Annotated in this window: 53 protein-coding genes and 1 pseudogene (1 of these 54 cut by a window edge); 23 read left to right on the top strand and 31 right to left on the bottom strand. The window is 62.2% G+C overall.

Going from position 1 to position 57091, the window contains the following annotated elements:
* Positions 1-796, top strand: the 3' portion of a protein-coding gene (locus KBX13_RS02335; protein ID WP_256020558.1) for a hypothetical protein. 83 nt of this gene lie to the left of the window's left edge; the window shows 796 of its 879 coding nt (coding positions 84-879); its start codon lies off the left edge, out of view; it ends in the stop codon at positions 794-796.
* Here KBX13_RS02335 and KBX13_RS02330 read toward each other — a convergent pair.
* From KBX13_RS02330 to KBX13_RS02310, 5 genes are all read right to left on the bottom strand, one after another.
* The gene (locus tag KBX13_RS02330) at positions 793-2208 is read right to left on the bottom strand and encodes a hypothetical protein (protein ID WP_256020557.1); all 1416 of its coding nucleotides are present in this window, start codon (positions 2206-2208) and stop codon (positions 793-795) included. The two genes, KBX13_RS02335 and KBX13_RS02330, sit on opposite strands and share 4 nt — an antisense overlap.
* Positions 2205-2906, bottom strand: coding sequence for an ATP-binding cassette domain-containing protein (locus tag KBX13_RS02325; RefSeq protein ID WP_256020555.1), 702 nt, complete (start codon positions 2904-2906; stop codon positions 2205-2207). The genes KBX13_RS02330 and KBX13_RS02325 overlap by 4 nt, the downstream gene beginning before the upstream one ends.
* 65 nt (positions 2907-2971) lie before the next feature.
* A complete protein-coding gene (locus KBX13_RS02320; protein WP_071572817.1) occupies positions 2972-3610 on the bottom strand; it encodes a response regulator transcription factor in 639 nt (212 codons plus the stop codon).
* Positions 3607-4719, bottom strand: a complete 1113-nt coding sequence (locus KBX13_RS02315; protein WP_143110524.1) for a sensor histidine kinase — start codon at positions 4717-4719, stop codon at positions 3607-3609. The genes KBX13_RS02320 and KBX13_RS02315 overlap by 4 nt, the downstream gene beginning before the upstream one ends.
* A gap of 54 nt (positions 4720-4773) precedes the next feature.
* Positions 4774-5754: a hypothetical protein gene (locus KBX13_RS02310; protein ID WP_256020553.1), complete on the bottom strand. Its 981-nt coding sequence runs from the start codon at positions 5752-5754 to the stop codon at positions 4774-4776.
* Positions 5755-5910: 156 nt separating this feature from the next.
* On the opposite strand from KBX13_RS02310, the gene KBX13_RS02305 reads away from it, so the two are divergent.
* The 4 genes from KBX13_RS02305 (at position 5911) to KBX13_RS02290 (ending at position 11214) form a co-directional block, all read left to right on the top strand.
* Entirely contained in the window at positions 5911-7869 is a 1959-nt protein-coding gene (locus KBX13_RS02305; RefSeq protein WP_256020552.1) for an exonuclease domain-containing protein, read from the top strand.
* 758 nt (positions 7870-8627) lie between these two features.
* Positions 8628-9464: a MetQ/NlpA family ABC transporter substrate-binding protein gene (locus KBX13_RS02300; protein WP_256007683.1), complete on the top strand. Its 837-nt coding sequence runs from the start codon at positions 8628-8630 to the stop codon at positions 9462-9464.
* 22 nt (positions 9465-9486) lie between these two features.
* Complete coding sequence (locus tag KBX13_RS02295) at positions 9487-10527, top strand: methionine ABC transporter ATP-binding protein (RefSeq protein ID WP_256020550.1); 1041 nt, start codon at positions 9487-9489, stop codon at positions 10525-10527.
* Complete coding sequence (locus KBX13_RS02290) at positions 10528-11214, top strand: methionine ABC transporter permease (RefSeq protein WP_256020547.1); 687 nt, start codon at positions 10528-10530, stop codon at positions 11212-11214.
* A 27-nt stretch (positions 11215-11241) separates the two neighbouring features.
* Here KBX13_RS02290 and KBX13_RS02285 read toward each other — a convergent pair whose 3' ends face one another.
* Positions 11242-11658, bottom strand: a complete 417-nt coding sequence (locus tag KBX13_RS02285) for a low molecular weight phosphatase family protein (protein ID WP_070477457.1) — start codon at positions 11656-11658, stop codon at positions 11242-11244.
* Positions 11658-12740: an ACR3 family arsenite efflux transporter gene (arsB, locus tag KBX13_RS02280; protein ID WP_070477455.1), complete on the bottom strand. Its 1083-nt coding sequence runs from the start codon at positions 12738-12740 to the stop codon at positions 11658-11660. Before arsB ends, KBX13_RS02285 begins: the two co-directional genes overlap by 1 nt.
* Before the next feature lie 84 nt (positions 12741-12824).
* Here arsB and KBX13_RS02275 point away from each other — a divergent pair, with 84 nt between their 5' ends.
* The 7 genes from KBX13_RS02275 (at position 12825) to menE (ending at position 19347) form a co-directional block, all read left to right on the top strand.
* The gene (locus KBX13_RS02275) at positions 12825-13157 is read left to right on the top strand and encodes a helix-turn-helix transcriptional regulator (RefSeq protein WP_070477452.1); all 333 of its coding nucleotides are present in this window, start codon (positions 12825-12827) and stop codon (positions 13155-13157) included.
* A 41-nt stretch (positions 13158-13198) separates the two neighbouring features.
* Positions 13199-14101 carry an AEC family transporter gene (locus KBX13_RS02270; RefSeq protein WP_256020523.1) on the top strand — a complete coding sequence of 301 codons (903 nt, stop codon included), beginning with the start codon at positions 13199-13201 and terminating at the stop codon, positions 14099-14101.
* 37 nt (positions 14102-14138) lie between these two features.
* Complete coding sequence (locus KBX13_RS02265) at positions 14139-15128, top strand: substrate-binding domain-containing protein (RefSeq protein WP_256020521.1); 990 nt, start codon at positions 14139-14141, stop codon at positions 15126-15128.
* A complete protein-coding gene (locus tag KBX13_RS02260; protein ID WP_070975743.1) occupies positions 15125-16171 on the top strand; it encodes an ABC transporter permease in 1047 nt (348 codons plus the stop codon). Before KBX13_RS02265 ends, KBX13_RS02260 begins: the two co-directional genes overlap by 4 nt.
* Positions 16172-16930 carry an ATP-binding cassette domain-containing protein gene (locus tag KBX13_RS02255; protein ID WP_256020520.1) on the top strand — a complete coding sequence of 253 codons (759 nt, stop codon included), beginning with the start codon at positions 16172-16174 and terminating at the stop codon, positions 16928-16930.
* A gap of 68 nt (positions 16931-16998) precedes the next feature.
* Positions 16999-18213: an ATP-binding protein gene (locus KBX13_RS02250; RefSeq protein ID WP_256020518.1), complete on the top strand. Its 1215-nt coding sequence runs from the start codon at positions 16999-17001 to the stop codon at positions 18211-18213.
* A 6-nt stretch (positions 18214-18219) separates the two neighbouring features.
* The gene (gene menE / locus KBX13_RS02245) at positions 18220-19347 is read left to right on the top strand and encodes an o-succinylbenzoate--CoA ligase (protein ID WP_256020516.1); all 1128 of its coding nucleotides are present in this window, start codon (positions 18220-18222) and stop codon (positions 19345-19347) included.
* Here the strand turns inward: menE and KBX13_RS02240 are convergent.
* Positions 19344-20183 (bottom strand): glycosyltransferase, encoded by an 840-nt coding sequence (locus KBX13_RS02240; RefSeq protein ID WP_256020515.1) that lies wholly within the window; start codon positions 20181-20183, stop codon positions 19344-19346. The two genes, menE and KBX13_RS02240, sit on opposite strands and share 4 nt — an antisense overlap.
* Positions 20184-20231: 48 nt before the next feature.
* On the opposite strand from KBX13_RS02240, the gene KBX13_RS02235 reads away from it, so the two are divergent.
* The gene (locus tag KBX13_RS02235; RefSeq protein WP_256020513.1) at positions 20232-21134 is read left to right on the top strand and encodes a 1,4-dihydroxy-2-naphthoate polyprenyltransferase; all 903 of its coding nucleotides are present in this window, start codon (positions 20232-20234) and stop codon (positions 21132-21134) included.
* Between the two features lie 278 nt (positions 21135-21412).
* Here KBX13_RS02235 and KBX13_RS02230 read toward each other — a convergent pair whose 3' ends face one another.
* Positions 21413-21640: a hypothetical protein gene (locus KBX13_RS02230; RefSeq protein WP_256020512.1), complete on the bottom strand. Its 228-nt coding sequence runs from the start codon at positions 21638-21640 to the stop codon at positions 21413-21415.
* 171 nt (positions 21641-21811) lie between these two features.
* On the opposite strand from KBX13_RS02230, the pseudogene KBX13_RS02225 reads away from it, so the two are divergent.
* Positions 21812-22683 (top strand): annotated as a pseudogene (locus KBX13_RS02225) (Abi family protein).
* A 247-nt stretch (positions 22684-22930) separates the two neighbouring features.
* Here KBX13_RS02225 and KBX13_RS02220 read toward each other — a convergent pair.
* The gene (locus KBX13_RS02220) at positions 22931-24160 is read right to left on the bottom strand and encodes an MFS transporter (RefSeq protein ID WP_070495012.1); all 1230 of its coding nucleotides are present in this window, start codon (positions 24158-24160) and stop codon (positions 22931-22933) included.
* Between the two features lie 91 nt (positions 24161-24251).
* Here KBX13_RS02220 and KBX13_RS02215 point away from each other — a divergent pair, with 91 nt between their 5' ends.
* Positions 24252-24929, top strand: a complete 678-nt coding sequence (locus KBX13_RS02215) for a TetR/AcrR family transcriptional regulator (RefSeq protein ID WP_256020509.1) — start codon at positions 24252-24254, stop codon at positions 24927-24929.
* A 247-nt stretch (positions 24930-25176) separates the two neighbouring features.
* Here the strand turns inward: KBX13_RS02215 and KBX13_RS02210 are convergent, their stop codons facing one another.
* From KBX13_RS02210 to KBX13_RS02185, 6 genes are all read right to left on the bottom strand, one after another.
* Positions 25177-25740, bottom strand: a complete 564-nt coding sequence (locus tag KBX13_RS02210; protein WP_143000823.1) for a hypothetical protein — start codon at positions 25738-25740, stop codon at positions 25177-25179.
* Positions 25741-25797: 57 nt separating this feature from the next.
* Positions 25798-26061 (bottom strand): hypothetical protein, encoded by a 264-nt coding sequence (locus tag KBX13_RS02205; protein WP_070975729.1) that lies wholly within the window; start codon positions 26059-26061, stop codon positions 25798-25800.
* Between the two features lie 12 nt (positions 26062-26073).
* Positions 26074-26712 carry a hypothetical protein gene (locus tag KBX13_RS02200; RefSeq protein ID WP_256020507.1) on the bottom strand — a complete coding sequence of 213 codons (639 nt, stop codon included), beginning with the start codon at positions 26710-26712 and terminating at the stop codon, positions 26074-26076.
* 188 nt (positions 26713-26900) lie between these two features.
* Positions 26901-27161, bottom strand: coding sequence for a hypothetical protein (locus KBX13_RS02195; protein ID WP_143000822.1), 261 nt, complete (start codon positions 27159-27161; stop codon positions 26901-26903).
* Positions 27162-27436: 275 nt separating this feature from the next.
* A complete protein-coding gene (locus tag KBX13_RS02190; RefSeq protein WP_070975723.1) occupies positions 27437-27922 on the bottom strand; it encodes a DUF4411 family protein in 486 nt (161 codons plus the stop codon).
* A complete protein-coding gene (locus tag KBX13_RS02185; protein ID WP_256020505.1) occupies positions 27923-29068 on the bottom strand; it encodes an ImmA/IrrE family metallo-endopeptidase in 1146 nt (381 codons plus the stop codon).
* Positions 29069-29537: 469 nt separating this feature from the next.
* Between KBX13_RS02185 and KBX13_RS02180 the strand changes: the two genes are divergently transcribed.
* Positions 29538-30821 (top strand): hypothetical protein, encoded by a 1284-nt coding sequence (locus KBX13_RS02180; protein ID WP_256020490.1) that lies wholly within the window; start codon positions 29538-29540, stop codon positions 30819-30821.
* On the opposite strand, the gene KBX13_RS02175 is transcribed toward KBX13_RS02180, so the two are convergent.
* Positions 30818-32134 carry an HtaA domain-containing protein gene (locus KBX13_RS02175; RefSeq protein ID WP_256020487.1) on the bottom strand — a complete coding sequence of 439 codons (1317 nt, stop codon included), beginning with the start codon at positions 32132-32134 and terminating at the stop codon, positions 30818-30820. The two genes, KBX13_RS02180 and KBX13_RS02175, sit on opposite strands and share 4 nt — an antisense overlap.
* A gap of 575 nt (positions 32135-32709) precedes the next feature.
* Between KBX13_RS02175 and KBX13_RS02170 the strand changes: the two genes are divergently transcribed.
* Positions 32710-35424 carry a PKD domain-containing protein gene (locus KBX13_RS02170; protein WP_083433177.1) on the top strand — a complete coding sequence of 905 codons (2715 nt, stop codon included), beginning with the start codon at positions 32710-32712 and terminating at the stop codon, positions 35422-35424.
* Between the two features lie 261 nt (positions 35425-35685).
* Here the strand turns inward: KBX13_RS02170 and KBX13_RS02165 are convergent, their stop codons facing one another.
* Positions 35686-35835: a hypothetical protein gene (locus tag KBX13_RS02165; protein ID WP_177224254.1), complete on the bottom strand. Its 150-nt coding sequence runs from the start codon at positions 35833-35835 to the stop codon at positions 35686-35688.
* Between the two features lie 1405 nt (positions 35836-37240).
* Between KBX13_RS02165 and KBX13_RS02160 the strand changes: the two genes are divergently transcribed.
* The 3 genes from KBX13_RS02160 (at position 37241) to KBX13_RS02150 (ending at position 40793) form a co-directional block, all read left to right on the top strand.
* Positions 37241-38002: an Abi family protein gene (locus KBX13_RS02160; RefSeq protein WP_083290803.1), complete on the top strand. Its 762-nt coding sequence runs from the start codon at positions 37241-37243 to the stop codon at positions 38000-38002.
* A gap of 99 nt (positions 38003-38101) precedes the next feature.
* Positions 38102-39979, top strand: a complete 1878-nt coding sequence (locus tag KBX13_RS02155) for a hypothetical protein (protein WP_256020486.1) — start codon at positions 38102-38104, stop codon at positions 39977-39979.
* Positions 39980-40013: 34 nt separating this feature from the next.
* A complete protein-coding gene (locus KBX13_RS02150) occupies positions 40014-40793 on the top strand; it encodes a MerR family transcriptional regulator (protein ID WP_256020484.1) in 780 nt (259 codons plus the stop codon).
* 6 nt (positions 40794-40799) lie between these two features.
* On the opposite strand, the gene KBX13_RS02145 is transcribed toward KBX13_RS02150, so the two are convergent.
* The 4 genes from KBX13_RS02145 to KBX13_RS02130 all read right to left on the bottom strand — a co-directional run bounded on the left by KBX13_RS02145 (position 40800) and on the right by KBX13_RS02130 (position 44890).
* Complete coding sequence (locus KBX13_RS02145) at positions 40800-42203, bottom strand: succinic semialdehyde dehydrogenase (protein ID WP_256020482.1); 1404 nt, start codon at positions 42201-42203, stop codon at positions 40800-40802.
* A gap of 10 nt (positions 42204-42213) precedes the next feature.
* A complete protein-coding gene (locus tag KBX13_RS02140) occupies positions 42214-42885 on the bottom strand; it encodes a TrkA family potassium uptake protein (RefSeq protein WP_256020481.1) in 672 nt (223 codons plus the stop codon).
* On the bottom strand, positions 42878-44215 hold the full coding sequence (locus KBX13_RS02135) for a potassium transporter TrkG (protein ID WP_256020479.1): 1338 nt from the start codon (positions 44213-44215) through the stop codon (positions 42878-42880). Before KBX13_RS02135 ends, KBX13_RS02140 begins: the two co-directional genes overlap by 8 nt.
* A gap of 360 nt (positions 44216-44575) precedes the next feature.
* Positions 44576-44890, bottom strand: a complete 315-nt coding sequence (locus KBX13_RS02130; protein ID WP_370687309.1) for a DUF4229 domain-containing protein — start codon at positions 44888-44890, stop codon at positions 44576-44578.
* 44 nt (positions 44891-44934) lie between these two features.
* Between KBX13_RS02130 and KBX13_RS02125 the strand changes: the two genes are divergently transcribed.
* Positions 44935-45198, top strand: coding sequence for a hypothetical protein (locus KBX13_RS02125; RefSeq protein ID WP_256001161.1), 264 nt, complete (start codon positions 44935-44937; stop codon positions 45196-45198).
* Here the strand turns inward: KBX13_RS02125 and galE are convergent.
* From galE to hemL, 7 genes are read right to left on the bottom strand one after another with little or no spacing between them, the layout of a single operon-like run.
* Positions 45195-46187, bottom strand: coding sequence for a UDP-glucose 4-epimerase GalE (gene galE / locus KBX13_RS02120; RefSeq protein ID WP_256020477.1), 993 nt, complete (start codon positions 46185-46187; stop codon positions 45195-45197). The two genes, KBX13_RS02125 and galE, sit on opposite strands and share 4 nt — an antisense overlap.
* Positions 46187-47188, bottom strand: a complete 1002-nt coding sequence (gene ccsB / locus KBX13_RS02115; protein WP_256020476.1) for a c-type cytochrome biogenesis protein CcsB — start codon at positions 47186-47188, stop codon at positions 46187-46189. Before ccsB ends, galE begins: the two co-directional genes overlap by 1 nt.
* Positions 47189-47216: 28 nt before the next feature.
* Entirely contained in the window at positions 47217-48845 is a 1629-nt protein-coding gene (locus KBX13_RS02110) for a cytochrome c biogenesis protein ResB (RefSeq protein ID WP_256020474.1), read from the bottom strand.
* Positions 48846-49574: a cytochrome c biogenesis CcdA family protein gene (locus tag KBX13_RS02105; RefSeq protein ID WP_305085977.1), complete on the bottom strand. Its 729-nt coding sequence runs from the start codon at positions 49572-49574 to the stop codon at positions 48846-48848. It lies immediately after the preceding gene.
* Between the two features lie 51 nt (positions 49575-49625).
* On the bottom strand, positions 49626-50204 hold the full coding sequence (locus KBX13_RS02100) for a TlpA disulfide reductase family protein (RefSeq protein WP_256020471.1): 579 nt from the start codon (positions 50202-50204) through the stop codon (positions 49626-49628).
* Positions 50205-50218: 14 nt separating this feature from the next.
* Complete coding sequence (locus KBX13_RS02095; protein ID WP_256020469.1) at positions 50219-50821, bottom strand: histidine phosphatase family protein; 603 nt, start codon at positions 50819-50821, stop codon at positions 50219-50221.
* Positions 50822-52147, bottom strand: coding sequence for a glutamate-1-semialdehyde 2,1-aminomutase (gene hemL / locus KBX13_RS02090; protein WP_256020467.1), 1326 nt, complete (start codon positions 52145-52147; stop codon positions 50822-50824).
* Positions 52148-52167: 20 nt separating this feature from the next.
* Between hemL and KBX13_RS02085 the strand changes: the two genes are divergently transcribed.
* Positions 52168-53013, top strand: coding sequence for an NAD(P)-dependent oxidoreductase (locus KBX13_RS02085; protein ID WP_256020466.1), 846 nt, complete (start codon positions 52168-52170; stop codon positions 53011-53013).
* Positions 53014-53207: 194 nt separating this feature from the next.
* On the opposite strand, the gene KBX13_RS02080 is transcribed toward KBX13_RS02085, so the two are convergent.
* Complete coding sequence (locus KBX13_RS02080) at positions 53208-53912, bottom strand: DedA family protein (RefSeq protein WP_070363190.1); 705 nt, start codon at positions 53910-53912, stop codon at positions 53208-53210.
* A 19-nt stretch (positions 53913-53931) separates the two neighbouring features.
* Positions 53932-55455 carry a CAP domain-containing protein gene (locus KBX13_RS02075; protein ID WP_256020464.1) on the bottom strand — a complete coding sequence of 508 codons (1524 nt, stop codon included), beginning with the start codon at positions 55453-55455 and terminating at the stop codon, positions 53932-53934.
* A 70-nt stretch (positions 55456-55525) separates the two neighbouring features.
* Between KBX13_RS02075 and KBX13_RS02070 the strand changes: the two genes are divergently transcribed.
* Entirely contained in the window at positions 55526-56851 is a 1326-nt protein-coding gene (locus KBX13_RS02070; protein ID WP_256020462.1) for an MFS transporter, read from the top strand.
* The last annotated feature ends 240 nt before the right edge of the window (positions 56852-57091 follow it).

Below are 57091 nucleotides of genomic sequence, written 5' to 3'. Positions count from 1 at the left end.
GGAAACAACACTGGGCACGCCCGCGACTGAAGCACCGGTGCCCTCCACCCGTGATCTGTACGCCGACGCCATCGCGGACCCGGCGCGGTTCTTCGCAGATCTCGACGGCTTGGACGGCACGTTCGCCTACGACGTCTTAGATATCAACGGCGATCTTGAGCCGGAACTGCTGCTGCGCGCTGGTGCTGACGGCCCTTCTCCAATTCGCGTGTTGCGGGCCCAGGACGGCACGCTGAGCTGGACGAAGGACTACCTCATCGACTCGGACGACCCGTACCCGACTGTGTTCACCAACGGCACGCAGCCGGGCTTGGACCAGTACGAAGCCGAAAGCCCTCTCTTGCACGTGACGCACTTCGAGCTGCGGGGTCAGCGTTTGGAGAAGGTGTGGGGTCCGGAGGAGACGGTCGTCGGCAATCCGCTCAGCGAGTTCACCCGTATCGCCTGGCACCCGACGACGGACGCGGCGGCGCTGGGCACAATCAAACCTCCAGAACTCAAAGGTCCAATGGAGGGCACGATGGGTCAGGTATCCGAGGTCGAGCACCTACAGGGGCAGCAGTTCCGTGTCCGGTTCGCGCCAACCGCGGACGGTATCGCGGTGACCTACCCTGAGCTCGGCTGTGCAGGGCAGCTCACGAGAACCGAGGATGGCTTCCGGGAGACGATCACCGAGGGCACCTGCGATAACGGCGGCACGTGGCACTTACTTATCGACGACAACCACGCCCACGCCTTCTACAACTCCCCCGATGGTCGCTACACGGCGGACGGACGCCTCACCCCGGCGGGTTAGCGTCGTACTGGGCGCATCCCGCGCAGCGTCCGCATCAGCAGCATTACAACCACCGCCAGCAGCACCAGCCCCACCGCAGCCGCAACCCACACTCGTGCACCGGTGGCCGTAGCTGGCCATGCGGGGACGGCGAGGATCCATAACGCAGATTGCGCGAGGACATCCCCGCCGATCGTGGCGGAGACGATTGTGACCAGGATCGTCGTGGCCAGCGTCCACGCCACGCCGAAGCGGACGGTGATGGCAAGTGCGGTGAGCGTCAATACGCTGCCTGCGAGAAACGCGAGGAGTCCGAAGCGTGCGTCGCCAACCACGGCCGCTCCGAACGCGCACACGAGGGCGACGACTCCAACGCACCACGTGGCCAATGCGGCGCGGACGTGTGGGTGTTCGACCTGCATGAGCGCCCAGGCGGGACGCAGTTTCGGCCACACCAGTGTGGGAAGCACGCCCGCCCCTATCGGCAGGATGATGTAGGTGAACATCGCCTCACGCACATCCACCGGATATGCCAGCGAGAACAGCAGCACCAGGGCGGTGAGCAGGAGCAAGACGCGTATCGACGACACCCTCGCCGCCATCGCAACCCCCTTCACCGCAGCCACGTATCCGGTGGCTTCGGTGCGTGGCGTCGCCGGAGAAGTGGCCAGCGGTGCGGTGACGTGGTGGACTCGGCGGCGGCGCAATATAGGTCGGGTGCGCGGTGGTACGAGGGCGGCCACTACAAAGCCAATTGCTGCGAGCACCAGCGTGAGGATGAGGGCAAGCACAGGAGACTCCCCCGCCATCGGATCCGTGGCGTCGAGGGGCAGCAGGTTGAAGTGCAGGCCCATGGTCGGCAGCACCAACCGAATTGGCCAGGCGCCGGGGTTGGCCCACCACCAGTCGCGTTCGGCGAAGTAGCCGAGGCCGATGGTGAATGCGAAGCCGAGGATGATGGTTTGCAGGATCCCGATGCGTCGCGTGGAGGCGGCGGCGAGACCTGCCGGTCCGAGCATGCCCAGCCACGCAAAAAGACCTACGAGTGCGATCGAGGCCGTGTTGTCCAGGTTGAATACGAGGCCGGCGGCAAACGGCACGACAAAGTCGAAGGCGACGAACGCGGCCAGCGCCAGCCACACCACGACGATACGGGCAGCGCGAGTGCGCATAGGTGGGACCGGCCGCCACAATGTGCCGCCGCCACGGGCGTCACGTTCGCGGGTTTCGGCCAAACCGGCGAACAGCGCGGCGGCGGGAGCAGCCATGCCGGTGACCAACAGTCCTTGCGGGTAGAGCAGGTTCGACGCGGTTTCGACGTTTCCGGCCAGGGCGAACAACGTCAGCAGCACGCCAACCAGCAGGCCTGCTCCGGCGAGCCACCACAGCATGGAGCCGCGCGCACGGATCCATTCGGCGTGTAGGAGGGTCATCGGTCATCACCTGACGTGAGCCGGAAGAATGACTCTTCTAGGTTGGGGCCCAGTTCCGCGAGCTCGCCTGCGAAGCGGACGCCGCCGCCTGCGATCACGGTGGCGTCGTCGGCCATGTGGAGTACTTCGCCGAGTTGGTGGGAACTGACCAGGACGGTGCGCCCAGCTCGCGCGTATTCGCGAAGGTAGTCGCGTAGGTGGGCGATGCCTTCGGGGTCGAGGCCGTTTTGTGGTTCGTCGAGAATAAGCACCTCTGGCTCGCCAAGCAGCGCCTGAGCGAGAGCGAGGCGGCCTTTCATGCCGGTGGAGAAACTGCCGGCTTTCTTCTTGCCCGCGGTTTGGAGGCCAACCAGTTCGAGGACCCGGTCGGCTTCGCTGTCGGGAAGGCCCAGCAGCGTGGTGTGGACGCGGAGGTTGTTGCGGGCGCTGAGGTGGCTGTAAAAGGCGGGGTCGTTGATGGAGGCGCCGACATGGCGCAGTGCCGAGCGGTCAAACGGCTGCCCCATCAGTGTTACCTCGCCGACATCGGGTTCGATCAGGCCGAGCAGCACCGACATCAGCGTCGATTTACCCGCGCCGTTGGGGCCGAGCAGTGCGTGGACTCGGCCCGGGGTGGTGGTCAACGACACGTCGCGAAGTACGTGGTGGTCCCCGAAGGACACGGCCACGCCGCGGCAAGCAAGTTGCGTATCAGTCATGGCATTCATGGTCGTCGCCGAACAAGGCGACCACATCGGCCGGCGGAACCACACTGCCTCCTCCTCTAGGAGGAGATCCCGGCGCGCTGGGCGATCAAGGCAAGCGCCACCCTGTCGCGCGCGCCGAGTTTGGCAAGCAGGTTGGAGACGTGCGTTTTCACCGTGGTCTCTGCAATAAACAGTGTGGCGGCGATTTCAGCGTTCGTGGCGCCGCGGCCAATTTCTGCGAGCACGTCGTGTTCGCGTTGCGTCAGCGCCTCCAGCGCGGCGGCGGATTCTTGGGTGCCCGCACCGTCGCGGACCCATTCCATCACGCGGCCTGTGACCCCGGGGGCCAGAACCGATTCGCCGCGGGCGACAGCGCGCACGGCGTTGGCCAGGACGTCGGGTTCGGCGTCTTTGAGAAGAAAGCCGTGCACGCCGGCGTCGATAGCCGCATGGATCAAGGTGTCGTCGTCGAAGGTGGTCAGCATGATCACGCGTGGGCCCATTTCCATGATGGTGCGGGCGGCGGTGATGCCGTCGAGTACTGGCATGCGGATGTCCAGCACCGCCACGTCGATGCGGTGGGCGCGGGTTTGCTCCACGGCCTCGGCGCCGTCGGCGGCGGTGGCGACGACGGTGATGTCGTCCTGGGCGTCCAAGATGGTGCGGAGGGCGCTGAGGAGGAGCGGTTGGTCGTCGGCAAGGAGCAGGCGGATCATGCTGCCAACTCCGCCCACACGGTAAATGTCTCCCCTGACTGCCATGTCTTCAGCGTGCCACCGGCGCTTGCCGCGCGTTCGCGCAGCCCCTCCAGCCCAACACCAGTGCCTGGTTGGGGTCGAATCTGGCCGGTAGAAACGACTTCTACCACTACGGTCTCGCCCGGTGCGATCCGAACCATCACAGCGGGATCGACTTGGTGGCGTGCCGCGTTCGCCAGCGCCTCCGCCACGATGCGATAAATAGCAAGCGAGGTCACCGGGGAGACATCCACTGCTGGTGCTTCCAGCGACACTTCCAGACCGGCGTCGCGGTAGCGCTGCACCAACGACGGCAGGTCAGGGATCCCCGCCGCCGGCGAAAACGCATGATCGCTCTCACGCAGGCCGCGCACAAGCAGGCGAATCTCCGACAACGACTGCCCGGCGGCCTCGTTGATCTGCTGCAGCGCCTCCCGCTCCTGTCCGGCCGCCAACCCTGCATTGGCCTGCGCTTTGATCAGGGTCAGCGAGTGGCCGAGAAGGTCGTGAATATCGCGGGCAATGGCGCGGCGTTCCTCCTCGCGCGCCGCTGCGAGACGTTGCTCTTTCGCGTGTGCTTCTCGACGACGCACCTCATCCTCAGCTGCCACATTCGCCCCAAGGAGATACCCCACCGCACTCGCACCCCAGTGCAGCGCAAGCGTGATCCCGAGATCGACCCCGTGCCGGTAGAACAACACAAAGTTGTCGTCCCACGTCCACATGAACGGCGACAGCAGTGCCCACCCGCACGCGGCAGCGAGAACAACTAGCGCGAAGCGCTTCCCTGTAAACAGCCCGGCAATAAAGGTCGCCACCGGGACCGCCAACACCCACGGCGAAAAGCCAAGGTTGACCGGCGCGGCCAGCCACATCACAGACCAGGCAACATTCAGCGCGATAAGCGCAATCGAGGAGAACTTGGGTTTGCTCGTGAGCACCACGCACACCGCGACGAAGCCCCACGACAGCACGGCCTGGCCCCAACTGGCCGCATGCGTGGGTTGGGTAAACGCACTCGCGGTGTACACCGCCGCCAAGATGGCAACAGCGACCGCGAGCACAAGGTCACCCGGTTTGTAGCGCATGGCCGTAAGCCTATCGGCAACACCGAACACGCGCCTCCTCCCAGGGGAGGAGATCTACTTGTTCAGCCCGGGAATCTTCGGAAGCTCCGGCACATTGATGCCGGCGTTCTTGAGCAGCGCGAACAACCCGCCCAGCGCTGCCAGTACCGCAGCGATGATGCCGATGATCTGGCCGAGCTTGGCGTCAAAGTTCTGCGGCTGCTCCGGCTTCGGCGTGGGCTGCTCCGGGGTTGGCGTTTCCGGCGCGGAGGGATCCGCTGGTTGGCCCGGCAGGGTGTTCTTCAGTACCGGCGGTGCTGGCAGGTCCGCGTTTTGGGTGCTGAAGATAAGCGGTGGGTTGTCGCTGCACTGTTGCGCCTGCTTAAGCAGGTAGTAGTACCGGGACTCGAGCGAGTCGGCAGCCTTGGCAAAGTAGGTGCCGGACATGTTCGACGCGAACGCCGTGCGCTTCCAGTCGGGGACGTGATTCAGGAACCGAGCAGTGTTGTCGCCGGTGCGGCCAAACACGTAGTTCGCCCCGAGGCTGGTCACCTCCGGCACGGAGCCGTCGATACCGATGTACCAGCGCGCCGAGCCCTGCAGCGCCTTGCCCGCTGGTGAAAGCGGAATCTGGGCGCCCTGCTTCATGTCCAGGTAGAAGTCGGCGTCGGTGGAAACCAGGCCTAGCTTGGCCAGTTTTTCCTTAGTGGCGGCGCGGGCGGCGTCGTAGTCGGGGCGCTCGCCGGGCTCCTGCCCTTCCAGGCGGAGTTGCTGGTAGGAGATGATGGCTGGTTGGTCGAGGTGGGCGTCGCCAAGTGGTTTGAGCCCCTCGAAGGTTGCCTCGAATGCTTCAGCGACGGCCGTGGCGTACATGCCGTGCGTGAGCGTTTTTGCGATGCGTTCGGCCTGCCAGGCAGGGCCGCGCTCGGCGTCGTTGAGGATGACGCGGCACTGGCCGCTGTCAGTGCGGGCGAGGTGGGCGGCGTGGGCCGGGGTCGTGGCGAGGGCGGTGAAGGCGGTCGCCGCAGCGACGGCCGATGCGATGATCTTCTTCATGCCCATGTAATCGGCACAGACGGTGGCGGGCGTTACGCGGCGACCACAACTCCCCCTCCGGTTCCATCGAACATCCGGCCGACTCCGTCCCTGGTGTGTCCGAGGCGTGCCTTATATTTATTGACGCCCCCAACACGGATGGACAAAGGAGCAGGAATGGGCCGGAATGGGTTTGCGGTCGTCGATTTGGAGACGACAGGTCTGAGCAACCAGGACCGCATTGTGGAGATCGGTGTGGTGCTGCTGTGCCCCGACTTCTCCGTGGAGCGCACGTGGGAGACCCTGATCCAGCCGGAGCGCGACATTCCGAATAGTTACATCCATAAGATCACGGCGACCGATGTGGTGGATGCACCATTATTTTGCGACGTCGCTCCGTACCTGGGCTCACTGCTCAATGGCCGCACGCTGGTGGCGCACAATGCGTCGTTTGAGCACCGCTTCCTGACCAACGAGTTCGCGCGCGCCGGCGCGGAGGACGGCTTGTGCGAGTGGCTGGACACGATGCGGTTGACGAAGCAGTACATGGGCGTGGGCAAGTTAAGTGAAGCGCTGGATATCGCGAGGATTCGGAACCGGTTTGCACACTCGGCGCTCGCGGACGCCGAGGCGACCGCCGAGCTCCTCCGTTACTTGTGCGTGGGCAACGGAGTGGACGTCGAGAAGTATCCGGCGGCGACGTTCACCGCCCCCGCAGCCGAGGCCCCGTGCCTCCCCCGCGGCGGCGAGCCCTCCTGGGCGGGGCAGCTTTCGCGCACCTTGCCGACGGCCACCACCAAGAACGAAGCCGACTACCGCGCCGAGCTGACCTGCGCACTTGTGGACCGCGCCATCTCCCGCACCGAAATGCGCCGCCTCGAATCCACCGCCATCGCCGCGGGCCTCAGCGCCGACGACGTCGACGCCATCAACGAGGAGTTCACGCGCCAGCTCGCCGTCGAAGCCTGGGCCGATGGCGTCATCACCGATGAGGAGCGCGCCACGCTGCTCGACATCGCCGAGGCGCTCAACGTCGATGCGCAGCTCGTGCGCTCGCTTCTCGACGAACCCACCTCCGGCCCCACCCCCAGCACCTTCGCCCTGCGTCCTGGCGACCGCGTCGCGTTCACCGGGGCCCTCGACATCCCACGCGATGTATGGACCGACCGCGCCACAGCCGCCGGCCTCGACGTCGGTGGCGTGACCCGCACGTGCGCCGTCCTTGTTGCGGCGAATCCGGACTCGATGAGCGGGAAGGCGAAGCAAGCACGCGAGAACAACGTGCCGATCATCAGCGAGACCCACTTCGCCCAGTTACTGAAGGCCATGGAGGATTCGACCGAGGACGCACCGGTTGCTGCCCCTGATGCCGCTGCGCCTGTTTCAGCCCCGGAGCAGTTCTCTTGGCTGACCCCCGAGCAGTCGCACGCTGTTGGCTCGTCGAGTGCGCGCATCGCCGCCGCGTGGATCGAGCAACACCCGGACCGCCCGCTGCACGAGATCGCTGACAACCTCAAACCCCACCACGTCCCCGAGGCGACCGGGCGCGGCATCGACCGCTACCTCGCCATGTGGAGCCTCGAGCACCCGGAGATGCTCAACGCCAGCGCCGACGACCTACTTGACCTGCACGGCGTCGGCCCGAAGCGGTGCAGCCAGCTCGTAGAGATGGTGGTGGACCTCGCCGTCGACGGAGTCGAGGAGACGGCTGAGGTGGAGGCGGCGGTTGTTGAGGAGGTCGCTCCGGAGATTGTTGCGGAGGCGCAGCCTGCTCCAGCGCCACGCCCTGCAGCCACAAAGCCCCGACCTGCCACCAATGAACTGACACCTGAGGAGCTACTTGCCGCAGCGTATGCCCCGCTGCACGCACCGGTCCCCGCCCAATCGACGCTGTACGATCCCGCGCTGCTCACGCCTGCTACCGCCCCGAAGCGACGCTCCAAGTCCGGGAAGGTATTCAAGCGGTCGGTGATCATCACGGTGGTGTCGTTTGTGCTCTTCGGGCTGTGCCTGGAAACGTTCGACCCGGAGGCCGAGTCCTTCATCGCCGGGATGCTCGCTCTGGCAACATTGGTTGGAATGCTGACAGCGGGGGTCTCGGGCGTGATGGCATTGATCGGCAAGTTGCGGAGATAGAGCGCCAGGCCTTGTGCGTGTCTGATATTCAGTTAGACTTAGCCACGACATGACCTCCACTCATGTCGGCAAAAACGGTTGAACCCCTGCGAGGCCGGTTAACCAACGCAAGGGTTCGGCGAGACTAGCTATCTGGCCAGTCGGTTAACTTGCGGATCAGATCCGCAAGCAGTCTGGCTAGCAGCCCGCCTAAGGCTCGGATTGTGATCTCCTTCATCGCTTTCCGGGCCTTTCGCTTGTCCGGCTGGTTACCGGAATCAGCTTGAGGCATTCATCTCACCCCCTTCCTTACGGTCGAGACCAGCCGCTTCCACAAAGAAGCGCGTCCGCGCCGCCACTCACAGTCCGCAAATTGCAAAAGCGGGTATAAAACCGTTGCAAAAGCGGGTGCGAAATCGTTGCAGAAACGGGTACGCCACCCGTGAGCTGCACGTTTACCGCAGCTCTAGGAACGCGCTCGCCACCATGCCGCGCGCCCGAAAACAGCGGCGCGAGCCCCAAAAAATTCCAAACTGTAGTAGGTGGATTGTAGTAATCCTCGAAATTCTTTGCGAAAAGCGGAATACTACAATCCTTTTACTCACTTTTAGGCGATCAACCCTAGCCCCCGGCCCCAACCCCACCCCAACCCAGCACAAGCCCAAACCAGACCGCCCCGACCACCTCGCGCCCCAACAAACTAGACCGACCAGTCTTGCAATCGCAAACCGATTGGTTTATTCTTCGGTACAGCTTAAAACAACTTGAAAGGAAACATCGTGCTGAAGAAACTCACTGCCATCACCGCGGCTGCCGCGTTAACGCTTGGCCTCACCGCCTGCTCCGGCGATTCCACCGACGCCACCGCTACCCCGGACGGCGACTTGCAGACGATCCGCGTCGCTACTTCGCCTGGCCCGTATTCGGAGCTGTTCACGGATGCGGTCGGCCCCATCTTGGAGGGACAGGGCTACGAGGTGGAGTACCAGTCGTTTACTGACCTGACCCAGGCAGATACTGCGCTCAACGAGGGGTCCGCGGACTTGAACGTTGACCAGCACACTGCCTGGCTGAACGTCTTTAATGAGGAGAAGGGCGGCAACCTCGCCTCCATTACTGAGGTGCCGACGGTACCGGCCGGCTTGTACTCCGATAAGTACACGCAGCTCACCGAGGTTGCCGACGGCCACAAGGTTGGCATCCCGCTGGATGGGTCGAACAAGTCCCGCGCGCTGCACCTGCTAGTGGATGCTGGCTGGATCACATTGCAGGACCCGGATGCGACGCTGGTCGCGGAGTCGGATATTAAGGACAACCCGCACAACCTGGAGATTATCTCGATTGATTCGGGCAACCTGTCGCGTACGCTGCCGGACTTTGACTGGGCGGTGATCCCGGGCTCCATGTCGTATTCCGCCGGGTTGGACCCGAAGTTGCAGGTGTTCCAGGAGACGCTGCGTCCGGAGCTGATTCTTGTAGCGGTGACCACCGAGGACAAGAAGGATCAGCCGTGGGCGAAGGCGGTTGCGGACGCGTACCGCTCGGAGGAGTTCAAGCAGTACTTCGACGAGCACAACGAGAACAACTACTGGTTCCTTCCGGATTCTCTGAAGTAGACAAAGCGCTAGAAAGGCTCGCATGACCATCGCAACCGGCAGCGACAACGCCGTCATATTCGACGGTGTGACCAAGGTGTTCGACACCGGGGACACAAGCTTTACTGCGCTCGAAGACATCTCGTTTGTTGTGCCAGCGGGAGGTATCTCCGGAGTGGTGGGGACGTCTGGTGCTGGCAAGTCCACGCTGATTCGTACCGTCAATGGGTTGGAGGTGCCGACGTCGGGCTCGGTGTCGGTGCTCGGCGAGGAACCCGCGAAGCTGAACGCGAAGCAGCTGCGTGACCTGCGGCGCAAGGTGTCGATGGTGTTCCAGAACTACAACTTGCTAGAGACCAAGACGGTTGCGGAGAATGTCGCCACGCCCCTACTGCTATCGAAGACGCCGAAGGCGGAGATCCAGCGCCGTGTCGCGGAGGCCCTCGAAATGGTGGGGCTGGCCGACCGCGCAAGTCACAAGCCACGCCAGCTTTCGGGCGGTCAGCGGCAGCGCGTCGGCATCGCTCGTGCGCTCGTGACCAATCCGAGTATTTTGCTTTGCGACGAGCCCACGTCCGCCCTGGATCCGCTCACCACAACACAAATCCTGGAGCTACTCCGAAAGATCAATGCGGAGCTCGGCGTGACCATTTTGCTTATCACACACCAGATGGACGTAGTGGCACGCCTCGCGGATGAAGTTGCGGTGCTATCCGAAGGCCACCTTGTGGAATCGGGCCCCGTCGCCGAGGTGTTCGCCGACCCGCAGCACCCGTTGACGCAGCGGTTCGTGGAGACAGTCATCCAACGCGAGGTCCCTGAGCATGTGCGCGAGACCATCCGCGAAGGAAGGTTTGACCGCGCGGTGCAGCTCGTCCACACGGGCGGGGCTGCGCAAGAGGTGTTCACGCAGCTCGTTGGCAAGTTTGGTGTGGATGCGCGGCTGCTGGCGTCGTCAAGTACTGAGCTTGCGGCAACCACCGTGGGCACCACTATCGTCGGCCTGCGTGGCGGCGAGACGGACGGCGCGGTGGCGTGGCTGTCGAGCCTGGAAGGTGTGACTGTGAATGAGGTGGAGGCGTAAATGGAACCGCTGAACTCCTGGTGGCGCGACCTCACGGGCTCGCGCGTGACTCCGTCGATGTACCTCGACTCCTTCGGGGAGACCGTGTACATGGTGGGGGTCGCGCTGTTCATTGGCACTCTGGTTGGCATTCCGCTGGCGCTGGCGCTGGTAATCACCCGCCCGGGCGGTCTGCGCCCGAACCGGCTGGTGTACGGGGTGCTCAACGTGGTGGTCAACATCATCCGTTCCCTGCCGTTCATCATCTTGCTCGTCGCGATTTCGCCGTTCACCCGCTCTATTGTGGGCACCTCAATAGGCACGACGGCCGCGCTGGTACCGCTCACCCTGTACATCGCCCCGTTCATCGCCCGCCTCATCGAGCAGTCCCTGCTCGAGGTCAACCCCGGTATCACCGAGGCCGCCGAATCGATGGGGGCGAACATGTGGCAGACCATCCGCCACTTCCTCCTGCCGGAGGCGAAATCCTCCATCATCCTCGCGATCACGACGGCAACCGTGGGTCTTATCTCCGCGACCGCGATGGCCGGAACGATTGGCGGTGGCGGCGTGGGCGACCTTGCGATTGCCTACGGCTACCAGCAGTTCGACTCTGTGGCAATGCTCACCACCGTGATCATCCTGATTATCGTGGTGCAAGCCATCCAATCATTGGGCAACACACTCGCCCGCCGGGCCCGCGCGTAGCGCCCCAAACCGCTCAAAGCGTGGGATTCAAAGCGTGCGATGCAGCTCGCGCAGGAGGGCGCGCACGCGGGCGTCGATATCGTCGCGTACGAGGCGCATCCGTTCCATGCCTTCGATGCCACGGGTGGACGGCTCGTCGGTGTGCCAGCGTTCCAGGGTGCCGGCGGCGTCGGCTGGCATGTTGAGCTGGGCGGCGTCGCCAATTATTACTACTCGGTCGACTGTGCGCAGCAGTTCTGGGTCGATGGGTTTTGGTGTGCCGCGCGACATGTCGGCACCGAGTTCTGCAATTGCGGCGACGGATTCTTGGTTCAGCTTCGTGCCCGGTTTCGTGCCAGCGGAGAAGACGCTGACCTGGTCGCCTGCGTAGTGTCGCGCAAGCGCCGCCGCCATTTGTGATTTACCGCCGTTGCTGACGCAGACGAACAAGACACTGGGGTTCATTAACGGCTCCTTGCAGCTGGCAGGGTGGGATCGCCTGGGAAGAGTCTCTGCCCGATGCCGCGCATGAGGTAGACAAGTCCGACGAGGACGGGGATTTCGATGAGCGGGCCGATCGTACCTGCCAGCGCTTGAGCCGAGGTGGCGCCAAACGTGCCGATCGCCACCGCGATGGCCAACTCGAAGTTGTTGCCCGCGGCGGTAAAGGACACGGAGGCGGATTGGGCGTAGCCCATCCCCGACGCCTTCGACACCACCAGGGCGATCAGGAACATGCCCACGAAGTACCCCAGCAGTGGCAGGGCGACTCGGGCAACGGTCCACGGTTGGGATGTAATCTGCTCGCCTTGCAGGGAGAACAGCAGCACGATCGTGTACAGCAACCCCACGAGCGCAAGCGGGGAAACCGCGGGCAGGAAGGTCTCTTCGTACCACGCACGGCCCTTCACTCGCTCACCGATGATGCGGGAGAGCACTCCGGCAAGTAGCGGGATACCGAGAAACACCAGTACTGCGGTGACGATGGAGAAGAAGGAGAACTCCACAGAGGTGGTCTCCAGGCCCAGCCAGCTCGGCAGGATCTGCAGGTAGAACCATCCGAGCACGCCGAACATGAGCACCTGGAATACTGAGTTGATGGCGACCAGGACGGCCGTGGCTTCCCGGTCGGCGCAGGACAGGTCGGACCACACCAGCACCATGGCGATGCAGCGCGCCAGTCCGACGATGATGAGGCCTGTGCGTAGCTCTGGCTGGTCCGGCAGAAACAGCCAGGCCAGGGCGAACATGAACGCGGGGCCGACGATCCAGTTCAAGATGATGGAGACGGTCATGAGCCGTTTGTCGGTGGCGATCTCGCGGGTCTTGTCGTAGCGGACTTTGGCCAGCGGCGGGTACATCATCACCAAAAGGCCCAGCGCGATCGGCAGCGAAATACCGCCGACTTCAAAACGCTCAAGCGTGCTGCGGAGTCCTGGAACGGCGCGGCCCAGCAGCAGACCGAATGCCATCGCCAAGATGATCCACACTGGTAGGAATCTGTCGAGGAACGACATTCGAACGGGGGTCGGCTCTGGGTTGGTCATCTAATCACCTCACATATCGATAATTATCAATATGTGAAAATAGAGGGCCGCATAGACCGCTGTCAATATGAGAAGGTAGAAGTCATGCACGAACAATCCCCCGCCCCAGACTGCTGCTCACTCGGCTCCGGCCCACTCCCCCCAGAAGACGCCGAGCGCTACGCGGCCCTGTTCAAAGTGCTGGCAGATCCCGCCCGGCTGCGCCTCCTCTCCCGCCTCGCCGCAGAAGGGTGCGAGCCGATGAGCGTGACCGCGCTTACCGAGTATTCCGGGCTCAGCCAACCGACGGTCTCCCACCACCTCAAGAAGCTTGCCGAAGCCGGACTACTCAAAAAGTCCCGAACAGGCCGAACCGTCACGCACGAAATCTGCCCGGCTCCCTTCGCGGAACTGCGCACCGTCCTCCAGATGGACTAGGCGCCAGTTTCACGGGCGCGTAGCCACTACACTCATTCGACATGCTTGACGTTCTGACTGGTTTCGCCATCATCTTCACCGTGATCGCGGCGGGCTGGTGGCTTGCCCAAAAGAAGGTGATCGGCCCGGGCGAGCAGCGGCTGCAGCTCAACCGCATCGCGTTTCATGTGGCAACGCCGGCGTTGATTTTTTCGTCGGTGGCGGTCTCGGAAACGGATGCGTTCTTCTCCCCGGTGATCCTGGTGATCGCGATCGCGACGGTGACCACGATGCTGATCTATTGGGCGATCAGTGCGGTGTGGTTCAAGCAGGATGCTGCGGAGACGATGGCGGGGGCGGCGTCGTCGAGCTATTACAACTCGGTCAATATCGGGTTGCCCATCGCGACGTACGTGTTGGGGGATCCGACGTACGTGATTCCGGCACTGGTGTTGCAGATGGCGGTGCTCTCCCCCATCGTGATCGCCGGCTTGGACCGTGGGGCGTCGGGGCTACTGAAGTCGGTCATCGCGGGGTTGAAGGCGCCGGTGGTGGTTGCGGCGTTTGCGGGGTTTGCGGTGTCGGCGTCGTCGTGGACGGTGCCGGAGCCGGTGCTCGCCCCGCTGCAGATTCTGGGTGGCGCGTCCATCCCGATGATCCTCATGAGCTTCGGCGCCTCGCTCACCGGGGAGAGGGTGCTGCAGAGCCAGCGCTTAGCGACGACCACCGCTACCATCCTCAAGCTGATCGGCATGCCGGCCGTAGCGTGGGTAGTGGCGTCGCTTCTGGGCCTGACCGGCTCCGATATGTACGCGGCACTCATTCTGTGTGCGCTGCCGACGGCGCAGAACGTGTACAACTACGCGGCGACGTACCGCTCGGGGGAGGTGATCTGCCGGGACACCGTCTTCCTCACCACGTTCCTGTCACTGCCTGCGATGTTATTGATCGCGGGGGTGTTCTAGCCTTGACAAACATGGTGCGGTGGATCACACTCGTACAATGGCTAAGACACGGACTACATTTTTTGCCGCAGCACTGATGGCTGCGGCGCTGCTTGTTGGGTGCTCCTCAACAGGCGGCGCACCCCGCTCCGAGAACGCTGAAGGGACCGCTGGTGGCGTCGATACGCCGAGGTACGTGGTGGCGATGGTCACGCACGGTGCGCCGGGCGACACCTACTGGGACCTCGTGCGCAAGGGCGCGGAGGACGCGGCGAAGAAGGACAACATCGAGCTGCGCTACTCCTCCGACCCGCAGGCGCCGAACCAGGCGAACCTGGTGCGCTCGGCGGTGGACGCTGGCGTCGACGGCATCGCCGTGACCATGCCGAACGCCGAGGCAATCGGCCCTGCGGCGCGCAACGCTGTCGACCGTGGTATCCCCGTCGTCGGCCTGAACGCCGGTATGGGCAAGTACCAGGACTACGGGATGACGGGCTTCTTCGGCCAGGACGAGTCGGTGGCGGGCAACGCCGCCGGCGAGCGCCTCAAGGAGGAAGGCAAGTCGAACGTCCTGTGCGTCATCCACGAGCAGGGCAACTCCTCCCAGGAAGCGCGTTGCGACGGTGTGCGCAAGGGCCTCGACGGCAACGTCGAACTGCTCTACGTCAACGGCCAGGATCTGACGTCCGTGCAGTCCACCATCACCTCGAAACTGTCGCAGGACAAGAGCTTCGACACCGTCTTCGCACTCCAGGCGCCGGTGGCGATGCGCGCGACGGAGTCCGTGAAGCAGTCCGGGTCCAAGGCGCAGGTCGCCACGTTTGACACCAACGCCGAGCTTGTCGACGCCATCGCCGACGGCCGCGTCGCCTTCGCCGTCGACCAGCAGCCGTACCTGCAGGGCTACCTGGCCGTCGACTCACTGTGGATCGCGAAGCGCAACGGCGGCACCCTAGGCGGCGGCCGCCCCGTCTACACAGGCCCGAGCTTCGTAGATAAGGACAACGTGGACAAGGTCGCCGAGGCAGCGAAGGCGGGCATGCGATGAGCGCGGCAGTGAGCGAAGGGGCGTCGACAAGCGATGACCGGCTACGAACGCACACTGGCTTTTCCAAGCTCATCCGTCGCCCCGAGTTCGCTTCGATGCTGGGCTTCATCGCGATCTTTGCGTTCTTCCTGACCGTCGCCCCCGCGTTCCGCTCCTTTGAGGCGCTCGCGACCACCTTGTACGCGTCCTCGACGCTGGGCATCGTGGCGCTCGCGGTGGGGCTGCTGATGATCGGTGGCGAGTTCGACCTTTCCTCGGGCGTCGCCGTGACCACGGCCGCGCTGGCCGCGACGATGCTGAACTACAACCTGCACCTCAACTCGTGGGTTGGCGCGTTCATGGCGCTCGGGATCTCGCTGGCGATCGGCGCGCTGAACGGCTACCTGGTGACCCGCACCGGCATCGACAGCTTCCTGATTACCTTGGCCGCGTTCCTGATGCTGCAGGGTCTCAACCTGGCGGTGACCAAGCTGGTCACCGGCCAGGTGGCAACCCCGATCATCTCCGACATGGAGGGCTTCCCGTCGGCACACGTGGTGTTCGCGGGCACGTTTGACGTCGGCAATGTGACGCTGAACGTGACGGTGCTGTGGTGGCTGCTGCTCGTCGCGATTGCATCCTTTGTGCTGTTTCGCACGAAGTTCGGCAACTGGATCACGGCGGTCGGCGGGGATCAGAACGCCGCGCGCGCCGTCGGCGTGCCGGTGCGCCGGGTGAAGATCCTGCTGTTCATGGGCGTGGGCTTCGCGGCCTGGTTCGTGGGCATGCACACCCTGTTCGCCTTCGACTCCATCCAGGCAGGCCAGGGCGTGGGCAACGAGTTCCTCTACATCATCGCCGCCGTCATCGGCGGCTGCGCCATGACGGGCGGCCGCGGCACCGCGGTGGGCACCGCGATCGGCGCGCTCATTTTCGGCCTGACCAACCAGGGCATCGTCTACGCCGGCTGGAACCCCGACTGGTTCAAGTTCTTCCTCGGCGCAACGCTGCTGGTCGCCGTGTTTACGAATATGTCCTTCGCTAAGTACACCAAGGGGCGCTAAGTGGCTGTCATTGAACTGAAGAACATCACCAAGTCCTACGGCAGCTTCGACGCGCTGCGCGGGGTAAACCTCACCGTCAACGAGGGCGAGGTCACGTGCGTGCTCGGCGACAACGGCGCCGGCAAGTCCACGTTGATCAAGATTCTCGCTGGCCTGCACCAGCCGACCTCGGGCGAAGTGCTTATCGACGGCCAGCCAACCACCTTCACCTCTCCCCGAGACTCGATCGATACCGGCATCGCAACGGTGCACCAGACGCTAGCGATCGTGGATGAGCTCAGCGTGTGGCGCAACTTCTTCCTCGGCCAGGAGCTCACCGGCCGCTTCGGCATCCTTCGCGATACCGAGATGAAACGCATCTGCGCCGAGCAGCTGCGTGAGATGGGCATCGACATTCCTGACGTCGAAGTCGACGCCGGGAACCTTTCCGGCGGCCAGCGCCAGGTCGTGGCCATCGCGCGGGCCGTCTACTTCGGCGCCCGCGTCCTGATTCTGGACGAGCCGACGGCGGCGCTCGGCGTGAAGCAGTCTGGGGTGGTGCTGCGCTTCGTCGCCGCCGCCCGCGACCGCGGCATCGCCGTCGTCCTGGTCACCCACAACCCGCACCACGCGTTCCTGGTCGGTGACCACTTCACCATCCTGAAGCTGGGCCGCCAGGAACTCGACGAGCCCCGGGAGAACGTGACCCTGGAGGAGCTGACCCACCAGATGGCTGGTGGCGGGGAGCTCGAGGCGCTCAGCCACGAGCTGGGAAGGTAGCGGCGCGTTTCAGGTATACCTGAAACTCTTGCCGGTTTTGGAGATAGTTTCAGGTATACTCGAAACTCATGAGAGCCCTGTACCCGCGACAGCAGTACTTCGACAACCTGCTGGCAGTCACCGATAGCGACTTCGTGCGCATCATCACCGGTGTGCGGCGCTGCGGGAAATCGACCCTCCTCGAGCTGTACCGCCGCCACCTGCGCGAGCACGGCACCCCAGACGACGCCATCATGGTGATCAACTTCGAGGACCAGGCCAACGCCGCGCTGCGGGACCCGACAACCTTCCACGACGCCGTTACGCAACGGCTCGCACAAGGGCTGCGCTACCTCCACGTCGATGAGGTGCAGGAGCTCGAGGACTGGGCACGCGTGATTAACTCGCTGCGGCTCAACGAGCAACTGGAGATCTGTGTGACCGGCTCCAACGCTTCCCTTTTCGTTGGCGAGTCGCTGACGTATTTGGCGGGGCGCTACATCGAGATCCCGATGCTGCCGCTCTCCCTGGCGGAGTTCATGGAGTTCCGCTACCCGGCGGACGCGCGCCCGGGACTTGACCACGCGTTTCAGGAGTGGGTCACCATCGGTGGCTTCCCTGCCACGGTGCAGCTCTCGGACCCGGTCGTGATTCGCCAGGCGAACTCCTCACTCTTCGATTCCATCTTCACCCGCGACATTTCCCTGCGAGGCCAGATCCGCGACACCGACGTTTTCCTGCGCGTGGCCCGCTTCCTCTTCGACAACGCCGGCAACCCGGTGTCCACGAACCGCATCGTGGGCCATCTCAAGCACGAGGGCCTCAAGGCGTCGAGTGAAACCGTGGACCGCTACCTCGGCCTCATGTCGGACGCGCACCTTATCTATCAGTGCAGGGATTACGACACGAAGGGCAAACGGTGGCTGAGCACGAACGGCAAGTTCTACTTCGTCGACCCGGGGCTGCGCACCGCGCTGCTGGGCTCTCGCCCTTTCAACTTCGGCCACGACTTGGAAAACATGGTTTACCTTGAGCTTCGCCGCCGTGGGTACCAGGTTGCCACCGGTAAGGTTCCCGGTGGGGAGATTGATTTCATCGCCAACGACGGCCAGCGCACACTCTACATCCAGGTGGCGCTCACGGTTACCGAGCCTGCAACGCTCGCGCGCGAACTCGCACCGTTCGACGCCCTGCCCGCCGGGTCCCGCTGCATCCTCTTGACGACGGACCGCTTCGCCCCCGACACCGGCAACGTCACGTGGCGCGACGCCATCGAGGTCCTCGCAGGCGGGGCGCTAGACTAACGCTTCGTGACGAAGCTCCTGGAACTCCTCCCCGTTGACCCCGCCAAGCCGCTCGCGATCCTGCCCGCCATCGAGGAGGCGCTGACCGGCCAGCGCGCCCTGCTCCCTGTGCCGACGAACGACCCGGCGCGCGCCAACCTCCTGCGCAACACGCAGGGCGTGGGCGAGCCGATCGCCGACGACGTCGCCCTCGTGGTGGCGACTTCCGGATCCACGGGCACCCCGAAGGGAGCGCTGCTGACCCCGACGAACCTGATAGCCAGCGCGGACGCAACCCACCAGGCGCTCGGCGGGCCGGGCCAGTGGCTGTTGGCGATGCCCGCCGCGTTCATCGCGGGCATCCAGGTGTTGGTGCGCAGCATGGTCGCGGGCGTGGAGCCCGCCTTTGTGGACCTGACCCACGGGTTTCACGTGGATGAGTTCGCGGCGCGCACCGCGGAGATCGCCGCGACCGGGGACCGCTGCTACACGGCGCTGACCCCGCTGCAGCTGGACAAGGCGATGTCCACGCTCACCGGCATCGACGCGCTGCGCAGCTTTGACGCGGTGCTCGTCGGCGGGGCGGCCACGAATCCGGCGCTGCTGGACTCGGCGACCAAGCTGCGCATCAACGTGGTCACCACCTACGGTTCCTCGGAAACCTCCGGTGGCTGCGTCTACGACGGGGTGCCCATCGCCGGCGCCAACGTCCGCATCCGCGACGGCCGCATCTGGCTCGGCGGCCCCATGGTCGCGCAGGGCTACCGCAACCAGCCCTCCCACCCCGACTTCGCCGAGCAGGGGTGGTTCCGCACCTCAGACGCAGGCCAGCTTGTCGACGGCCACCTCACGGTCGAAGGGCGCGTCGATAATGTGATTGATTCGGGTGGGCTGAAGCTGCAGCCGGAGGTGCTGGAGCGGTTCCTGCTGCGCGTGCCCGGCGTGGCGGACGCGTGCGTGGTGGGCGTGCCGGACGAGCGTTTCGGCCAGCGCATTTGCGCCGCGGTTGCGGGTGAGGCGCAGGTGCCGGACGTGATGGATGCCCTGCAGGACCTGCCACGGTGGCAGGTACCGAAGGAACTCAAGCGCGTCGCGGCGCTACCGCTGCTGGGGCCGGGTAAGGTGGACCGGTCCGCGGTGCGCGACCTGTTCTAGCCTGCGTTGACGACCGCGCTGATGTCCTCGGCACTGTAGCTTGCGGCGAGCTGGGCGTCGTTGCCCCCGCGCAGGTTTGTGCGCACCAGCGCCACCGACTGCGAACCTGGCACCAGCGGAAACTCCTTCGGTTTGTCAAAGACTTGGCGCACGAAGTGCCCGGAGCGCACCGCGCACATGTTGAGCCACACGTCGTCGGCGCTGGGGGCGGCGCGTTGGAATGCGTCGCCCTGGGCGGCGACGAAGTCCACCATCGCGGGTGGGTACGCCACGCCGGAGACGCCGGTGGCGAAGTGTCGCGGGCTCGGCGCGGTGGTGCGCACGCTGCGCCACTGCGTATACGGCGCGAACTGTCCGCCACGCAGCGCGATCTCGTGGGCCCGGTAGGCCGTCACCGCCAGCGGATCCACCACCAGCTTTTCGACGAACCACCGCGGGTATAACACGTCATCATCGACCGTGATCACGCTGATGCCTGCGCCCGCGAGCTGCCGGAACGTGCCGTAGTACTTGGTGTGCGGGCCGTATTGGCCGTCGGAGCAACGCACCTGCAGGCCGCACTCCACGAGCTCCCGCAGCGGCTCGGGCCAGGGCGCGTGGTAGTCGACGGCGTCGAGCCACAGGATGGTGGGCACGCGGCGGGTCCCCACCAACAGCGATGCGAGGGTGTGATGGACCGTCGATAAGCGGGAGCCGTGCGAGGTCAGGCTGATCACGGTGTGGCCCGCGGCCGGGAACTCCAGACGCCCGGAGCGCACCGCCATCCGCAACGACGGCAAACGCAGCGCCGCGCCCACCTGCGCTACCGCCTGCCGCGCCGCGTAATCAACCCACATGGCGCACCACTGTAGCCGACAGGCCCGACACGGGGCATGATGGAAACCATGACTGCACAACCCAACCTGCACGCGTGGTGGGAAGCCTCCCGCCCGCATACCTGGCCGAACGCATTCGCGCCCGTCATCGCCGGCACCGGCGTCGCCGCCTTTACCGCGCAGGCCCACCTGGGCCGCGCCCTGCTTGCGCTGCTCGTGGCGTGGGCGCTGATCATCGGCGTGAACTTTGCCAACGACTACTCCGACGGCATCCGCGGCACCGACGACGACCGCTCCGGCCCCACACGCATCACCGCCAGCGGACTTGCCGAGCCGAAAGATGTGAAGCTGGCCGCCTTCGTCGCGTTCGGAGTCGCCGGGCTGCTCGGCATCATCCTGTCCGCGTTGGCCGGGGCGTGGTGGCTAATCCTGGTCGGCGCGGCCTGCATCGCGGCCGCCTGGTTCTACACCGGCGGCAACAACCCCTACGGCTACATCGGACTTGGCGAGGTCAGCGTCTTCATCTTCTTCGGCCTCGTCGCCGTGATGGGCACCGAGTTCGTCCAGACCGGCTTCCTGTCCTGGGAAGGCCTGCTGGTCGCGGTGGCGGTGGGCGCGATCTCCGCCTCCGTGAACCTAGTCAACAACATCCGCGACATCCCCACCGACTCCGCCTCCGGCAAGCAGACCATCGCGGTCCGCCTCGGCGACAGCCGCGCCCGCACCCTGTTCACCGTCCTGACCTGCGTCCCGTTCGTAGTCAGCGTGCTGTTGGCCCTGGTGTACGCGCCGGCCCTGGTCGGACTGGTGGCGCTCCCCCTGGCGATCGCCGCCATCTTGAAGGTTCGCAGCGGCGCGACCGGCACCGCCCTCATCCCGGTCCTTGGACTCAACGGCAAGGCCATGCTGGCCTGGGCCGTGCTCACGGCCGTTGCGCTGGCGTTCGGCGGGATGGTCGTCCCGTACGCGTAGGGCTGGTTCTTTGTGGTTTTGCGGGGTCTACGCACCAAATTCCCTCACACAGTTTGCGTGACCCGGGCTTTTCCAAACCGGCGTGCGAAAATCTAGGAATTTGGTGTCCTCGTTCGCCGCGCTAGTGACAAAAGACGCAACCCCCTTTTCGCGAACTGGGCTTTTACCAAGGTCGACCGGCAGGATTGCGTCCATTGTCACTCGCCGTTCACACAAGACACCACATTCCCTCACACGACCTACACGACCTGGGCTTTTCCAAATCGACACACGATTCTTCAGGACACGCCCGGCGAACCCGGAGAGGATGGCAACGCAGCGACCATATCAATCCCGTCGGCCTCGTCCAGCCAGGCGTCCAGCAGCTTCGTGCCGTCGTGGATGGTGGTCTCGAGGTTGGTGGTGCCGTAGATGAACCTGCCAGCATCGAACGCCTGTTGGTCAAAGAACTCGAACCTGGCCGCCAGGCAGCGCTTCGACCCCGCATACGCCTCAGACTCTGTCACCTGGGTGATTGGGGAAACCGGACACAGCGTGAGGAAGGCTCTCGCACATACGCCCCCGAGGACCGACGAATCCGGACGGATCAGAGAGCCCACTGGTGTGTGAACGTACCGATGGCTCCGTGCCCCGTGTTCTTGCTTCGCCGTCGTCAACTAGGTAGCTTTGCAAGCAACATGACCGGTTCCGCTGCCCGCCTCGGTGGGAGTCCAGGGCCGGTCTTCGTTTTTTATCCCGAGCATGCCGAGATGCTGCTGGCGCGATTGAACTACTGATGCGCCGTTTCTCCCAAGGCGACGGCACCGCCCGAGATGAATTCGTTGACGGAGCATCGTTTGACCTGGTGGTAGCCCTCTATGGGTTTGACGAACAATTGCGCCACAGCGTGTTCATCGAGCTTGATCGCGTGGAGTTGGCTATTCGAACCAAGCTCGGTCACGAACTGGGCCGCCTTGACCCGCTGATCTATTTGGATCCTCAACGTTTGAACGCCCGGGCACGGCAGCGAAACAAAGACGGGCGTAGCGTGCATGAGGTATGGGTGAGAAAGTACCAGTCGGCATTGAAAGCGTCGAAGGAGGACTTCGTCACCCACCACAAATCCAAATATGGCGGGACTCTACCCATCTGGGCGGCCGTCGAAATCATGGATTGGGGAATGCTGTCATACCTGTACGGCATGTCGCCCAATATCGTGCGCAAACGGATTGCCCAACCCTGCGGCCTAACCGGTCCTCAGCTTGAATCGTGGCTGAAATCCTTGAATATTCTGCGCAACTACGCAGCTCATCATGCGAGGATGCTCAACCGCGTTTACGACATCAAACCGAAACTGAACAATGACGTCAGGCTGGCTCCGGTAGCTGAAGGAATGAATCGCGTGTTCGGGCAGCTCTCCCTTATCCAATACTTGCACCGCCAACTGGGCTTGTCCCCAGCCGACCGGATGCCGAAGCTGTTCGACACTTACCCGCACAATCCCATCGTGCCGATTTCTCGCACAGGCGCACCTGACAACCGGCGTGAGTTGCCTCTCTGGCGCGTCTAATCCTTGCGGTTCATTACCGCGCGACCAAAAACACCGACTGGGTTGCCTGCAAAAGTCACGATCACGTTATCCGCACGACAAGTAAAACGGCACCGACGCCGTGTGCATTGATGATGCATTGTTAACCATAAATCTGACTCACAACCACTTGACATAGAGCGTCGTCAAAGCCAACTCGCTGGTGGACTACTCGGGGCCGACTCCTGCGGATAACGTGATGGAACGGCTACTTCAGGCACGCTCATAGTTATTGGCGTAGTGCGGGTGCGGTGTGGGCGTAGATGACGACCACTGCAATCAAGGCGATACAGACGGCGAAGGGTGCCAGCGGGTTCCACCCGTAAAGGGCGGTCGAAGCCAGCGGGGCAATCGCGTACGCCAACCCATTATTAGCGTTGATGATGCCAGCCACTGCGCCTTGCTCATCTGCACTCATCTTCAAGGTTGGGCCAGTGTTGTACCCGGGCATCGCCAGTCCCATACCTACCCCCAGCACGATACACCCGACAACCAGTAAAGCGTGCGAGGAGGTAGGCCAAATGAGCACAGTTGCAACTAGTGTAATGGCCAGACCAGTACGTAAAAGCTTCGCTGCTCCCCACCCTGTCTTTGGAGCAATCACCGCTTGGGCAATGATCATGGTCACGCCCATGATGGTCAGGTAAATCGCGGAAATACCTGCGGTCGCAGTTGCCGACAGGGCGAAGCGGTCTTGGACAGTGAATCCAAAAATCGTAGCAACAGAAGAAAACACAAGAAACATCACCAGACCAGTTGCTAGCCAGGGAGCTACACGCGGATCAGTGAAGCGAATCCGTTGAGGCTTTGCAAAAAGTTGCCCTCGGCTTTGAGGTGCGAAACTCACCAAGAGAACAACCAGACCAATCACCATCACAACGGGCATGACCACCAAGGGCAAGAGCAGGCCACCAGCAGCGGCTAACACACCTCCAGTAACACCTCCAACAATGGAGGCCATCCCTTGAGCCGCTCCAATCATGCCCAGTGCTTTTACCCGCCCGTTCTCGCTGGCAGCATGCGTGACCAGGTGGGCTTGCGCGGTCGGGGCGATCGCTGAAATCCCTCCACCATAGAGCAAACCACGAGTGATCACAACACCAAAAACTAGTCCGACACCGCCAACTACCTGGTTCATCCCCAGGTAGGAGACAATACCGAAGGCGCTCAAAGCGATGATCGCGATCACAAGCCCGGCAGCGAGTACACGTTTAGCGCCGACACGTTGGGAAGCTCGCCCCCAATAAGCACTCAAGCTCGCTAGTACAATCGCTGCCAAAGAGATAGTGGCGCCAATATGCCATTCCCGCAATCCCATCTGTCGTGACAGTGGCGCGATGATCGGATTGAGAATCATTTGCCCCATAAAGGCGAGAAAAACGATTCCCACTACCAGGTTCGCTTGCGCTCCTGGATCAATAGAGCTCTGTGTCGGCTTATTACTACGAGGGTCGGGCATCACTACACTCCATTACTAGAACACTGTTTCACTTAGGGATATTGTAGAATGGTGTTCTAGTAAGGGTCAAGGAATAAGTTAGGGTCACCTTATGAACACTGTGCCAACGGGGCGAAGGGCTGGGCTATCACGCGAGCTGATTGTCAAACAAGCTGTACAGTTAAGCGCGATCAGTGGCGTTGAGGGATGGTCAGTACGGGACATTGCCCGTGAACTGGGCGTGGTTCCCTCAGTGATTTATCATTATTTTCCAAACAAGGAAGCCATTTGTGATGCTGTTGTAGACCGGGTATGTGTCGGGATTGAAGTTCCCGACCCGGACCTTGAATGGAAAGCCTGGTTTCGAGCTATGGCTCACAATCTACGCCCCGCATTGTTAGCATATCCGGGGATTACCGACAGGTTCGCGCGGGGCAAGTTCACCGAACAGTTTTTGCCGATGATCGATGGAGCCTGGGCCAAACTACAAGAAGCTGGGTTTGATGACAATTCGCCTGTGGCCTACACAATTATCGCGAACTCGATCATCCACACGATCGGAGCGAGAAACCTGCGCGCATCCAATCAAATCCAGCCTCGCCACAACCTGCACGAAATGCTTGTCAGGCTTGAGCCTATGATGGCTCAATCTGTTGGACTGACCAGTATTGTCAACTCTTACCTGGAGCCTCTCTCACACCCTGATGAAGAAGAAGCGATGTCCGAGGAATACTACGACCTCGTCATCGATGTGATCCTAGACGGCATCGAACACACCCTGCTGCCTTAACTCTGACCCACTTCTCAATCATCGTCTTAGTGAGCGCCCGCACAGCTGTGTACTTCAACACAGCGGATGTACCCCAGTTGATAAGCCGGGTCAGTTCACGTTCACCCCCGCGTTCTCATGGTCACGGAGACGGTTAAGTAGTTCTTCCTGATACGGATTATTCATGGTGTGCCCTTCATCCAGGTATGGGTAAAGGGGGCCAAGGCACACACCCTGACCCCCTTCGCTGTCTGCTACGGGCTAGCGTCTACTCGGTAGCACCCGCCGTGGTCGGCTCCACCACATCCTGTTCAGCCGTCGCCAGCGCCTCCGGGCGGATCACGGAACCGCCGTACACCTGGAGGCCCGTAATCGCACGGGTGAAACGGAACGGCAGCATGGACGATTCCTCCACCTCCGTGATCTGGTAGCCGAACGGGGTAGCCATCGGGTGGCCCGCAATGACCACCTCACGGCCCGCCACCGTCGGCACCGTCGGCGCGGAAATGATGCGAAACCCGAGCAGGCGACCAATCTCACCGTTCAAGAGATTGCTGTTGTTCACTGCCTTGTCCAGGCGCTCGTCGTGCAGCAGCGCCGCTTCCATCTCGGGGCCAACCATCACGAAACGGTCAGTCTTCGGAACGTGGGTAGCGTTCAACTTCTTACGCAACTTCACTAGCACGGAGAAAGAATCCTTGGAATCAATATCCAACGGAAGCTTGCCCACCTGGTTCTGCTTACGAACGCCGTCCTTCATGAGTTTGCCGATGTAGGTATCGACCTGCTCGGACATGCCTTCCTCTGCCTCGCTGACTGCCTCCGGCTTCACGTCCAGAGCAGACTGGACGGAAGATACCAGCGGAATCTTGAAGTTAAAGTAATCGCCCTAGTCGATCTTGAACTTGCGGTCGCCGAACTCAAGGTCTTCAACAACCGTGTCTTCGGACTCGTCGTACTTACGGATGGTGGGACGGCTAAGGTTGGTGACAACAACCTCGTCACCCTTACCGCGGATTTCGCCCTCAAAGTCGCGGTTCGTCACGCCTTCCTGCGCGAATGCCCAGGTCTGACGGAGCGGCTGCATGAGCTCAGACGCGACAATCGGGCCGATTACCGGATCCCAGTTCTTGTGGGACTGTGGAGTTGCCATAGTGTGTTCCTCTTAGTGGAAACTTTTAGCGGCTGATACGGCCTTCCTCCACTGCATTGTTGATTTCCTCAAACTTGCCCTGTGCGTACAGGCGGTCGAGGTCATCGGCGGTGAGGATTCGGCCATCGTTGTTGTTCGTGGGGCGGGGGTTCCGCTGGTGCGGGGTGCTACCCCACCCGCCTTGAACTGTGGAAATGAGTTGAGCGTGTTGGTGACGAGTTCGCCAGCCTTACTGTCCCACTCGTCGCTGCCCCACTGCGGGAGATCACCTACACCACGGAGATACGGCACAAGCATGTCGCGGTCTGCCCCGTTTTCCTTCGCCAGCTTGCGTAGGGTGTTGTCCTCGCGCATTCGGTCGAGTTCGGCCTGGAGCTTGTCACGCTCGGCTTCTCGTTCCTGCGCGGCGGCCTTGGCCTGCTTGATTTGTTCCTCCGGGTCTTCGTCGGACGGTTCAAAACCGAGTACCTGCGCGAGTTTCTTCAACGTCGCTGCCTGTTCTTCCGCCTGCTTCGCCTTCACTCGACGGTCGCCGTTCTCGTTCTTCAACTTGCGGTTTTCCGCTTCGTATCGGGCGAGCTGCTTACGTAGCGCGTCAAGGTCTACGGCTTCGTCCGCCTCGTTGGCCTGCGCCTCGCCTAGGTGTTTCACCGGCTTGGGTGTAGTTGCCCTGCTCGGTGTCGTGCTGGGCTTGCTGCGCCTTGTCAGCGGCCTGCTGTGCGAGTTCTGCGGGGGTGGTGTTTTCATCCGACATGTGGTTTGTCTCCTCCTTGGGGGCTTGGGTGGTGTTCCACGCCTTGGTGGTAACGGGGAGGAGTATCGCGGAGTCAGGGTGGCGGTCAGTGTTGCGTGATAATCACCCAGGCGGAATCGTCCTCACACACCTGCCAGTACCACTCCGGCCACGTATCAGCGTTGGAGGACAAAGCCACAACCTCTGTAGGGGTTACCCAGGCGGGAGCGTCACCAACCACCATGGGCACTGTTTCCTCCGGCATTACCATCGCCTCGTCACCGTAAACAACCACCCGGTTAGACCACAGGCGCTCGGGCAGCGCCTCCCTAGCGCGCTCCACCGCCCGTGCTGCAACGTCAATCAACGCTAATCACCGCCAAAACTTCATCCGTAGGTGTCAAATCGTCCGTGCGCATCATCGTCAGCGAACCCGCCTTCAACTTCTTCAACCGTTCGTCAACATTGATTAGTCCATCTGATGACTGGCCCTCAAACCACTTGATCTCGCCGTCCTCTTTAACCCCAGTTCCAGATATGGCCGCTCCTAGTGTGTGCACGGCACGTACCGGGACATCATCGCGGGGTTCCTCGGGACGGTCGAAGGGTTATAGAGCGTGGCGTGGGGTCGGATTGGCCGTTTTAAAAAATAATGCTTTGTTGCCTTAAGAAATCAAACTCTGTCATGCACTGCACTCCCAAGCCATTGGCAACGTCAGGCAGCTTGACCCGCGTTCGTTTTCGCGGACTCGGGGTCTCATTGGTGATCACGATGAAGTCTCGGGCATGCGCACTCGCCACTATCCAAGAATCTGCAACGCGCAAAAATTCTCGAATTGCACTTTCTTCATAGGGAGCATCCTTACGATCACGCACCCATCGTGTTACCGCACGATAGGAGTCAACCTCTTCTTGCGTCACAGTGAGAACCTGCGACGTAGGGACGAAGCTTCTCAGCCACTGTGACTTTTCGTCATCTCGTTTCAGCAACTCATCTTCTACAGTCTGGTGAAAATAAAACTGACCATTGGAGAAAAACGAATCGAACTGCCGCCAGTACGTTTCAAAAATGTCCCGTGGCCGATGGTTGAACGCACCAATCACGATATTCGTATCGATGAGGTACATCTATGCGACCCCCTGCGCACGAGTAACCGTATTCTTCAACGTCTCGGTCTTGGCAATCCCCAGTTGACGCGAAGCCTCCTCTTCAGAAATTGCACCGTCTACATATGCCCCGGTGACGGTGTCCAAAAATCGGCCACCCAGCCGCGACTTCAACGTGACGAAGAAGTCACCGCCTCCACTAACAATCGGAGGCGTAGGGTTCGAGGGACGTTGCCGAAGGAATTCCTGCACTTGTGGTTTGCCAAGGCGGCACTGCCCCACAAGGGACCACAGTGCCGTATCCGCGCTTACCCGGTACGCATCGTATGCCCATTCAGTGATGCGTTTCAGATCGGGATTTCTGTCCCATTCCTGCAACAACGCATGCTGTGGCAGAAGCAGGGCAGCTGCAAACCTGTTACACCATCGCTCCACATCGTGATGATCATTCATGGCACCTGTGAGACCTTCTGCAGCGAGCAGTACGTGGCCCAACTCGTGAGCAAGGCTGAAGTACTGCCCAACTTTGTAATCACTGCCGTTAACAAAGATCAAGGGGTAGGGGCCATCGAACAGTGTGAAAGCACGAAACTCGTCGATGTCGAGTTTGCGGTGGTTGTTATTTCCAAGTACGGAGTTCCGCATCACTAAGACACCGCAGTGCTCAATTGCATCCGCTAATTCCAGCACATTCTCCCGACCAGTGGGCGCTTTACCTGGCCTCCATCCGGCATCGGCAAGCTGGGGTAACAATGCACACACCGCATCGTCCGGGCTATCACGCAGTGTCCAGGCACCACCGAAATTTGGAGGATCAATTCCTTCCGCGCGCGCAAATTCTGCATACCAGCTCAAGCGGCGCTCACAGGTATAAATCGTCTCCTTCAACGCTGGGCTGAACTCAGTTACTTTCTTACTATCCACGGTGCGAAAATCTGGGAAATCCGGCTGATCGTCCGTGGGGCCGTCGAGAAGCAAGTAACCAAACGGGATACATGCGAGCGATGCCAAGTGCTCAGCCTGACGCAGCGTCGGCGACACCTTGCCTTCCAGCCATTGCCGGACCAACCGAAAATCACTTCTTTGGGCAAGTTCTTCCACCGTGCTGCCGGTACGCTGCAGCGCCCAGCGCAGCGTCGGCTCTGCAATGTCGACTCGAACAGCCATCACTCACCTCCCGCTAGTTACGTAGTTTTTACCTTAGCGGAGGAGCCCGACAAACATCTCTGGGTAGCTACAGCTAGCAAATTGATACAAACGAGTTTTCAGGCTTGTGGAACTAACCTCACGAACGCTAGGATTCATGTCAATCGTTCAGCCCGCCTCCGAGCCAAGCTCAGAGTGTGGGCTGGATTTCTTATTGCAATCGGGGGATATACTTCGCCAAGCTGCAAGATCAAACCAGCTACAACCGTTTCGCAACAAATCGCAAGTTCTCCTCGCTTCCAGAAGGACAACGTGAACACAGTTTCGGAGCTTTCGTTATCATGTCCTCCGTAATTCGGGTTGTGTCCCCCGGGACGACTTGGCCAGACACAGTCTCGCAGTATCAAAAAGCGTGCCAGCCGTTGCACACAATAGCGATAGACATTTAAGATAAGGCTAACCTAAGTTATCTAATGAGGGGAGTCTCATCTTGAACGTATCCACACGGCGTCGCGTCGCAACGGGCGCTGCCCTATTCGCGCTGCTCAGCACTAACATTGCGGTCGCGCACGCCTTCCCAACTATCGACGCCGCCACCGCACCCGGCTGCACCGGCGAACTCGACACGCGGCACCCGAACCTCGGCGTGCAATTCGACGTCACCGGCCCCGACACCATCGACCCAACCAAAGACATCACGTTCAAGCTGAAAGGGTCGGGGATCAACCCGGCGTCGACGCCCGGGGCGTCCAACGGCGTTTACGTGGTGCTCACGCCGACGCGCGTATGGCGCCTCAACCACTGCTCCACCATGACCGGCGACGGCGACGCGCTCGTCGCCCGCTGGATCCCCGCCGCCGCGATGGAAGACAACGGCGGGAAGCTGGACCTCGACCTGCTCGTGGAGGCAAACACGCTACAACCTGGACAAACATACACGGTCGGGATCATGGCGGCGCACGCCCTGGCGCTCAGCGAGCGCTACTTCGACCGCGGCGTCACATTCAAGGTGCCCTCGGTAACAGCAGACCACGTAGCGACGCCATCCAACGTCCGCGGCAAGATCGACCAGCAGCGCAACGTCACCGTCGCATGGGACTACCCCGAGTCCGTCCCCGGCACCGCGTGGCGCACCCAAATCGAATGCGTCGAACACTGCGCCAGCGCCAAAACACTACGCAGCCTCGACCTTTCCGACCCGAACGCCCGCAACGCCAAGTTCGACGACGCCGACCCCGGCGTCTACCAAGCCTCCGTCAACGCCAGCCGATGGGTCAACGGCACATTCGTCACCACGGACTTCGGGACGTCGACGCGCTTTGTCGTAGGGGACGTCGATAAACCGATCAGCCAGCGGCTGTACGCGGCCGGCATCACGCATGAGTACGGCGAGTACGTGGCGCCCGGCACCGATGTCACCCTGGCAAACCCCCTGAACACGAAGGCGAAATGGTCGGTGACCGGCGTAAAAGACTACGAAGTCGACCCCGCGACGCAGGCGCTGCGCTTCACCATGCCGACCAACCCCGTGCAGGTCGAAGTTGCAGAGGCCAAGGAGGCGCCGACGACCACCCCGACTTCGACGACCACTGCGCCTGCAGCGCCTACCGTACCTGCTGAGCCTGCAGAGCCCACTACCCCTGCTGCCCCTACCAAGTTCCCGGCTTGGGGCGCGGTGCTGATCGCGGGCGGGGTGGCCCTACTCGCCGTCGTTGCTGGCCTGGCTACCCAATCCCCCGTGATCGCGGCGCTACTGAAGCACCTGCAGCGTTAGATCTTCGGCAGGATGCTCGCCGCGAGCGTATGCAACGCGGCGAACCCACCCAGCAGCGTGGCGATGACCCCCAGCACAATCGCCACAATCGACTCCGGGGCCATGCCCTGCTGCTGCGCCGACGGCATCTCGACAGGCGGCAGCACCGTCCCATCCGTCAGCGTCACGACGAGCTTGCCGTCCTTATCCGTCTTCACCGACGCGATACCGCGACCGTCCTTGCCGTTGTTGCCATTTGTGCCTGCGGCGCCGTCCTTGCCTGGGGTGCCGTCTTTGCCTGCGGCACCGTCGCGGCCATCCTTACCGTCTCGACCGGCAGGCGCGTCGCGGCCGTCACGACCATCGTGACCGTCCTTACCATCAGCACCGTTGCGGCCGTCCTTGCCGTCCTTCCCCACCACTTTGCCGAGGTCCTTGGTCATGCCGTTGGTGAAGGTCAGGATCAGGTGGCCGTCACGGTTAATCGAGGCATCGCGGATGCCGCCTTCTGGCTGCTGCCCTGGCGCTGGTGCCGGTTCCGGCTCGGCAGGCTTCTCGGGCTTCTCGCCGAGCTCCAGCGTCACAGCAAACGGCGACGGCTTCTTCTGGTCCTCCCACCTGCTCCCCGAGTTGTAGAACCACGACCGCACCGAGTCCGTCACGTTGTTCACCAGCTCAGTCGGCCATGCATCCGGGTAGGAAATGTCCTCATCCCGCTTATAGACGACCCCTTCGTACTCCGGCGTCGCCCCCACCATCACTGTCTTGCCATCGACGGCAACGTTGGCACCCTTGAACGTCGCGACGGTGACCCGCTTCGCTTCCTTATTATTTGCTGCCTGGTTCGGGTCCGCCGAACTCACGACCGCCGTAATCTTACCGGCGCCCTCCGCATCGACCTCGAGCGCGAAGTCCTTGAAGGAGATCGTTTGCGCCCCGTTAATCGTGTAGGTCACCTGGCCGGTCCACTGCACCGACAGCGCTTTGGTGTCCTCGTCGACCCAGCCGGTCGCCTTCGTCAGCTTCAGGCTCCCATTGTTCGGCTCGGACTCGTCCACCGGGACGACGGAGACTCCCTCCCCTTCCACTGCGGCGTCCCACAGCAGGGCGCGTTTGCTCAGTTCCCACTCCAGGGTTTGGGGTTGGGCGTCAGCAAGCGGTGTTGACCCAGCGGGCTGAGCTGCGGCGACGGACGCGGCGGCCGTAGTGTCAGCCTCCTGTGCTTGGGCAGGGACGGCCAGCGGCGCGACGGCGAGACTTGCCGCGAGCACAACCGCGGGCAGCACTGGCAGCGCTGGTAGCGTGGCGTAGATCCTGCGTTGGGACTTCTTCATAAGGTTCACCCTCCTCGTGTAAATATTAGGCTTGCCTTACCTTAGTGCAATATATGGTTTGGAGTAAAGGTTTCCGGGCAGATTTTGAGGCGTTCGTTCCCGTCGACCTCTTCCGGTCGACGGGAACACCTGGCTCCGCACACGGGGAATACCGCTACATCTGGTCATCAGCGGGCCTCTGAACGATGCTGTCGCGCTCCGGCAACAGCGTAAAAAAGAAGGAACCCCTCCCGATGTTCCGACGCTTCGTCGGTATTCGGGAGAGGTTCCTTCTGCAAGAGCGCACTCGAGTCGGAGACTCTACTCGCTCTCTCGCTTGACGCGTTAACCGAGGAGCGAATAGGAAGCAAGACATCACTCACGTTTCTCAGCTAATCCCGTACCGTTTTGGTTGACGAGTCCGTTTGAGTATATAAGCAAGGCAGTTCACATCGCCCCCAAGAAGGATGAAAGTCAGATCCTCATTCATCAATACGTAACACGATAGAAAACATTCAGTTAAGCTGCGCCGACAAGTAGTGAGCTGTAAGTTTACATGCAGCTGCATTTGCCCCTTCACTCAAGGATTTACAATATTGTTCAAACGTACGACTGCAATCATGTCGGTTATAAGCATCTCCCTGGCATTGGTAACCTCTCCGGCCGATGCATTAGATATCCAAGCTGATCTTCAAACACTCTGCTCCACGCCTACAGCTATTTGGGTGCGAGGTTCGGGAGTTGAAAGAAATGATCAAAGTGTGCGGCAGATGGAGAAGTATGCCAAAGAATATCTAGGCATTGCCCCTGACAGCGCTAATCTTCTGGAACTAGGTCGATTCGTTGGAGATGGGTACGAGAATTCCGAAAAATATGCCGTGTTCGACAGGGCTGCAGCCCAAGCAGGCATCGAAGCAGCAGATGAGAGCCACCGCTCGATTCCGCCAGCGTTGACCTACCCAGCCGCCACTGTAGGTACAAAAGCCCCTGATCTAAATGAACCAGTCAAAGACGAGGCTTACTTCCATACTCCTCGTATTCTAAATTCGCTCGGTGCTCGAATCTCAGCTGGTTATGGCCACCGCTACGGGAAAAGTGTATGGACGGGCGTGGCAGAACTTACAAACCTGATCGAGCGCCGTGTAAATGTTTGCGAACAGATTGACATCACACCCAAATTCCTGCTTTTCGGCTTCTCTCAAGGTGCTCAAGTAGTTGGCGATACCATCGCCACCGACCAGGCAGTAAATGGACATCTCCTGATTGATAGCAAGAAACCGCACCGTGATTGGCCTGGAGTGGAGCCAGACAACTACGATTCCACCTTGATTGAAAGATATTCACTTGGTCTACGCCCTGACCTGCGCGAACACATTGTTTTTTCTGCCCTGCTAGGAGATCCGAAACTCCACCTTCCAGAAGGAGAATGGAAAGCTGGCGGAACTCCAGCATGCTCGGGTAAAAGCTCAAGCCTCTGGAGGCGAGGAGTTAAAAATTGCAGAACAGACAACGGGTCGTTGGAACCACGTTTGCCATACCTCAATGCGCAAGTAGACTACAAAACCGGTCTTTGGTGCAACGATAACGACTTTGTTTGTGGATCATCTAAAAACCCACTAACGCTTGAGGGCCACAAATATCACAATGACTTGGCCCGTAAGAACTCTGCTTCTGGCAGAATTCCGCTAGAAGAAGCCATGATTGAAGCGCAAATGCGCCTCAACGGCAGCATCAGCGATAACACCAGCCAGCGCACGATCCAACGAAACGTATCAATCGCATTATCTAAAAGCGAAAATCTCCTCAAGCCTAGTGAAACTACAGATGCGTCAACCCCACAAGACCTCGTATTTCTTATAGACTCCACAACCTCAATGCAACCGTACATTGAAGGTGTAAAGCAGTTCGTAAGGGAAACAGCCAAAGAACTCGACAACAGCAGCCAAACACGAATTGCGCTTGTCGAATATAAAGATCACTCAACGTACCAACCCGGCTGGGAAACCATCGAAGACTGCAAAATTCCAGCAGGAACAGTAGACACTGCCTGTGTCCTTTCTGATTTCAGCGACACCCGCGAGCACTTTCTCGACAAACTCGACGGTATCGATACCAGCCGAGGTGGTGGCGCATGGGGAGATTTTGATGAGACAGCGCTGTACGGACTGCACACCGCTTTTGAGAAGCTCGATTGGCAAAATGGCGCAACTAAGGCTGTCTTCCTTCTCACTGACGCTGGTTTCAAAGATCCCGACCCGACTACCGACAACATTAGACGCAGCCAGCTCGGTCGCGACGACTTTTACGACGGAAAGCTCACGGCGAAATACATCGCTAAGCGCTCTCTCGAAATCGATCCAGTGAACATTTACCCAATCGTTCCTAACTCTAAGCAACGCCGCTACACCGAACTTGCAGACCTAACCTCTGGCCAAGTCATCTCCATGAACGATAAGAGTCCAGAAGTCATCAAACAGGCCATCGGCGATGCCTTTGACAGAGTGCAAAATCGACCGGTTGCAAAACTCCCACAAAAAGATTATTCAGGCCAACCAAATACCGAATTTGCTTTTGACGCTGGCCTGTACTCTTACTCACCAGCGTCCGAGATCGTACGCTTCGACTACGACTTCGACGGAGACGGCACTTGGGATGTAACAGACGCCGGCGAAATCGGAACTCACATCTACAACAAAGTAGGGGATTACCAAATGCAAGTCCGTGTGACCGATGCGAATGGCCTCATCGGTTCCCACTCCGTACCAGTCCACATTGGAACTGAAACACCAAAACCCGCACCAATTGGATCTATCGACCTCGCTACCATCGACAACGGCAATTCTGCGAAACTCGAATGGGCATCAACAGCAGAGCCAAACTACGGCTGGCTCATCTCTTCCAACAGCGTGCCGCTCGCATATACTGCATCTGATCTCCGAGAAATCACAATCACAGACCTCGACCGACGCTATCCAGTCGACCTGCGAGTCACTGCAATCAACCGATACACCGAGGATGAAGACATCCAAGGAGCCTCCGCTAACAGCTTCTTGCGGCCAACTGAGGCCATCCAAATCGATAGTGACGGCAAGATCACGAACAACCCTTGGCAAGAAGGAGATAACTCTTCGCGCTCAAGCGGAAGTACAGCCAGCAGCAGTTCTAAGAACGACACTCAGAATGGCCCGACTGAGCTCTCCGCTGCCGCAATTGCTGGCATAGTGGTCAGCGTAATCGTCGCCACCGGGACCATCGGTGCACTTGTCTGGCCCTATATCGAACCACGACTTCGGCGCATGGGATTGATCTAAACTCCCACGCAGCAAGAAGCACCACACAAAAGTCTGATGGAAATAACTTCATCAGGCTTTTCGTACTCTATTACGATATTCTCTGAATAGGCGTGAGAATAGAATCTCTCCCCTGGCTAGAATGACCACCCTTCCCTCACTTGGGAACTACTTCGGTTTTTAGGCCTGTTCCGGTCGACCAGCCGTGATATTCCTCAGGCCACGACGGCCTACCCACGAAGAAAGTTCCCAAGATACCGTCAGGTCGAAAAGTGTTCCACCCTATGCGCACTGTGCACCACCAACGTTACGGTCGCGCACGCCTTCCAGGCTATCGACGCCACCACCGCCCCCGGCTGCACCGTTGACCTCGCCACCCACCACCCCAACCTCGGAGTCCAATTCGACGACGCCGACACCGGCGTCTGCCAAGCCTCCGTCAACGCCAACCGCTGGGTCAACGGCAGGTTCGTCACCACAGACTTTTGGGGAGTCGACGCGCTTTGTCGTAAGGGACAGGGACGTCGATTAGCCGATCAGCCAGCGACTGTAAGCTGCGGAAATCGCGCACGAGTACGGCGAGTACGTGGCACCCGGCACCGAGATCACTCGGTGCGAACCCCTGGCCACAAAGGCGAAATGGTCGGCGACCGGGGTAAAGGACTATACAGTCGATCCCGCAACGCAAGCGCTGCACTTCACCGTGCCGACCAACCCAGCGTGTCGAAGTCACAGAGGCCAAGGAGGTCCCGACCGCGACAATGGAGGCGCTCTCTCCTACCCTCGCAGCCCCCCTCAATGCCTGAACTGGCCATAGCACCTCATGTCCGAACTGGAGAATCAGTCGACGGTACCGCCCGGGGACAGGGAACCATTCAGTGGACACCGAGCCAATGTTATGGCTCAATAGAATGGATCGCCGACAACACTCCTTTAGGAACGTGTTCGGGTTATCCGGGTGCCACCGTAGACCTGCACGGCACGTACCGCGACTTCATTGTGGTGTTTCTCGGGGCAGTCGAGGGGTTGTAAAGCAGGGGAAGCGTCGGCCCATCGGCTTCTTTCTCCGAATTGACGTTGACGTGCTGATTAGCCTTTTCCGTAAACATTTTGTTGTTGGTGGGCTGCCGCAGCCGTGATGCCGATGGGGTTAGCCGTCGACTTCTGGGGCATGAGAAAACCCTCCATCCAAGAAAAATGCTGGGTGGAAGGGATATTTTGTCGTCACGTCGATTACATCACAAGCTGCGACACGTATCTGCTAGACACCGGAGAAATATCGGGAGTGGGACTGGCGGAGGCTTTCTTCACTGGCACTAGCAACCGCCACGATTTCAACATCGGGGTCAGCATTGGATCGATCCAAGCGCAGTCGCTCACGCGTAGCCTCAGAAAGCGAATCAAACTTCTTACACCGGACAGTTCCCTTTTTGCGATGGTATTCAATCAAGAATGCTGGCATAGGGCTTTACGTTCCTTTCTGCGCGAGGCTTGACCGTACTCTGACTAATCTCGAAACCCCACTCCCATAGTATGGGATGAGCATTTCTCCTCAACTGACGAACTCATCAGTACAGGGCAGTAAAAGAAGCGGAACTAAACGCAGTACGCTTCGTTCCCCATTCATGTTTACGCGATAGGATACTCCCGAACGCCCCGAGGCGCCTCTGCGAAAGCATGCACCCGGGGCTCTCGTATTATTTCGGCACCGCGACCCCGCGCAACGTCATCATCCGGCTACCACCCGATAAGCGTTTCAGAATAATAAAACCCCCGGGAACCATAGACATTTAACTATGGTCCGGATCCGGGGGACTACATTGGCTAGCCTATAGCAATGACGTTTCCTACACAACTGCCTTCGACAAATGCAGCCTTGCTTTGGGGTTCTCTCCCGCCCGCTCGTTTAGCCAGTTTTCTTAGCGAATCGCCGAACGGCAACATAGACGAAGCCCTCGAGCTCTACATATGGAACATCAAGCTATCTACTGCATTTCTAGCGGATATTGCCATTTTGGAAGTTGCACTACGGGAATCGATCAATAAAGCGGCAGCTGCAAAATGGGGCAGCCACTGGTACCTCGATATCCCGTTGGATGAACGGTCAGAGCAGAATCTTGCGGTGGCTTGGTCGCAACTTTCCAGGAGGGTACGTGAGCGTCCAAACGATGGTGATGTTCCCGGGCGTCTTTTCGCTAACTGTACATTTGGTTTTTGGACGAACCTCTTTGACAAAGGAGGACATACAGGCAAGTCTCCCAGACGGGTCCGCGTCAATTACGAGCACAACTGGGAAGCCGCCCTACGTCATGCTTTCCCTGAAGGAAGAAACGTAGCAAGACAGCAACATGCTGGTTTCACCAGAGATTGGGTGCACGGGATTTGCAAGCGAGTCAATAGCATTCGAAACCGTGTAGCCCACCATGAACCGCTCATCAGAGGTTTCCCGATGCCTGGACAGCCTCACCGTATGACCTGCACGGAGGCACACGAGGAGACCCTGAAGCTTGCCAGGATGCTTGACCCGAAGTTGGCCGCCTGGCTAGCAGAAAACAGCGATGTTCCCAGGCTAATCGCTGCACGCCCCTGCACCACGTAATAGCACCGCGAACCCCCGTTCGAACATCGCCCGTGCAATGTCGGGGCTGCATGCTTCAATGAAGTCAACAAGTGATAGTTGATGTGAAAGGTGCAGGTCATGGCGATTTCGATGCCGCAGGACTTCGAGCATGCGCTCGCGTCGATGCTCAACGGCGAGAGCGTTGTGATCGACGGCGCGCCCGGCACCGGCAAGTCCACGCTGCTGCGCACGTTCATGGAGGTGAACGACGCACTACCCGATAGCCAGCGCAAACGGGTGCTGCCCGTCGCGCTGCTCGAGGGCGCGGCGAACGGCATCAGCGGGCTGACGATCGACTCTGCATTCAATTTCGATCCCTTCATGACGCTCGACGACGTCCTGCCTGGCGGTTCCTGGAACATCAACAGTGCAAAGCTGCTGCTCAGCTTGGTTGAGACATTAGTTATCGACGACGCCCACAACCTCAACACCGAGCTCCTGTTGATGATGAGCGTGGCCCTGCAGCGCGTGCGAAAGAATAACGAGCCGTTTGGGGGCGTACAGCTCATCGCTGCGGGAGAATTGGCTAGGTCCGACTCACCGCTGGGATCGATGGTGCAAGAGCCAGAACCGGATCCCGAGCGTTATGTGTTCCTCTCCTTTGACGGTGTCAGTTTTAACGTCAGCTACCACGTCGTTCGCGTTCACGCGGTGGTTGTGGAGCGTGGCCAGATCGTTGCGGACTTCGGCACATGGCTCAACCCGATGTCGGACTTGGGGCAGTTCGGCCTCGACAACGAGGTTCCTCCGGGTGGGGTTGCTATCGCGCCGCAGCTCGAGGACTTTTGGCCGCTGCTGCTGCGGCAGGCTGCAGGTGGCATTGTCGTCGGCGATCGCCTGGAGATGGCCCAGGACGCCGGCCGCTACCAGGCCCGGGGCCTCGACATGGAGCTCGGCGACGGCATCGACGCCGAAGCCCTCGACATCGTTGTTGAGGGCAGCACCGTCGTCGAGCGCGCGCACTCCATGGCGCTCGACTTCCTCTCAGGGGACGTCGAGATCCCCTACGTGCGACCGGTACCCGACGCATCCGATACACAAGAAGGCGCGCTCTTCCAGCCGTTTTGGGCACCCGCCGCCCCGCTCAAGCTCGATCAGACCCGCGCGACCGACTCCGATAACGCCTGGGCAGCCTTCTCCGGCTCCGGCGTGGAAGTCGGCGACCAGCGCATGCTCCAACAGACTGCCCTGCGGCTTTCTTCCTGGGGGATGTCTCGCGGTGTTTGGACGAAGCGGGCCGAAGAGGAGGTGCGCAAACGCGCCATCATGACAGGGCTGACGCAGGTGTCCCTTCCGGAAGGTGAAGAGCAAAACATCGACATTGCTGCGCTGCTCTCCCCAGGCATGAGGGTGGTGTTTACGGGCTGCCGCGAAGCCATCAGCTTCTACGACGGCGAAGAGCAGCTCATCTCCGCCTGCGAGTCGTGCGGGCTCATCTTCGAAGACAGCGTCTCTGCAACCACGTGCGATGTCCTCGTAGCGTGGGACCCGGCATCCATGTCACGCAAGGCAAGAACCGCCAGGGAGCTGGGCATCCCGATCGTCTCGTTCGCCGATTTTGAGGACTGGCATAGGTACTACACGGGTTCGCCCTACGAGACCTTCCTCGCGGACATCCTCGAGGAAGGCCACCAGGTGGCGTTCCGTGGGTCGATCGTCATCAACGGGATCCACGTCACCGACGGCGCGCGCATGGCGCTCCTGTGCGACGAGCTCGGCCTCGTGTACAGCCCGGAAATCCCCATCTCACTTTGCGACGCCCTCATCACCGACGACCTGACCGCCAGCCAGTACGGCATACCACTCATCCCAGTGGATGCATTCGGCGCGTGGGTGAACAGGGAGTTCGCATCCAAGGGTCAGTTCTTCACCGAAGACTTCTTCATCCCCGCCGACATCACCGCGCTGTATGGCCCGGACGAGCTGCTTTCCAAGATCGACGAGAGCAAAGCTTGACCCTGACGTAACGTCAGACTGCACAATGGCTGCCATGACCAACAACGAAGCGCTGTACACAGTCGGCGAAGTAGCCAACGCATTCGGGATCACGGTGCGCACCCTGCACCACTGGGAGCAGGCCGGCCTCGTCGAACCTGTGTACCGCAGCTGGTCAAACTACAGGCTGTACACGCCAGATGACCTGGAGCGCATCCAGCACATCCTGGTCTACCGGACCACCGGTATGAAACTGTCTGAAATCAAAGAAGTACTCTCCCACCCCACCTCGAACCGGGAGCACCTGCGCAGGCAACACGAACGCCTGCTTGAGGAGCGTTCGCGGATCGATGGGATGGTGGTGGCCGTCGAAACGTTAATGGAGCAAGCAATGAATAACCACAAACCAACCCTTGAAGAAATCGGCGAGATCCTCGGCGACCCGAACTACACCGAACACCAAGCCGAGGCACAAGAGGCCTACGGCGACACGCCCGGCTGGGCGCAGTACCAGGGTCGCACCGGCAACTGGGGTGCGAGCGACTGGGAGGACAGCAAGCAGCGTTTCGACGCCATCGATACCAAACTCGCCGACGCTGTTCGCCGCGACGTGCCCACCGACAGCGCGGAGGCAGCCGAACTCGTCGAGGAACACCGGAAGGTGATCGGGCAGTTTTTCGACGTCACCCCGGAGATGCAGTTTCAGATCTCGCGCGGCTACATCGCCGATGAACGCTTCAAGCGCTACTACGAAGAACGCCAACCTGGCCTGGCACAGTGGCTCGCCGATGCCATCGCGCACGCCACCGGCCACGGCGACGAGAGCAAGGACTAGCCGGGCCTAGCGCAGCAGACGCTTGCCCAACCGCAGCGCGAGCGCCATCGTGTCCGCGACCTGCTTGCCGCCGCCAGCACCGACCCCGCCGAGCGGCAAATAGCGCTGCGCCGCCACGGTGCGCGCCTCGGTGTACTTCAGCAGGCCTTCGTCGCCATGGCGTCGCCCCACGCCTGACTGTTTCCACCCGCCCATCGGCGCGTCCATCGATGCCCATGCGGCCGCGTACCCCTCATTAATGTTCACGGTCCCGGCGTGCACGTGCCCCGCGACCACGCGCGCCTCGTCCTCCGCGCCCCAAATCGAGGCGTTGAGCCCGTAGTCGGTGTCATTCATCTTCTCGACGCCCACCTCCGGCCCATCCACCACCTCCACGTAGACGACCGGCCCGAACACTTCCTCGCGGTACAGATCGGCGTCCTCCGGGACGTCCACGAGGATGGTCGGCGCGTAGAACGTGTCACCGAGCTGGGGTAACGCCTCCCCACCAGCCAGGACGGTGGCGCCTTTGTCCACGGCGTCGTGGACGTAGGCGTCGATGCGTGAGAGGTGCTCCGCAGAAATCAACGAGCCAACATCATCACCCCACCCGTACCCGATGCGCAGGCGTTTCGTCAACGCCACAAAGCACGCAAGGAACTCGTCCGCCACGGCGCGGTCCACGTAGATCCGCTCCACGGAGATGCACAGCTGACCGGTATTGCTGAAGCAGGCGTCAACGGCGCCGCGCGCCGCCGTCTCGGGGTCCGCGCTAGCCAGAACCAGCAGTGGATTCTTCCCGCCCAGCTCGGCGGAGAACCCAATCAGACGCTCCCCGGCCTGCGCGGCAAGCTTCCTGCCGGTGGCGGTGGACCCTGTGAACATGAGGAAATCGCATCGCTTCACGATCTCCTGCCCCACCGTCCGCCCACTTCCTTCCACAACCTGGAACAGGTCGGCTGGCAGCCCAGCCTGCACCAACAGCTGGTGGGCGCGCTGCGCGGTGCGCGGGGTTTGCGTATCCGGCTTCAGTACCACGGCGTTGCCCGCAATCAGTGCCGCCACCGCATCCGACACCGCCAACGAGAGCGGGTAGTTCCAAGGTGCAATCACTCCCACCACGCCTTTCGGTGCCCGGTGCACCTCGGTCCGTGTCACCACCGGCATAGCGCCCCGCACTCGGGCTGGCGTCAGCAGCGCCTTCGCGCGGTACGCGTAGTGGCGGGCGGTAATCGCAACGTCCATGACCTCGTCGAACGCGTTGTGTTTCGCCTTACCTGTCTCCTGCTGGATCAGGTCCACCAATTCGTCGCGGTGCGCCAACACCAGGTCGTGGTAGCGGAGAAAGATGCGGCTGCGCTGGCGAAGAGGTGTCGTCGCCCAGGCGCGCTGTGCCGCGCGTGCAGTGTCGAAAGCGTGCTGTACTGACATGCAGCCCAGGTTAGCGCCGCCGTGCCGCCATGCGGCTGAACTTCTCCACCCGGCGCGAATCCCCATAGATCTGCACCTGCTCGCCAGCCTCCAGAACCATGTGCCCGAGGACGGGCTGCCAGCGGTCCTCCCGGCGCACGGCAATCACCTTCACGCCGTGGCTCTGCCACAACGCCTGCTCGTCGAGCGGGCCCGCCACGTGCGTCGGCACCACCGTGTGCACAATCGCCGTGCCCGAGGACAACTCCACATAGTCGAGGTTCGCGCCACGCACCAGGTGCGCCACACGCCGCCCCATCGCCTCCTCCGGGTGCACCGCATGCGGCACACCAATCTGGTCCAGGATGCGCCCGTGTGCATTGCCGGAAGACTTCGCCCACAAATTCTCGACGCCCACATCCACCAACAACGAACACGTCAAAATCGACGCCTCCACGTGCGCCCCGCCGATCGCCACGACGACGCCGTCGAACTCCGAAATGCCCAGCTCATCAATCGTGGCCACGTCCGTGCAGTCCGCCTGCACCACCTTCGACAGCAGCCCGTTGTTGCGCTTCACGGCAGCCTCTTCCAGATCGACGCCGACGACGGTGGCGTCGTCAAACATGAGCTCCCGGCCCACCGCCGAGCCGAACCTACCCAGCCCAAGTACCGCGTACGTGGGCGTTGCAAACTTAACCAATGATCGGCCTTTCATAAGGAAGCAAAATTTTCGACGCCGGCTCCGCAAACGCAAACGCCGTCGCCACAGTAGTCGGACCCAACCTGCCAACAATCATCATAAAAATAATGACCAACAACGAAGGCGCATCCAGGTGCGGCGTAATGCCCGTGGACAACCCCACCGTGCCAAACGCCGACAGCACCTCAAACAACACCTCCGACAGGTGAAACGGCGTCAGTGCCAACAACGCGAACGTCGCCGCCACCACCAGCGCGCCACTGAGCATCACCACCGTGATCGCCTGGTGCACCACCTCCACCGGGACACCTTTGCCCAGCATGACCGGCTGCGTGCGTCCCCGCACCACCGCCGACACCGCCGCCACCAGCACCAACACCGTCGTGATCTTCACGCCGCCCGCGGTGCCGGCCGGGCCCGCCCCCACAAACATGAACAGGTCCATCGCAAACAGCGTCGGCTCGTGCATCCCGCCAATATCGACAGAGTTGAACCCGCTCGTGCGGGTCTGCACCGCCTGAAACAGCCCCGCCAACACCGCATCCGACGCCGGCAACCCACCCAGCGTGCGCGGGTTGTTCCACTCCATGGCGAGGATGGTGACCGTCGAAAAGCAAAGAAGGAAGAGCGTACCGGCAACCACCATGCGCGTATTCAACGTCCAGCGGTGCAGGTGAAACACGTCCCGCCGAAACTGAAACAGCACCGGAAACCCCAAACCACCAATAATGATCGCCGCCATGATAGGCACGCAGACCCACCAATCCCCCACGAAGCCGGTCATGTTGTCCGAATAAAGCGCGAACCCCGCATTGTTAAACGCCGACACCGCATGAAACACCCCATGCCCCAACGCGCGCGGCAATGGGTAGCCCAACGCCACGAACCGCGCCGTCAACGCCAGCGCGACCAGCGCCTCCACCACGATGCTCACCAGCAGGACCCGCCTCAACAGCGGCGCGATCCCGCCCACCGCCGTACGACGCTCCACCGCCGAAATCACATTCGCACTCAAATTCGCTTTGCGGACCACCGCCTGACCCAGAATCGTCGCGAAGCTCATCACCCCGAACCCGCCAACCTGGATCAACACGGCAATGACCACCTTGCCGAACGTAGTCCAATACGTCGCCGTATCCACAATGGCTAGGCCGGTTACACACAGCGCGGACGTCGCCGTAAACAACGCCGGCAACAGCGGCAACCCACCCGGATTCACAGTGGAAGCCGGAAGCATCAGCAACACGGTGCCCACGAACAGGGCTACCAGGAAGCCGAACAAGATCACCGCCGCGCTATTGAGCTGGCGGTGCCGAATGTCAGCAGGCACCAGCGGAACATTACGCCAGCGGGGTGCGGGTGGCAAGGGTTTTGAACTTTTCGAGTGTAAAGTGTGAGGGGTATTCCCCTCTTGCCTGAAGTCACCCGTTCAGCGGACTGGCTGCGGAGGGGTTTTCTCGTCGCTGAGTGGCTGTGGAGTGGGCGTCAGTGCCAAACCTGACATCGCTTGTTATCTAGCACATTTTCTGCCAGCAACTTTGAAGCTATAGTCCTTATATAATTGCGCCTTTTGGCACTCCGACCGATAGCCCCGACACCAAATTCCCTCACACAGAACAGGCGACCTGGGCTTTTTGCGAACCCACGACGCCAAAATGCAGGAATTTGGTGCACCCCACCCACGAGAGAACTAACGCTCGGCCAGCTCGGCCTCGATCCACGCCTTGCGGGCCTGACGCTGCTCTTTCCAGTGCGCGAGCGCCTGGACGGCCTCGATGCGTTGCTTCTTGAACACCAGCATGGACAGCGGGAACGCCACGATCAGGGCCAAAAGGGCCGACATGATCAGCGGGACGGGCGCCCCAACCGCGACGGCCAGCAGCTGGATCACCACGGTGAGGGCGATGAAGAGGAGGAGCCGGTACAGCCCGTAGATGGCGGCGGCTTTGTTGGCGCGACGCTTCGCGCTTGGGTCAACTTCGGGTGCTTCACTCATGGGGGCCATGGGGACTTAGCCTAACGCAAAGGTGGACCAGTATGTTAGAGGGCATGGGAAGGCTTCTACTCATCGCTCTGATCATTCTGGCTGTGTACTTGATGTGGCGCGCGTTCGGCCCGGGGTCGAACGCACGGTATGGAGGGTACGGGGTGCAACAGCAGGAACAACCGCCGGCTATTAAGGGGCCGGATGATGATGAGGAGTTCCTGTGGGAGATCGAGAAGAATAGGTTTAAAGAACGCCGGGCCCGCGAGGAGGCGGAGCGCCGGCGTCGTGAAGAGGAGGAGCGTCGGAGGAAGCGTGGCGAAGACTAGCTGCGCGTTGCTTCCTCGGCGAGGACCTCGGGCAGCTTCTCTGCCCAGGCGAGGGAGTCGCGGACGCCCTGCTCGATGGTGAGCTCAGGCGCCCAGCCGAGCACTTCGCGCGCCTTGTCAATGCGCGGCGCGCAGCCCGCAACGTCGCCCTCGCGTGGTGGTGCGGTGGTGACTTCCATGTCGGAGCCGCTGGCGGACTTGAACGCCTCGGCGAGCTCGAAGACGGTGGTGCCCGTGCCGGTGCCTAGGTTGATGACCTCGTACGGGGCGAGGTCGGCCTTGAGGGCGGCGACGTGGGCGCGGGCCAGGTCCCAGACGTGGACGTAGTCGCGCAGGCCGGAGCCGTCGCGGGTTGGCCAGTCAACACCGGTCACCGTGAACGCCTCACCCCTCTGGTGGGCGGTGATCATCTTGCCGAGCGCGTGGGACGGCAGCGGGTTCTGCAGGCCGGTGCGCAGTTGTGGGTCGGCGCCGATCGGGTTGAAGTAGCGCAGGGCCACAGCCTGGATCTGGCCGGCGGCAGCGGCGTCAGCCATGACGCGCTCCAGCATCCACTTCGACGCGGCGTACGGGCTGGTTGGCGCCACGACGGAGGACTCGTTGACGGTGAAGTCCTCGTCCGCCTGATACATTGCGGCGGTCGAGCTGAGCATGACGCGCTTGACGCCGCGGTCGCGAAGGACCTGCAGCATCTTGGTTGCGCGGCCGACGTTGACGTCGTAGTACTCGAGCGGCTGCGCGACGGACTCCGGCACGATGATCTTGGCCGCGCAGTGGATGACGGCTTCGATGTCGGGGTGGTCGTCGAAAATTTTGTTGAGCAGCTCGGTGTCGGCGATGTCGCCCTCGTAGTGGTCGAAGCGCTCTGCGAAGACGCGCAGGCCAGTGGAGTAGTCATCCAAGATGACCGGGGTGATGCCTGCGTCGGAGCAGCACGATGCAATTGTGGAGCCGATGTAGCCGGCCCCTCCTGTAATCAGTGTTTTCATTAGTTCAATCCTGCGTACGAGTGAAGTCCAGCAATGACAGTATTTACATAGGTCATGTTAAAGATGGTCATGGCCAAGGCAAAAACGTTGATCCACGCGGCCTTCGAGTTCTTCCAGCCGGCGGTGGCACGCGCGTGGAGGTACGCGGCGTACAGAATCCACGTAATCATGGACACGGTTTCCTTCGCGTCCCAACCCCACGGGCGACCCCAGGCGACCTCAGCCCAAATCGCGCCGAACACGATGCCGATTCCAAACAGTGGCAGTGTAATGATCGCCGTCTTGTAGGTGATCTGGTCGAGCGTCTTCGCGCTCGGCAGCGGCTTCGCAATCGCGCCGAAGAACCCGCGCTCCTCGCCGCGCGGCTGCCACATGCGCAGCAAGTACAGCAGCGCAAAGATTCCCGACACAATACCTATCGACGCCCCCACCGACACCGACGAAACGTGCACCGGCAGCCAGTAGGACTGCAACGCCGGCACCACCGGCGCCACGTGCATGTGGAACACGGTGGAGTTGAGGAACATCGCGATCGCCATCGGGGCGAGCAGCCACGGCCAGATGGTGTGCCAGTTCTTGCGCTGCACCACGATCGCGGCTGCGACCATCACGACGGCCGTCATGGCCAGGATGTACTCGTACAGGTTGCCGAGCGGGAAACGCTTCGCCGCCAGCCCGCGCGTAATGAAGGACGCCACGTGCAGCACGATGCCGAACCAGATCAGCGCCTGCGTCATGTTCGCCCACTTGCGGGCGCCGGCGACGCGACGGTCGTACTCTGCCTGGTCGAAGGAGCCGGAGGGGACGTCGATAAGCTCGGAGCCGCCCCCGGCCCCCACAGCGACTTTTTGATCCATGCGGGTGCGCTCGCGGCGCATGTCGAGCACACCGAACATGCGCCCGTAGTAGATACAGGACATGATCAGCGCAGCCAGGTACAGGATGAACGCGGTGCGGAACGTGAGGTCTGAAAGGTCCGCCATCGTGGAATCGACAAGCATGGGGAACAATCTACCGCGTCATCGCAGGTTAGCCAAGGTCATCAACCTCGAAGGAGGGGTTCTCCTCCTCCGAAACGCCCAGGATTTCCTCCGCGATTTCGTCGAACTCGGCGCCCCACCCGGCGCGGTCCGTGCGCGCCAGGCCGGCGAGCTCCACGTGGGTGCCGGTGGCCGTCGGGGTCAGGCGGATCCACAGGCGGCGGCGCTTGATGGTCAGCGAGCCGGCCAGCGCGGCCAGCATGAGCACCGAGGTGGCCAGCATCCAGCCCTGGGTCGGGTCGTGAGAGATTTGGTAGTTGGCGTATTCGGCGGCGCCGTCGAAACGCACGCGGATGCCGCCCTCAAGGGTGGTTTCCTCCCCCGGCACCAGGTTGACGCGCTCCACCTTCTGCAGGCGCCCCTCGGCGATCAGGTTCTGGTCCAGCACGAAGATGTTCTGCGGGCGGCCGGTGTCCAGGCCGGCGTCTCCGACGTAGATGTCTACGGCCATCGCTGGGTCCTGCATCGCAGGGAAGCCGGACTGCAGCATGTCGCCGTTCACGCCGGTCCACTGGGCGGTCGGCGCGAAGTTGCCCTCGATGGCGATCTGGTGCTCGCGGCGCTCGGTGAGGTCCGGGTACATGCCGGCCGGCGGGTCGAAGCGCATCACGCCGGCGGACAGGAAGTTCTGCACGTCCGTGGGCCGAAACTGCACCATCTGGGTGCGCGACTCCCCATTCGGCCAGGTGATGGTCACCTGCGGGGCAAAGCCGTGTCCCTGCAGGTAGACGCGGTTGCCGTCCACGCGCAGCGGGTGGTTGACCTGCAGCGTGAAGTCCTGCCACTGCTCACGCGGGGCGGCCACGTCCGGGGTGTAGGCCACGTCCGACCAGAACCCGTTCGCCTGCCCAGTGTTGAGGTACTCGGCGCGGAAGTTCTTCGACTCGATGCAGAACGGGTGCAGGCCGGTGCCGTCAAACAGTGGACCGGCGCGGAACACGTCGAAGTTCGCAGGCGACGTATTACAGAACTGGCGCGGCTGCTCCACCGGCACCGCGTACTGCGACTCGGACTCGGTCACCATGATGACCTGGCCCTCGTAGAAGACCATTCGGCCCGCCGCGAACGCCACAATCATGCCCACCAGCCCGATGTGGAACAGCAGGTTCATCAGCTCGCGGGAGTAGCCGCGCTCCGCTGAGATGGAGAACACCCCGGCGCGGTCTTCCTCCGGCTGGTAGGAGGCCACGTGCCACTTGCGCAGCACTGCACGCGCCTTCGACTCCAGCTCGTCCTTCGGCGTATCGACGTCCCCCTCCGCATGCAGCGGCATCCTGGACAGGTATTTCGGCGCCTTGGTCGGCGTGGCCCGGTACGCGCGCCAGTGGTCAATCGAGCGCGGAATGATGCACCCGACCAGCGACACCATCAGCAGCGTGACGATGGCGACGAACCAGGTGGAATCGAAGACGTCGAACAGCTGGAGCTTGTCGTAGATGGGCCCCATGGTTGGGTTGGCGCGCAGGTAGTCGTCCACCAGCGTCGCGGAGACCGTGCGCTGCGGCAAAAGCGCGCCCGGGATGGAGGCCAGGGAAAGCAGGAACAGGAGCAGCAGTGCGGTGCGCATACTGGTCAGCCAGTGCCACGACCTGCGTAGCCACGTCCATGCAGTGCTCATTTAAATCACCGTTGCTCCATATCCGAAGACGAGCTGGCGCGTCCAGCCGATAAACACGTTCCAGGCCCCGGTCAGCAGCAGCAGGCCGACGATGACCATCGCTACCCCGCCGATCACCTGGATGGTGCGCGAGTGCTTCCGCAGCACCTCGATACTACGCACCGCCTTCGCCGAGCCAAGCGCCACCAGCAAAAACGGCAGACCCAGCCCGAGGCAGTACGCGATGACCAGCAGCACGCCGCGCGCCGCGGTCATGCCCGCCGTCCCCACAGAGACGGAGACGATCGCGGTGAGCGTCGGCCCCAAGCACGGAGTCCACCCGAGCGCGAACACCCCGCCGAGCAGCGGCGCGCTCAGCAGCGTGGTCCACTTCTTCGGTCGCAGCCGCGTGTCGTTTTGCAGCGCCGGCACCCAGCCGGCGAACACCAGGCCCATCAGGATCGTGACCACGCCACCCGCGCGCATCAGGGTCTCAGCGTTCAGCGCCACCGCGCTCACCGCGCCGAAGACCGTCACAGTGGCCAACAGGAACACCACCGTAAACCCAAGGATGAACAGGCCAGCCGCGCCCGCGACGGCCCAGCGGCGCCGCGTCACCGACACGCCACGTTCGTCCACGTTAAGCTCGCCGCCCACGATGCCCGTCAGGTACGACATGTAGCCGGGCACCAGCGGCACCACGCACGGCGAGGCGAAGGACGCCAACCCGGCCAGTGCCGCCGCCAGCATCCCCAGCAGCAGCGGCCCCTGGGAGACCAGCTCCGATAACGCCTCCCCCACTTAGGACTCCGCCTCCTGGTGCAGCGTATTCGCCAGGTCGATGATCTCCTGGGCGGTGACCTCCCGCAGGAACACCGCCGCCGGGCGGTGCTGGGTGTCCAGCACGATCGTCGTCGGTATCACGGAGCTGGGCACGCCGCCCAAGAACGCGGCGGTCTTAAACGGCGGGTCGTAGATGGATGGGTAGGTCACCCCGTTGTCCTTGATAAAGTCGCGCGCGATGTCCGCGTTGTGGTCCCGCACGTTAATGCCCAGCACGGTGCCGAAGCCCTCGATGGACTCCTGCACCTCCTGGAGGTCGTCGACCTCCGCGCGGCACGGCGCGCACCACTGCCCCCACGCGTTGAGCACCACGACCTCACCGTCGAAGTCGCTGAGCGAGATCTCACTGCCCGGCTTCATCAGGGACTCGCCGGAAAAGTCCGGCAACGGCTTGCGCTCCTCCTGCGGGTAGAACAGTTCCACCTGCCCGCCCGGCGAGTGGAACGCGAAGGACCCGCCGTTGTCGCTGGCGCTCGAGCACCCGCTCAGCAGCACGGCTGCGGCAACGAATGGGACAAGGCTGCGGCGCACGGTCATAGGGTCCTTCCAGGTTAGATCGCGGATGCGGGGGTTGAGTATGACCAGTCAACAACAACGTCGTCGTCGAACACAAGTGACGTCACGCTGGCCAGCTCGCAGCGACGGCTCGCGTGCGCGAAGGGCTTGCCCTGCACGTAGCGCTGTACCGTCACGATCGGCAGCTGGTGGCTCACCAACACGGCCTCGTGGCCCTCGGCGCGCTGGCGGGCGTCCTCAATCGCGACGTCCATGCGGGCGAAGATGTCCTCGTAGGACTCGCCCCAGCTCGGCTCCCAAGGCTTGAGCATGTGGCGCCACCGCACCGGGTTCCACAGCTGGGAACGCCACCCCTTGGTGCGCAGCCCCTCAAAGGTGTTGCCGGCCTCCAGGATCTCCTCCCGCGTATCAATCTCCAGTCCGGTGACCTCCGCAATAGGCTGCGCGGTCTCCTGCGCGCGCAGCAGCGGGCTGGCCGCCAGGTAGGTGACGTCGCGGCCCTCGAAAAACTTCGAGGTCGCAGCCGCCATCGAGTAGCCACGGGAGCTCAAGTGGTAGCCCGGCAGACGCCCGTAAAGGATCTTCTTCGGGTTGAACACTTCACCGTGGCGCACCAGGTGGACAACAGTTCGCGTCATTTACTGGCCCTCCGGGGTCGCGGCGGCTGCGGCCTTCGCAGCCGGGACGAGCGCGGCCTCGATGGTGGCGAAGTCGTCGTCAGTCAGCGCCGTGGAGACGAACCAGGTCTCGAACGGGCTCGGGGACGCGTGCACGCCGTGGTCCAGCAGCGCGTGGAAGAACGGCGCGTAGCGGAACGTGTCCGCCGCCTTCATGTCGTCGAAGTTGTGGCCTTCGCCCTCCGCGAAGCGCACCGACAGCATCGTCGACGCGCGCTGGATGTGGTGCGCCACGCCCTCACGCGTCAACGCTGAGCTGACCAAATCTTCCAGCCTGTCCGCGTTGCGGTGCAGCACCGGGTAAATATCCTCGCTGGCCAGGCGCAACGACGCCATGCCAGCCGCCATCGCCACCGGGTTTCCGGACAGGGTGCCCGCCTGGTACACCGGCCCGTTCGGCGCCAGCTTCTCCATCACTTCTCGACGCCCACCAAAGGCCGCCGCCGGCAACCCACCCGAGATGACCTTGCCGAAGGTCGTCAGATCACCCGCAACACCGTCGACCCCGTACCAGCCGGAGTAGGAGGTGCGGAAGCCCGCCATCACCTCATCCAGGATGAGCAGGGCGCCGTTGGCGTGGCAGACCTCCTTCAGCTTCGCGTTGAAGTTATCCTGCGGCGCCACCGTGCCCATGTTGCCTGCGGCCGCCTCCGCGATCACCGCAGCGATCTGGCCCTCGTTCTCCGCGAACGCGCGCTTCACCGCCTCAATGTCGTTGTACGGCACCACGATCGTGTCCGCCGCCTGCGCGCCGGTGACCCCCGGCGAATCCGGCAGCGAGAACGTCGCAATGCCGGAGCCTGCCGACGCCAACAGGGCGTCCACATGGCCGTGGTAGCAGCCATCAAACTTAATAATCTTCGGGCGCTGCGTATACCCGCGCGCCAGGCGCACCGCCGACATCGTCGCCTCAGTACCCGAGTTGACCATGCGCACCTCCTCCACGGAGGTACGCTGCGTAATCATCTCCGCGATCTCCACCTCGGCCTCCGTCGGCGCGCCGAAGCTCAACCCGTTCACCAACGCCTTCTCGACGGCCTCCAGGATCGCCGGGTGCGCATTCCCGTGGATCATCGGACCCCACGAATCCACCAGGTCGACGTAGGAGTTGCCGTCGACATCTACAAGCGTGCTGCCGAACGCCTTCTCAATAAATCGCGTCTGCCCACCCACCGAGCCAAACGCGCGCACCGGCGAGTTCACCCCGCCCGGCGTGACCCGCTGAGCGCGCGCAAACAACTCAGCAGAACGAGCAGTATTTTCTGAAGTCAGGTTCGTCTTCGTCATAGTTGCCTATCCTAGGCGATATGAAGATTGCATTTTTAGGCCTCGGCCGTATGGGTACCGAATTAGCACTCAAGCTTGTCAGTGACCACGACCTCACGGTCTGGAACCGCACCGCAGCAAAAACCGCCCCGCTCGTGGAGCGCGGCGCCACCGCCGCCGACACCCCCGCAGACGCCGTCAAAGGCGCCGACATGGTCATCACCTCCCTGTTCGGCCCCGACACCGTCCGCGAAGTCGTCATCGAACCCGGCCTCATCCCCGGCGGCGTCACCTGGGCCGACGCCACCACCATCTCCCCCGCCGACGCCGACTCCTTCGCCGCCGCCGTCCCCACCTTCGTCCACACCCCCGTAGTCGGCTCACTCATCCCGGCGCGCGCCGGCAAGCTCGGCGTCTACGTCGGCGGCGCCACCGAGCAGCGCCGCAAGGAAGTCGCCGACGTCGTCGCACCGTGGTCCGCCGCCAACCCGGAACGCCTCAAGGTCGTGGACACTGCCGCCCAGGCCGCGACGGGCAAGCTCATCGCCAACCTCGCCCTCGCGGTGACCATGCAGGGGTTCAAGGAAGCACTGCACATCGGCAACGCCCAAGGACTTGACGACGCCACCATCGTCGACATGCTCGGCTCCACCGGCCTCGAGTTCATCGTGAACATGAAGTCCCCATTCCTCCTCGGCGAGCGCGACACCAACCCCGGCGACTTCTCCACCGACGCCATCGAGAAGGACGCGCGTTTGATGCTCGCCACCGCCGAGGCCGCCGGCAAGGAGCTGCCGGCCGTGGCAGCCGCGGTTGCCTCCCTGCAGGAGCAGCAGAAGAAGGGCCACGGGGACGAGGACTTCTCCTCAGTGGTGGTGTACCGCTAGTTTTCTGGGGAGCGAGTGCCAAAGGACGCAATTCTTGTTCGGGGAGGACGCAAAAGCCCAGGTCGTGAAAAGGGGGTTGCGTCCTTTGGCACTGGCACGGTTGAGACGGCACCAATTTCCTGGATTTCCGCGCGGCGGTTTGGAAAAGCCCAGGTCGAGCAAACTGCGTGAGGGAATTTGGTGCGCGCATCCGCCTACGCTTTCTTCGCCTGCCTCCGGAACGCGCCGAACATGATCACCACGATCAGGCCGATGGCGATCCAGTTGGCCACCTTGGCGTACTGCTCCAGCACGTACACCACGGGCTCCCCGATCCACCATCCGAGGGCGAAGTACCCAAGTGACCACAGGGTTTTCGAGATGAAGTCCAGCACCATGAACTTCCACAGCGGCATGCCGGTCATGCCCATCAGAACGAAGACGACGAAGGCGATGGGAAGTGGGATCGGTACGTAGGCGAGGAAGATTCCCAGCCAGCCGAGTTTGAGGGCCCACTTTTCCACGCGTTCGATGTTGCGGGCGCTGCGCTTGGAGTTCTGCGCCTGCACGTCAAGGATTCCGCGCCCCCATAGTTTGCCGGCCCACCAGTAGATCCAGTCGAACTTGATGGCCATCAGCGTGCCGATCAGTAGGTAGCCCAGCCAGTGCTGCACCTCGCCGACGGCGGCGAGCGCGCCCGTCGACGCTGCGCCAATCCGGGAACCGGTAATGGCCAGCATGATGGGCGGGTGCAGCCCAAGCAGCCAGGCACGGAGCGGGATCATCGCAAGGCCGAAGAGGCCTACGAAGCCGAACCAGCCAAGGCACCAGTAGTCGGCCTTGGTTGGTTTGCTGTTCCAGGGCATGCCTGGTTGTTCCCACCATTCTGGTTCGGGTGTGGTCTGCTCCTCGCTTTGCATAAGCAGAGAGTGTACCTAGCTAGAACATATTTAAAATTCCCGGGTTGGTGGCTACCACGATTCCGATGATTGCCAGCAGCCCGAGCACCACGCCGGCGATGATGCCGCCGGTGGAGGAGCCCTCCTTGTCGGCGCCGGTCAGTGTGTCGCAGTCGGCTTTGACTGGCTGGTATTCGGCTTCGGCGCGCTCGGTGTTTGCGCGAGCCTCGGCTGCGGCTGCCTTGGCCGCCGCAGTGGCAGCAGCCGCATCCTTCTGCGCTTGCTTCGCGGCCTTCAGCGCTTCCTCGGCGGCGGCCTGTCGGGCAGGCTGCGCCTCCTTGGCGGCGGAAAGTCCCTGTTCACGCTTCGCCACGAGCTCCTGCGCGGCCTGCAGCGCGCGTGCGGCTTCCAGGGTCTGCTCCGCCTTGTCGACGTCCCCTTCGCGCTCCTCGAGCGTTTGACGCTTGGTGGCGTCGCCAAACTCGATGGCGTGCTTGAGGCCGTCGTAGTAGGTATTGAAGCGCTCGGTGTACTCGTCGACGGTGAATAGTGGCGTGCCCTGCTTCATCCAGTGGGTGGCGAAGGTCTGCGCGTGTGCAATACGCCACGGGTACCCCTGGTACCGGAAGGCTTTGGTGTTCACGGCGAAGCCGGTGGCGCGCATGTCCGGGTTGACGATCGCCATGTAGTGGCCAGCGCCCGCCTCGAATGGTTTCTCGCCCTTCTCGAGTGCCTCGAAGTACGCGACGCGCTCCTCGTGGAACCAGCCCTTGAACGGGTTATCGTAGTTCCAGGACAGGTTGTCCCATCCGTTCTTCGAGTGCCCGCGCGGCAGCTGGTGCGACCAGTTCACGTTTACCTGGGCCTGCGCCATCAGGAAGTCGGAGACGGGCAGGGCAGGCTGGCCGTCGCTTTCGCGGAGCTCGTTTGCCTCCGGCAGCCAGCCGATGGCTGCCTTCATGTTGTCCAGGTGGGTGGCGTCGTCGGCCTCACCGATGTGGGTATCGTCCGCGATGCGGTAGCCCGTCTGCCCCGCCACCGGGTCTTCTTCTTTGAAGCGGAAGTCGGTGTTCAGTTCGGCGACGGCGTCGGTTGCGCCCATGGCTTCGAAGAAGCCGAGGGAGCCGCGGTCGAACTGCTGCTGCGCCTCGGCCTTGCTTGCCTCGAGGGCGGCGGCTGCTTCGGCGGCGCGCGCCTTCGAGTCCTCGAGCGCCTGTTGTGCGGACTCCGCCGTCACGCCGGCGGGCACTGCGGACTGTTTCGCGGTGAGGTCGGTGGTGGCGTCGTCAAGGAGGCGCTGGGCATCGGCGACCATGCCCTTTGCTGCCTTGAGTTCTTCCTGGGCGGCGGCGACGTCGCGCTGCGCCGCATCGAGCGTCTGCTGTGTGGCGCGCTCGCGGTCCTGCGCATCGCGCTGCTTCGCGGTGGCGTCCTTGACCGCGTCGACAAGCGCCACGCAGCGAGCCTCCGTGAGCTGGGCGGTGTCCTCCGCCATGGCCTGCGGGGCCACCAACATGGCCGCTGAGCAGGTAGTAACGAGCATGAGTCCGAGCTGCTTCTTCATACCGGCAGATTAGCAGGAAAATTTCGTAATTTTCCCAAATAAAAGCCAGAATTGTTCTAAGGTTTTGCCCATGAAAACAGCACTGACCCGCACGCAGCGCCTCGACAGGCTGCCGGTTACCCCGAAACACAAGAAGCTCCTCGTCGGATCGGGGGTGGGGTGGGCGCTCGACGCGATGGATGTCGGGCTGGTCTCCTTCGTCATCGCGGCGCTGGCCGTGCACTGGGATCTGGAGAAAACCACCACGAGCTGGATCGCGTCCGTGGGGTTCATCGGGATGGCGGTCGGCGCCTCCCTCGGCGGTCTGCTCGCGGACAAGCTGGGGCGCCGCCAGGTCTTCGCCCTCACGCTCCTGATCTACGGCGTGGCCACGGGCGCTTCGGCGCTCGCCGGGTCGGTCGCCGTCCTGCTCCTCTTCCGTTTCCTCACCGGCCTGGGCCTCGGCGCGGAGTTGCCCGTCGCGTCCACGCTGGTCAGCGAGTTCGCGCCGCTGAAGGTGCGCGGGCGGATGGTGGTCTGGCTCGAGGCGTTTTGGGCGGCGGGCTGGATCCTGGCGGCGGTCATCGGCACGTTCGTCGTCGCCGAGGGCGAGAACGGCTGGCGCTGGGGGCTCGCGCTCGGCGCCGTGCCCGCGCTCTACGCGCTGTATGTGCGCATGCAGCTGCCTGAATCGGTCCGCTTCCTGGAGGCGCGCGGCCGCAACGAGGAAGCAGAGGCAGTGGTCCGCAGCTTCGAGGAGCAAGTCCCACCCGAACTGCTTGTCGACGCCCCCATCGCCACCACCACCGATCCCGATGCAAGTGCTGGCAAAGGCACCCACATCTGGGGCCCCGAACTGCGCGCCCGCACCGCCGCGTTCTGGACCGTCTGGTTCTGCGTCTCCCTCGCCTACTACGGCGCGTTCACCTGGATCCCTTCCCTGCTTGTGGACCAAGGCTTCAGCCTCGTGCGCTCCTTCAGCTTCACGCTGATCATCACGCTGGCCCAGCTGCCCGGATACGCCCTGGCAGGCTGGCTCATCGAGGTCTGGGGGCGCCGCACCACCCTCGCCGTCTTCCTGGCCGGGTCGGCGGTGTCGGCTGGGCTCTACGGGTTCGCCACTGCGCCCTGGCAGATTATCGCCGCAGGTTGCTTGCTCTCCCTGTTCAACCTGGGCGCGTGGGGTGCCCTCTACGCCATCGGTCCTGAGCTCTACCCCACCCAGATCCGCGCGACCGGCACGGGTGCCGCGGCGGCCTTCGGCCGCGTCGGCTCGATCCTGGCGCCGCTGATCGTCCCGCCGGTCCTGGCCTTCGGTGGCCACGCCAGCGTATTCGTGGTCTTCGCGGTGGCGTTCACCGTGGCCGCCGTGGCGGCGTTCGTCCTGCCGGAGCAGAAGGGCAAAACCCTCCTTTAACTGGACACGCGCACCAAATTCCTTTGCGCAAGGGGCGCGACCTGGGGAAACGCGACGTCGCCGTCTCAAAAAGCTGGAATTTGGTGTCAGGCCGGGGCGCTATGACACCAAATTCCCTCACTCAACGTCGGCGACCTGGGGAAACGCCCCAGCTTCTCCCGAACGCTCTGTGTCAAGTGGTTGTGGGCCAGATTCATGGTTAACAATGCATCATCAATGCACGCGGCATCGGCGCTGTCT

The sequence above is a fragment of the Corynebacterium sp. CCUG 51687 genome (genome assembly GCF_024453995.1).
GTDB lineage: Bacteria > Actinomycetota > Actinomycetes > Mycobacteriales > Mycobacteriaceae > Corynebacterium > Corynebacterium pseudogenitalium.
This window is presented reverse-complemented; position numbering and strand designations above follow the sequence as displayed.

What these genes read in the sequence shown, in the direction of transcription:
- KBX13_RS02205 (WP_070975729.1), bottom strand. Translation starts at nt 26,061, where the DNA reads ATGGCAACTCCACAGTCCCACAAGAACTGGGATCCGGTAATCGGCCCG.
- KBX13_RS02265 (WP_256020521.1), top strand. Translation starts at nt 14,139, where the DNA reads ATGGCTAAGACACGGACTACATTTTTTGCCGCAGCACTGATGGCTGCG.
- ccsB (WP_256020476.1), bottom strand. Translation starts at nt 47,188, where the DNA reads ATGCTTGTCGATTCCACGATGGCGGACCTTTCAGACCTCACGTTCCGC.
- galE (WP_256020477.1), bottom strand. Translation starts at nt 46,187, where the DNA reads ATGAAAACACTGATTACAGGAGGGGCCGGCTACATCGGCTCCACAATT.
- KBX13_RS02100 (WP_256020471.1), bottom strand. Translation starts at nt 50,204, where the DNA reads ATGACCGTGCGCCGCAGCCTTGTCCCATTCGTTGCCGCAGCCGTGCTG.
- KBX13_RS02285 (WP_070477457.1), bottom strand. Translation starts at nt 11,658, where the DNA reads ATGAACCCCAGTGTCTTGTTCGTCTGCGTCAGCAACGGCGGTAAATCA.
- KBX13_RS02320 (WP_071572817.1), bottom strand. Translation starts at nt 3,610, where the DNA reads ATGATCCGCCTGCTCCTTGCCGACGACCAACCGCTCCTCCTCAGCGCC.
- KBX13_RS02260 (WP_070975743.1), top strand. Translation starts at nt 15,125, where the DNA reads ATGAGCGCGGCAGTGAGCGAAGGGGCGTCGACAAGCGATGACCGGCTA.
- KBX13_RS02150 (WP_256020484.1), top strand. Translation starts at nt 40,014, where the DNA reads ATGACCAACAACGAAGCGCTGTACACAGTCGGCGAAGTAGCCAACGCA.
- KBX13_RS02145 (WP_256020482.1), bottom strand. Translation starts at nt 42,203, where the DNA reads ATGTCAGTACAGCACGCTTTCGACACTGCACGCGCGGCACAGCGCGCC.
- KBX13_RS02330 (WP_256020557.1), bottom strand. Translation starts at nt 2,208, where the DNA reads ATGACCCTCCTACACGCCGAATGGATCCGTGCGCGCGGCTCCATGCTG.
- KBX13_RS02290 (WP_256020547.1), top strand. Translation starts at nt 10,528, where the DNA reads ATGGAACCGCTGAACTCCTGGTGGCGCGACCTCACGGGCTCGCGCGTG.
- KBX13_RS02085 (WP_256020466.1), top strand. Translation starts at nt 52,168, where the DNA reads ATGAAGATTGCATTTTTAGGCCTCGGCCGTATGGGTACCGAATTAGCA.
- KBX13_RS02215 (WP_256020509.1), top strand. Translation starts at nt 24,252, where the DNA reads ATGAACACTGTGCCAACGGGGCGAAGGGCTGGGCTATCACGCGAGCTG.
- KBX13_RS02185 (WP_256020505.1), bottom strand. Translation starts at nt 29,068, where the DNA reads ATGGCTGTTCGAGTCGACATTGCAGAGCCGACGCTGCGCTGGGCGCTG.
- KBX13_RS02220 (WP_070495012.1), bottom strand. Translation starts at nt 24,160, where the DNA reads ATGCCCGACCCTCGTAGTAATAAGCCGACACAGAGCTCTATTGATCCA.
- KBX13_RS02105 (WP_305085977.1), bottom strand. Translation starts at nt 49,574, where the DNA reads ATGCTGGCGGCGGCACTGGCCGGGTTGGCGTCCTTCGCCTCGCCGTGC.
- KBX13_RS02240 (WP_256020515.1), bottom strand. Translation starts at nt 20,183, where the DNA reads ATGTGGGTTGATTACGCGGCGCGGCAGGCGGTAGCGCAGGTGGGCGCG.
- arsB (WP_070477455.1), bottom strand. Translation starts at nt 12,740, where the DNA reads ATGACCAACCCAGAGCCGACCCCCGTTCGAATGTCGTTCCTCGACAGA.
- KBX13_RS02315 (WP_143110524.1), bottom strand. Translation starts at nt 4,719, where the DNA reads ATGCGCTACAAACCGGGTGACCTTGTGCTCGCGGTCGCTGTTGCCATC.
- KBX13_RS02270 (WP_256020523.1), top strand. Translation starts at nt 13,199, where the DNA reads ATGCTTGACGTTCTGACTGGTTTCGCCATCATCTTCACCGTGATCGCG.
- hemL (WP_256020467.1), bottom strand. Translation starts at nt 52,147, where the DNA reads ATGACGAAGACGAACCTGACTTCAGAAAATACTGCTCGTTCTGCTGAG.
- KBX13_RS02110 (WP_256020474.1), bottom strand. Translation starts at nt 48,845, where the DNA reads ATGAGCACTGCATGGACGTGGCTACGCAGGTCGTGGCACTGGCTGACC.
- KBX13_RS02075 (WP_256020464.1), bottom strand. Translation starts at nt 55,455, where the DNA reads ATGAAGAAGCAGCTCGGACTCATGCTCGTTACTACCTGCTCAGCGGCC.
- KBX13_RS02295 (WP_256020550.1), top strand. Translation starts at nt 9,487, where the DNA reads ATGACCATCGCAACCGGCAGCGACAACGCCGTCATATTCGACGGTGTG.
- KBX13_RS02070 (WP_256020462.1), top strand. Translation starts at nt 55,526, where the DNA reads ATGAAAACAGCACTGACCCGCACGCAGCGCCTCGACAGGCTGCCGGTT.
- KBX13_RS02125 (WP_256001161.1), top strand. Translation starts at nt 44,935, where the DNA reads ATGGGAAGGCTTCTACTCATCGCTCTGATCATTCTGGCTGTGTACTTG.
- KBX13_RS02310 (WP_256020553.1), bottom strand. Translation starts at nt 5,754, where the DNA reads ATGAAGAAGATCATCGCATCGGCCGTCGCTGCGGCGACCGCCTTCACC.
- KBX13_RS02160 (WP_083290803.1), top strand. Translation starts at nt 37,241, where the DNA reads ATGACGTTTCCTACACAACTGCCTTCGACAAATGCAGCCTTGCTTTGG.
- KBX13_RS02305 (WP_256020552.1), top strand. Translation starts at nt 5,911, where the DNA reads ATGGGCCGGAATGGGTTTGCGGTCGTCGATTTGGAGACGACAGGTCTG.
- KBX13_RS02250 (WP_256020518.1), top strand. Translation starts at nt 16,999, where the DNA reads ATGAGAGCCCTGTACCCGCGACAGCAGTACTTCGACAACCTGCTGGCA.
- KBX13_RS02275 (WP_070477452.1), top strand. Translation starts at nt 12,825, where the DNA reads ATGCACGAACAATCCCCCGCCCCAGACTGCTGCTCACTCGGCTCCGGC.
- KBX13_RS02175 (WP_256020487.1), bottom strand. Translation starts at nt 32,134, where the DNA reads ATGAAGAAGTCCCAACGCAGGATCTACGCCACGCTACCAGCGCTGCCA.
- KBX13_RS02130 (WP_370687309.1), bottom strand. Translation starts at nt 44,890, where the DNA reads ATGGCCCCCATGAGTGAAGCACCCGAAGTTGACCCAAGCGCGAAGCGT.
- KBX13_RS02325 (WP_256020555.1), bottom strand. Translation starts at nt 2,906, where the DNA reads ATGACTGATACGCAACTTGCTTGCCGCGGCGTGGCCGTGTCCTTCGGG.
- KBX13_RS02095 (WP_256020469.1), bottom strand. Translation starts at nt 50,821, where the DNA reads ATGACGCGAACTGTTGTCCACCTGGTGCGCCACGGTGAAGTGTTCAAC.
- KBX13_RS02080 (WP_070363190.1), bottom strand. Translation starts at nt 53,912, where the DNA reads ATGCAAAGCGAGGAGCAGACCACACCCGAACCAGAATGGTGGGAACAA.
- KBX13_RS02155 (WP_256020486.1), top strand. Translation starts at nt 38,102, where the DNA reads ATGGCGATTTCGATGCCGCAGGACTTCGAGCATGCGCTCGCGTCGATG.
- KBX13_RS02190 (WP_070975723.1), bottom strand. Translation starts at nt 27,922, where the DNA reads ATGTACCTCATCGATACGAATATCGTGATTGGTGCGTTCAACCATCGG.
- KBX13_RS02235 (WP_256020513.1), top strand. Translation starts at nt 20,232, where the DNA reads ATGACTGCACAACCCAACCTGCACGCGTGGTGGGAAGCCTCCCGCCCG.